This is a genomic window from Leifsonia sp. ALI-44-B, assembly GCF_001984125.1.
Taxonomy (GTDB): domain Bacteria; phylum Actinomycetota; class Actinomycetes; order Actinomycetales; family Microbacteriaceae; genus Okibacterium.
The window spans coordinates 728,311-785,598 of sequence record NZ_MTQL01000007.1; the positions used below are offsets into that span (position 1 = coordinate 728,311).

Sequence of the window (57,288 nt, forward strand, 5' to 3'; positions counted from 1 at the left end):
TGGAGTTGATGAAGTCGTTCGTGAACTCTTCGCTACTTACATAGCGCACACGCACTCCGGGATACAGGCTCATCGCATAGTGACCGATGGCGTGCAGGAGGTGGGTCTTGCCGAGCCCCGACTCGCCGTAGACGAACAGCGGGTTGTATGCCTTGGCGGGCGCCTCTGCCACCGCGACCGCTGCCGCGTGAGCGAACCGGTTCGACTGACCGATCACGAAGTTGTCGAACGAATACTTCATGTTCAGGCGCGTGTCGTTTTGCCGAGGCGGCAGAACGGGTTCGGATGGCGCCATGCCGCCCGCCCCCGCATTCACACCGTTGATGCCGCCCATGCCATTGCCGGGGAACTGTGACTGCGGGGTGTCGATGTAGCCCTGCGGCTCGGAAGCGGCCACCGCGGCGGCGGTCTCGGCGTAAGCCTCGTACTCTTCCTCGATGATCTCGGGGTTCACGACCACCGCGAAGGTGCTCGCGCCGTATTGATCTTCGAGGGATGTCAGCGCCTGCAGCAGCGGAGCGCGCATGCGCATATTCAGCTGGCCGGCGGTGAATTCGTTGGGCACCTCAAGGTAGACCGTTCCGGCCATGACGCCCTTGGGCACCACCAGATTGAGGAAGCCGTGGAGTGGCGGGGTGATGCGTTCGTCAGTGGCGAGTACGCCGAGCACGTCTTGCCACATGCGCGTGGTTGGATCGGTAGCGTCTGACATACATCCTCGGGAAGTTATTCACAGGTTTATCCACCGATGCTCGCACATGCCCGCAATGATCGGGAACTCGGCGCAGAAAGCTGGGGATAACTTCCCCAACGGTAACCACCATGGAGTGATCCGGCCAAATTTACTCCACGAGGCCCCGCGTGTCAGCATCCGATTTGCCCGTGAGTTCGTCCATAATCGTAGATTGGTCTGCCCTCGGTTTGACCACACGGCTTCGAGGCCGTAGTTTTAATCAGTTGACGTATGCCTCCGGGCGCTAAATCTTTCCCTGTGATCCCTATGTCGCAGTGAGATCCCAAGTGGAGTGAAAACTATGAGCAAGCGAACTTTCCAGCCGAACAACCGTCGTCGCGCCAAGGTGCACGGCTTCCGTCTGCGTATGCGCACCCGCGCCGGCCGCGCCATCCTCGGCGCCCGTCGCCGCAAGGGGCGCACCGAGCTCTCCGCGTAACAGCGCAGCTACGGTTCTCCGTGCTCGCCTCCTCGCACCGAATCACCCGCGGCGACGACTACCGACGCGTAGTGCGACGCGGCAAGAGGCGCGCAGCGGCGAATACGGTCACCTACATCACGATGAACCCGAATGGCGGACTCCCGCGGTTCGGGTTCATTGTTGCAAAAAACGTGGGTAATGCGGTTCACCGCAATCGTGTCCGCCGACGCTTGAAGGCAGCGGCGTATGCGCTCGTTCCGACGGTTGCCGAGGGAACGGATGTCGTCGTGCGCGCTTTGCCGCAGGCATCCGATGCGTCGTTCAGCGATCTGAGCGCCGAACTCACTCGTGCCATGGCACCGAAGGATGCGCGATGAACGCCGTCGTCGATTCGGTGCTCCTCCTCCCCCGCAACTCGGCGGTCGCGGCACTGAAGGCTTATCGCACAGTGATCTCACCGCTTTATGGCGAGGTGTGCAGGTATTATCCATCGTGTTCTGCATATGCAGTCGCGGCGATCCAGCAGCACGGTGTGGTGATCGGGTCGGCGCTCGGAGCCGCTCGTATTGCACGATGCCACCCGTGGGCGGCCGGCGGGGTCGACGATGCGCCCGCGAAAAAGAACTTCCGTTACGACGTGACCCCGCACGGGTTCGTCATTACGAACAGCCAGAGAAAGGCGTAACCCCGCAATGGACCTTCTGTCGACCATCCTCTGGCCACTCAAATGGGTGGTCGAGCTGTTGCTCGTCGCCTGGCACTGGGTGTTCAGCGCCATCGGCCTCGACCCGGCAGCCGGTCTGACCTGGGTTCTGTCGATCGTCGGGCTCGTGCTCGTGGTTCGTGCCGCGCTCATCCCGTTGTTCGTGAAGCAGATCAAGAACCAGCGACGCATGATGGAGGTCGCGCCCCAGCTGAAGAAGATTCAGGAGAAGTACAAGGGCAAGAAGGACCAGTTCTCGCGTGAGGCAATGAGCCGCGAGACCATGGAGCTCTACAAGAAGACGGGCACCAACCCGCTCGGCTCCTGCCTCCCCCTGCTGGTGCAGATGCCGATCTTCTTCGCCCTGTTCTCGGTGCTGAACGATGCTCAGCACTCGAAGGCCGGCGTCGGACCGCTGAACGCCACGCTGGCCGACCAGTTCGGTGACGCATCCCTCTTCGGCTTCGCTCCCCTGCACCTCAGCTTCTCCGGTGCCATGAACGCCGTCGGCGGCCCCGAGGTCGGCGTCATGGTCGTCGCTGCCATCATGGTCGTGTTGATGACGGCCTCGCAGTTCATCACGCAGCTGCAGATCGTCTCGAAGAACATCTCGGACGAAACCAAGGCCAGCCCGATGTTCCGTCAGCAGAAGGTTCTGCTCTACATCCTGCCTTTCGTCTTCCTGTTCTCCGGCTTCACGTTCCCGCTGGGCGTTATGTTCTACTGGCTGACTTCCAACATTTGGACGATGGTTCAGCAGTTCCTTATCATCCGCAACATGCCGATGCCCGGAACCGAAGCGGCCAAGCAGCGCGAAGAGCGCTTGGCGCGTAAGGGAAAGCTCGTCGTCGAGTCCCCCTCGGCCGAGACCGTCGTCGTGCAGGAGAAGAAGCCCACGCAGCGCCAGCAGCCCATGGGCAAGAACCGTGCCAAGAAGACCGGCGGCGCCCCCGGCTCCCCCAACATCAAGAACGGAAGCTAGACGGATGTCTGACACCACCCACGCCGAGGAACGCGTTCTCGACGAAGCCCCCACCCTGTCGCAGCTCGAAGAAGAAGGCGAAGTCGCGGCCGACTACATCGAAGAGTTCCTCGACATCTGCGATTTCGACGGTGACCTCGACATCGACGCCCGCAACGGACGGGCCTACGTGGGCGTCACGGCGACCGACAACAGCAGCCTGCGCGTCCTGGCCAAGACGGATGTCGTGAACGCCCTGCAGGAGCTCACACGCCTTGCCGTCCAGAGCAAGACGGGAGCGTTCTCGCGACTGATTCTCGACATCGGCGGTTCGCGCGAGGCTCGGCAGCAGGAGCTCACCGAGCTCGTCGAGCGTGCGATCGAGCAGATCGAGGCCGGCGCGCAGTCGGCAGCGTTGCCCCCCATGTCGAGTTATGAGCGCAAGCTCGTGCACGACGTCGTGTCGGAGCGCGGATTCGTATCCGAGTCCGAGGGTGAAGGCCGCGACCGTCACACCGTGATCACGCGCTCCTAACGTGGCACTCTCTCCCCAGATTCTCGAAGCGCTCGAGCCTGAGCCCGCTGCAGCAGGGATGATCCTCGGCGATCGCCTCGACGCCGTGAGGGCTTTCACGCACAACCTTGCGCAGCATGGCGAGGAACTCGGCCTTATCGGACCGCTGGAACTCCCCCGCCTGTGGACCAGGCACATCCTCAACTCGGCTTTGTTGGGGCCGCTGCTGCGGCCCGGTTTGGTGGGCGACATCGGATCGGGCGCAGGCCTGCCGGGGCTGGTGCTGGCGCTGCAGCGTCCCGATGTGCGATTCGTGTTGGTCGAGCCGATGGAACGCCGCACCGACTGGCTGTCGTCGCAAGCGCGGGAACTGGGTCTCGAGAACGTCGAAGTTCGTCGCGCCCGTGCCGAGGAGTCTGGTCTCGAAGGCCAGCTCGACCAGGTGACCGCGCGCGCGGTCAGTGCTTTCAAGAAGCTCCTGGCGTTGACCGCTCCCCTCGTACGTGACGGCGGTGAGCTCGTGCTTCTCAAGGGTGCCAACGCGCAGGCCGAGATCGACGCCGCGGCACGGGAGATCAAGAAATACCGTGTGAAGGATGTCCGTGTGGAGCTCCTGGGCGAGGGCGTTGTTGCGGAGCCCACCCGAGCGCTGTTGGGTACCGTTCGCTAATTCGGATGCGGCTGTCCTCGTCGACGCGGTCGATTTGCATTGGATGCAGTACGCCATAGATCCGTGGCCACTACCGGATCTGATTTGATCGCAGTATTTAGCTCTCATCTGGGATTTTCTCGCCTGATGAATGTACTGCAAGAGTGCACTCGAGTCCGCTATCCGTGTGCGCGCATGGGCGAATATCTCTTCTAGCTTCAGTCTGCACCAAACTACCCGCGCCGCATGGAGCGCCCGATGAGCAGCCGCAGCCTGGGCGCCGCGGGCGCCTTCAATCGAGAGTCCCGGTTGCGAGGTTCCCTTGGCCGCAGGACGGTCGCGGAGTTGGGCTGGAGACGGCGGCTCTGCGGCTCTAGGTTCGTTGGATCGCCAATCTCTAGCTCTCGGCGGCATGTTTCACGTGAAACATCCGAGTAGGATTCTGGTGCCTCAACCCAGGGCAGAGGCTTTAGCGGGGCGGTTCGGATGGTCACACACTTTCGGGTGTCGTGCCCAGGGTTTGATAACTCAAGTCCTAGAGCTTCGCCGCGACGCTCAGGGCTGCGCATTTGTTTCACGTGAAACATTGGGCTGGAAGCTTGTCGCGGCGAGTCGCGGTCGAGTCCTCCCTGGGAAGATCTATATTGACGTGCGCATAGTGCGGGGTCTGAGGTGAATTATGGGGGGTACTGGGCTCTTCCAGGTCGGATTCTATGCCGTGTACCGCCCCGGGCTGGATTGAGCAGAGACTCTCTATCGATGAGCTGCGGGTTCGATTCGCGAACGAGCACTGCTGAGATAGTGCGGAGGACGACTAGTGGGTAGCTTGCACGTAGATGCGGGTCGCATCTGAGTCCGTGTTGTTCGTGGCGAGATGCGCGGTTGCTGTCGCTTGTTTCACGTGAAACATCTCCTCGCGCCTCAGAGGCCCTGGCAGAAAAAGAGTTGTGGCTCAGACGATGTGGACAGCCACCGGACGTGCGCCGCACAAGCGAAAAGGTCCGCCCGGATAGGGGCACCGAGCCGCAATCCGACACGTTGAGTCTCTCGCGTTCGATCGAAAGTGTACCAGGGGCTGGGTCTGCATGATGGGGGCTCAACAGTAGTTTGGCGGCCATGGGCGGGGCACCGTGGGTGCCGGGAGAGGGCCATTTGGCCCAGAAAAATCGGTCTGAGATTGATCCTAAGGGCGCCTCGCCTAGACTGGCCGGACAGGAAATCGTCCTAATTCGCGCGAATATCGACGCGTCCGACATTGATTCCTGAGCTCCGTCGCAGGTTGGGGCCTGAAGTTGCAACGGCCGTCAGTGCGGTCCGGTACGGTTGATATGACCCCGACACAAGAAGGTTTCACGTGAAACAAACAGAGCCAAGCGGCGACGACATGAGCTTCGGCTCATTCGAGGACTCCCCGCTGGCGCGCGAGCTGGCCGACCTCACCAAGCGTCGCAAGCGCGTCGCCGACGTGACGGCACCGCTCCCCCGCACGACGCGAGTCATCACGGTGTCCAACCAAAAGGGTGGCGTCGGCAAGACGACGACGGCGGTCAACGTTGCTGCCGCGATGGCCAAACTGGGTGCCCGCGTTCTGGTGATCGACCTCGACCCGCAGGGCAATGCATCGACCGCCCTCGGGGTGCAGCACCATGCCGATGTGCCAAGCGTCTACGACGTGCTTATCGACGACTTCCCGCTCACGGAGGTTATCCAACAGAGCCCCGAGTTCGACACCCTGTTCTGTGCGCCGTCCACAATTCACCTGGCCGGGGCGGAAATCGAACTCGTCTCGCAGGTCGCCCGCGAGCACCGCCTACGGACGGCCGTCGAAGACTTGCAGCGCACCGTCGAACAGCCCTATCACTACATTTTCATCGACTGCCCACCGTCTCTCGGGTTGTTGACGATCAACGCGTTCGTTGCGGCATCCGAAGTGATGATCCCGATTCAGTGTGAGTACTACGCGTTGGAGGGGTTGAGCCAGCTGTTGGGCAGCATCGAGCTGATCCAGAAGCACCTCAACCCGACGCTCTCTCTGCAGACGATCCTGTTGACGATGTTCGACGGGCGCACGAATCTAGCGAACCAGGTGGCTGATGATGTGCGCAGTCACTTCACCGACAAGGTGTTGCAGGCCGTCATCCCTCGTGCTGTTCGCATTTCCGAAGCTCCGAGCTTCGGCCAGACCGTGATCTCCTACGACCCCTCATCCCTCGGCGCGATCTCCTACCTGGAAGCCGCCAACGAAATGGCGCGCCGGTACGGCGACAAACTCACAATTTCCCCGCAGAACTAAGGAGCGCAACAAACATGGCGACGAAACGAACAGGACTCGGCCGGGGCATCGGCGCCCTGATCCCGACGGCTCCCGAAGGCTCTGCCGCGCGGCCGGTCGATGTGTTCTTCCCGCAGAGCGATGCGTCAAAGGCCAAGGCCGCCAGCACACAGGGTGCGCCGGCAGCGGATACAGAAACCGTGACCGCCGTTCCGACGGTGGATGAGGACGCGAGCCCCGAGCCCGACGACTCCCCCGACCTCGTGGCCGTGCCCGGTGCACGCCTCGCAAGCATCGCGCAGTCCGACATCGTCCCCAATGCCGTGCAGCCGCGGACCTATTTCGACCCGGAGCACATGTCGGAGCTCGTCCACAGCATCCGCGAGGTGGGTGTGCTGCAGCCGATCGTCGTTCGCTCACTGCCGGGTTCGGATGGCAAGTACGAGCTGATCATGGGTGAGCGTCGTCTGCGAGCCTCGCAGGAGGCGGGCCTCGCGACGATCCCCGCGATCGTCAAGGACACCGCCGACGAGGACATGCTGCGCGATGCCCTTCTCGAGAACCTGCACCGGTCGCAGCTGAACCCGCTTGAAGAGGCCTCGGCCTACCAACAGTTGCTCGAGGACTTCGGTATTACGCAAGAACAACTGGCCGAGCGCATCGGGCGCTCACGTCCGCAGATCTCGAACACGCTCCGCCTGCTCAAGTTGCCGGCGACCGTGCAGAGCCGGGTCGCATCCGGCGTGCTGAGCGCCGGTCACGCGCGCGCCGTCCTCGCGGCCGGTGACGTCGAGGCCATGCAGAAGCTCGCCGACAAGATCGTGAACGAGGACCTGTCGGTTCGTGCGGCCGAGGCCGCCGTGAGCCAGTCCTCGGCGAAGAAGAGCAAGCCGTCGGCCGGCAGCCGCCGCGGGGTTCTGGATGACATCGCCGATCGCCTCGGCGACCGGCTCGACACGCGCGTTCGCATCGGGCTCTCGGCCAAGAAAGGCCAGATCGCGATCGATTTCGCCACTATTGGGGACCTCAACCGTATTCTCGGGATCCTCGGCGAACCCGGTTACGGCGACGCTGCAGCATCGTCGGAGAAGAACTAGCAGAACCGGCACGATCGGAGGCGGCCTGGTGAAAACCAGGCCGCCTCTCGCTGTGTGCGTGGAGGAGATCTGAGCTCGTTCGTCAGGACTTGTCTCCTTACCCACGACTGGAGAAGCGGAGACATCCCGACGAACACGGCACGGGCGGCGGCCGCAGAGTTGATAGAGATGCGACGGGCCACCGCGATTCGGTGTGTGGTGGGTTCACACCAACCGAGCAGCAGGTGCTCTCGCTTGCCGGTCAACCGGTGATCCGGATGTTTCACGTGAAACACGTCAGGCACCCGCCGATAATTCGGGGGCGCCTGAGCGGTGAAGCAGGGTCGAAGCGTCAGCCGCGGGCAGCGAACTCCGCAAGGGCGCCATACGTGTCGGCGAGGGAGCGGCCCGCCGCCTCGATTGCCTGGGGGAAGAGCGATGTCTCGGTCGTGCCGGGAATCATGTTGGCCTCGAGGAACCACACGTCACCCGATGCATCCACGATGACGTCGATGCGTGAGACGTGGCGCAGACCCAGGACCTCGTGCACCTGAAGGGCGACCGCGGATGCCCGAGCCGCCACCTCGTCGGAGACGCGCGCGGGCGCGTAGAACGTCGTCTCGCCCGCGTTGTAACGTGCCTCGAAACTGTAGACGCCCGAGACCGGCTCGATCTCAACCGCCGGGAGAGCCTCGGGGCCGTCTCCCGTGTCGATGATCGAGATGGCCAGCTCGGTGCCCTCGATCTTCTGCTCGACGAGCGCGACATCGGAGTAGGTGTAGGCGTCGACGAGCGCACGTGGCAGGTCAGACTCGTCCGCCACGATCGTGACGCCCTGCGCCGAACCACCCTGCGCGGGCTTCACCACCGATGGCGTGCCGATAGCGGCCGCCAGTTCGACGATCACTCCCCCGGCCCCGAGCTCGCGGAACGTCTCTCGCGGCATGCTGATCCAGGGCGCGGTCTTGATGCCCGCACGGTCGACCAGGATCTTCGCCGTGGGCTTCGACCAGGCCAGCGAGGCCGCGTGCGGGCCACTGCCGAGGTAGCGGATGCCTCGGGCACCGAGCAAGGCCTGAAGCGCTCCATCCTCACCGCTGGCGCCGTGCAGAGCCGGCCACACGAGGTCGGGCCCCGCCTCGAGGATGGTGGACAAGGTTCCCGCGCCGGGGTCGAGCAGGGTGACGCGGTGACCGGCGGCCACGAGCTCGTCGGCGACGCGACGGCCCGAACGCAGGGAAACGTCGCGTTCGTGGGAGATGCCGCCCGCCAGGACGACGACGGACAAAGAGTTCTCGGATGACATCGATCGGCCTCTCGGGGATCAGTTCAGGTTCGGCGGGGGTGTGCTGACGTGGCGATCGTTCGAGCGCGACTCGAGCATGCCCGTGCCCGCAAACGTCTCGAGCAGATCGATCTCCCCGTTTATCACGGTGGCGAGGCGACGGATGCCGACGCGGATGTTCTCGGGCGTCGGGTGACAGAACGACAGCCGCATGGCATGACGACCGCGGCCGTCGGCGAAGAACGCCGTGCCGGGCGTGAACGCGACGAGTTCCTTGACCGCGCGCGGAAGCATCTGCTTCGAGTCGAGTTGATCGGGCAACGACAGCCACACGTAGAAGCCGCCGTTCGGGTCGGTCCACGAGAGATCGGGCAGGTATTCGGCCAGAGCCGACACCATGGCCTTCTTTCGCTCGTGGTAGACCCCGCGGAACGTGTCGATCTGACCCTTCCAGTCCGCCGTCTTCAGATATTCGGCGACCGTCAGCTGGCTGAACGCGCTGGGCGACAGGATGGCCGATTCGGCGGCGAGGATGAGCTTCTCGCGGATGGCATGCGGTGCGAGCACCCAGCCGACGCGGAAACCCGGGGCCAGGGTCTTGGAGAAGGAGCCCAGATAGATGACACCCTCGTCGTCGATCGAGCGCAGGGCATCCGGAGCCGGCCGATCGAAGTAGAGCAGCCCGTAGGGGTTGTCTTCGACCACGAGAATCTCGTTGGCGCGGCAGATCTCGAGGATCTCGGGGCGACGCTCGGCACTCAGCGTGATGCCGGCCGGGTTGTGGAAATTGGGGATGGTGTAGAGGAACTTGATGCGACGGCCCTGGCCGCGCAGCTGGGCGATCGTCTGTCGCAGCGCGTCGGGGATGAGGCCGTCGTCGTCCATCGCCACGTGCACGACCGACGCCTGGTAGGACCGGAACACACCGATCGCGCCGACATAGCTGGGTGCCTCGGCGAGGATGACGTCGCCCGGGTCGATGAAGAGTTTGGTGACCAGATCGAGCGCCTGCTGCGAACCCACCGTGGTCACGACGTTGTCGACTGTGCCCCGGATGCCCTCGAGCGCCATGACGTCGAGGATCAGCTCGCGCAGAGCCGGCTGACCGGCCCCCGAGCCATACTGCAACGCCGCGGCACCCTGCTCTCGCATGACACGGGCCATGGAGTCGGTGATGACATCGTGCGGCAGGGCCGAAACGTTGGGCATGCCGCCGGCCAGCGAAACCACCTCGGGGCGACTGGCCACGGCGAAGAGGGCTCGAACCTCGCTGGCGGACAGGCCGGCGGTGCGCTCGGCGTAGTTCGAATACCACGGGTCAAGGTTGTTCCCGACGGAGCGGGGGGTGCCTGGTTCTTCCACGTCAAATCCGTTCTGATCTCTTCACATGCTATCGGGGCTTCTCGGGTGCTTAAACAAAAGTGACCCGCCCGGCAGATTGCCGGACGGGTCACTCGAGTGCGTCAGGCTATGCCAGGAAGGCGGCCAGGTCGGCCTCGAGGGCGGCCTTGGGCTTCGCACCCACGATGGACTGCACGACCTCGCCACCCTTGAAGACCTTCAGGGCGGGGATGGACGTGATCTGGTAGTCGACGGCGAGCTGCGGGTTCTCGTCGACGTTGACCTTGACGATGTCGAGCTTGTCGGTGTTCTCAGAGGCGATCTGGTCGAGGATCGGCGAGACCATGCGGCAGGGACCGCACCAGGCGGCCCAGAAGTCCACGAGGACCGGCTTGTCGGACTGCAGCACTTCCTGGTTGAAGGACTGCTCGGTTACGGCGCGTGCGCTCATTGTTATCTACTCCTTGTTGGTGGTCGGGTGAGTCTGAACGGCTCGACGTGCGAGCCGGGGATGGTGGCGGCCCTGCGAGGGGGCCGGGGTGGCGCGTGCAAGTGCGGTGGCGGTCGGCTAGGCGCCGACGGTTGCCGCCTCGCTCGCACTGGCCGCGGCCCGGGCGCTGGCACTCTCGACGGCTTCAGCCTCGGCTTCCGCCTCCTGCTCGGCCGGCACATCGAGGTGGGCCTCGGCCTGCTCGAGCTCGGCGAGGTAGCTCTCCATATCGAGAGCGGCCACGGTGCCCGAGGCCGCCGCGGTGATCGCCTGACGGTAGTGCGGGTCGATCACGTCGCCCGCGGCGAAGACGCCCGCGAGGCTCGTGCGCGACGAGCGCCCGTCGACGGCGATGACGCCATCGGAGGTGAGCTCGAGCTGCTGGTGCACGAGGTGCACGCGCGGGTCGTTGCCGATCGCTACGAACAGGCCACCGAGCGGCAGAACCTGCTCAGAACCATCGACCGTGTTGCGCAGCGTGACCGACTCGACGGCGTTCTCGCCGTTGATGCCGACGACCTCGTTGTTCCAGAGGAACTCGATCTTCTCGTTCTGGAAGGCGCGCTCCTGCATGATCTTCGAGGCGCGCAGCGAATCCTTGCGGTGGATGACGTAGACCTTCGACGCGAAACGCGTCAAGAAGGTGGCCTCTTCCATGGCCGAGTCGCCGCCGCCCACGACCGCGATCGTCTTCTCCTTGAAGAAGAAACCGTCGCAGGTGGCACACCACGAGATGCCGCGGCCGCTCAGACGCTCCTCGTCGGCGAGGCCGAGCTTGCGGTAAGCCGAACCGGTGGCGAAGATGACCGAGCGGGCCTCGAGGGTGCCGCTGTAACCGGTCGTGACCGTCTTGACGGGGCCGTCGAGGGAGACCTCGGTGACGTCGTCGAGGATGACTTCGGTGCCGAAACGCTCGGCCTGCTCCTGCATCTTGAACATGAGATCGGGGCCCTGGATGCCCTGGGGGAAGCCGGGGAAGTTCTCGACCTCGGTCGTGTTCATGAGCTCGCCGCCCGCCTCGACGCTCGACGCGATGAGGACGGGTTTGAGGTTGGCACGTGCGGCATAGATGGCCGCGGTGTAACCCGCGGGACCCGAACCGATGATGATGACGTTACGCACGACGGATGCTCCTCGCTTTTGTGCTCGTGACGGCTAAAACACATCCTAGCCGCGCAGTATTCCGAGCCGGCTGGGCGCCCGCGCCGAGGCTCAGCGGCCGAGTCGGCGCAGCACCGGACGAAGCGCTTGGCGCAGCTCGGGCACCCGGAAGATCGCAAGGAAAAGGACGTACACGAGGGTCATGACGGCCCCGATGATGCCCATCGAGACGAGTGCCCCGAATGCGCTGCCGACGGCGAAGCCATCCGGTGAATCGATGCCGAGCACGATGCCGACGACACCGCCGGCGACGGCTGCCGGAACGGCCGAGAAGCTGAACAGCAAGACGCTGTTGAGGACGTGCTGCACGTCGAGCCCGTTGAGGCGGCGACGCAGCAGGAAGAAGGCCAGGAACATCTGCAGCGTGCCCGCGACCGTGCTCGTGAGGGTCAACCAGAAGGCGATGGCATCCGCCGGCAGCAGCAGGGCGACCGAGGCCAGCACCGAGAACAACACCACCTGGAACACCGTGAAGAAGAAGGGTGTGCGCGTGTCCCCGAGGGCATAGAACGCCCGCTGCACGACGAAGAGGATGCAGAACGGCACGAGGCCGAGCACATAGCCGACGATCAGCAGCGCGAAGTCGACGGTTTCGGCATACGAGCTCGAGAACAGGCTGGCGAACGGGTAGGAGCAGACGATGAGCCCGGCCGCCGCCAACACGATCAGCAACGACACCTGACGAATGGAGGTCGAGACATCCGCCCTGAGCGCCACGAAATCGCGTTCGCGGGCATGCTCGGACATCTGCGTGAAGTACGCCGTGGTCAGCGACACCGTGATGACCGAGTGCGGAAGCATGAAGATGAGCCAGGCGTTCTGGAGTGCCAGGACGGATGGCCCCTGACCGGAGGCGAGGTTGGCGGTCTGAGACTGCACGAGACCCGCGAGTTGAGTGGCGATGATCATCGCGAAGGTCCAGCCGGCCAGTCGACCGGTGGCCCGCAGTCCCACGCCGCGCCAGTGGAAGTCGGGGCGGAAGTGCAGGCCCACGCGGCGCCAGAAGACGAACAGGATGACGGCTTGCACGGCGACGCCGATGGTGGCCGATCCGCCCAGCACGGCGATCATGTCGGGTGTGAAGTCGCCGGCCTCACGCGGGCTCGCGGCCTCTGCGCCATAGACGATCTGGAAGACCACGAGCCCGGCGATGGCGACGACGTTGTTGAGCACGGGCGACCAGGTGAACGGGCCGAAGATCTTGTGCGCGTTGAGGATCTCGCCGAGCACCGTATAGAGGCCATAAAAGAAGAGCTGAGGGATGCACCAGTACGCCAGCGCGATGGTCAGTGCCATCTGGTCGGGCGGCAGCGTGGCGGCCACCAGACGCACGAGCACGGGCGCGGCGAAGGTGGCGACGACCGTGGCGCCCGCGAGCACGACAATGGCGATGGTCAACAGCTTGTTGATGTAGGCGTGGCCGCGGTCGGCGTGCAGCGTGGCCCGCACGATCTGCGGCACCAGGATGGCTCCCAGCACGCCGCCCGCGATGATGGCGTAGACCGTGTTGGGCAGCTGGTTCGCGTTGGCGAAGGCGTTGCCGCCCACGCTGACCTGGCCGAGCGTGGCGGTGAGGATGATGGCCTTCACGAAGCCCAAGAGGCGCGATACCAGCGTGCCGGAGGCGAGCAGGGCGCTGGCCCGGCCGATGCTCGACGAACGGTTTCCGCGCGCGGGGCTGGCGGCGTCAGTCATTGCTGGCCGCTTTTCCGGCTGTTTCGGATGTCTCACGAGCTCCGGTCGTCTCCGTCGCGCGGCGTTCCGCCCGGCGCTTCAGGATGGTGCGGACCAGGCCTCCGACGAACAACAGCAACACAAAGGTGCCCAGGATGATCGCCCCGATGCCCTCCCAGTCGGCTCGCACGACGACGGGAACGAAGGCATCCGAGGCCACGCGCACGCCCGTGGCGCTGAAGAGCTGCAGGCGCACCGTGACATCGCCGTTTCCGAGGCGGGCCTCGACGGGCACCGAGACGGTCTCGCGCGAGTTGGCGGGCACCTTCTTGGTGACCGAGCCGTCGATGTCGAGGCGCGGGTTGCTGGCGCTCGCGTCGAGGCGCACGGTGATGGGATAGGCCAGGTCGTTGCGCACGGCGAAAGGCAACGACGCCTGGCCGCTGATCATGGTGATCTGGCTGGTCGTCGCCAGCTGCACCGACTGCAAGGTGCGAGAACTTTGCTCGCGGTGCTTGTCGACGGCCGCGTCGAACGTGTCGGGCGTCTCCTGCCATCCGATCGCGGTGAGGGCGAGTAGTTCAGCACGCTCGCGGCCTGTGAGCAGCTCGGGCTGGTCGAGCACGGTCGCGAAGTCGGCGAGGCGCGATTCGTTCTTCCAGCGGTCCTCGAGGGCTGACAGTCGATCGGTCGGTTCGCCGGCATCGACGATCGCGGTTTCGACGGATGGCTGAGACCGCGCGTCGTCGAGGGTAGCGACGCGCGTGCCGGCCAGGCTCTGCAGCGAGCCGATGGCTTCACCGACCCGGAATGAGGTGGGCGGAACGCCGCGGTCGAGCGTCAGCAGCACGACGGTGCCATCGGATGCGGCGTTGCTCGAGAGCACGGCCAGGCGCGAGGACAGGGCGTTCAGGGCATCTTGCTGCTGGTCGGGCGTCACGGCCGTGACGGTCGCGGCTCGGAACTCGGCCGAGGCGGGGGCGTCCGAAACGAGCAGGGAGGCGTCGCCGACGCGGGCCGATGCGGATGCCGTGGCTGCGGCATCCAGTTGCGTGTTCGTGCTCGACAGAATGGTCTGCGTGGCACCGGATGCCTGGAAGACGGGCAGGTCGCCCGGCATGACGGTCGTGTCGGCTGGCCACAGTATGCCGTCATCGGTATATGGCCAATCGACCAGCTGGGCGAGGTCAGGAAGGGCGGGCGATCCGTCGGGCTGGGTGGTCGCCGTTGGCGTCGCCGTCGGCGCGTTCTGAGCGTCGTCGGTGCCGGCGGCCGAGGGCTCGGCGGGGTCGGCAGGTGCGGCGGGCGGCGGCGTCATACCCGCGAAGTCGGCGGCGTTCATGCCGTAGAGAAGCGAGGTCGGCTGCATCAGCGAACCGAGGTTCATCTGTGACTGGGCGGCCGGGTCGGCGTCGGCGTACTGCAACGCGAACGTCTCGTTGGTCGCCGATTCGAGGCGGTCGAGCCAGGTCGTTGCCGACTCGGGGGCGGCCGTTCCGAGCGCGCGGATGGACGCGATGATGCGGGGGTCGATGCCGATCGCGACGGGCCGGTCGCGCACCCCGTCGAGTTGACGTGTGAGCACGCCAGAGGGCCCGGTGTAGGTTTCGAGCAGGTCGGCCGGGATGAGGCCGTCGGCGCTCGCGGGCACGGTCAGCGGCACCGCGACGGCGACTCCGACGGTGGCGGGCGCCGGCGCGGGAGTGAAGATGAAGGTGTCTCGCGATTCAGCGGTCGCGGCGCCGGACGAGTAGGCAGCGCGGATCGGATAGACGCCGTAATCGCCCGGCAGAGCGAGCGAATCGGCGGGCACGAGGATCGCCTCGGTCGAGAAGGATGCTCCGGGCGAGATCTCGTCGACGTCGATGCTCGTGATCTCGTGGTCGGTGCGGATGCCGGCGACCAGCTGCTCGGCCTCGGCGGCACCCTCGTCCCCCGCCCCCGGGTTCGTCCCCATCCACGCGTCGAAGGCGTCGGTCGCGTCGATGCGCGACGTTCCGGATGACAACACGAGCCGGCCGGCCGGGATGGTCTCGGCCGTGCGGTTCGTCACCGACGCCGTGACGGTCATGATGCCACCCGGTGCGACGGGGCTGCCGCTGAGGTGCAGGTTGGCCGTGATGTCGTCGGCCTGGGTGACAGAGGGCGCGATGGCCGACGCAGACGTCGATGCAGACGTCGACGCGGATGACGACGCGGATGCCGAGACCGACGCCACTCCCCCGGGGCTCGCCACGGCGATGGCGGCCGAGGCCGGGCCGCCGACGATCAGGGACGCCGAACCGACTGCGAGGGCGAGCACCTGGCGCAGTCGTGCTGCTGATCGGAATGGGTTCATAGGCTGCCTGCCGGCGAGCGACGTTCGAGCCGACATAACTCCCGATTCTAGGGCGACTCGCTGTGCGCCGCCCCCACGGCGCGCGAACCGTGACCTGAAGCATGCTCAGCCGCGGCGAATGCGCCCCATCATCGACCAGGCGGCCCGCATGAGTGACGGATGCTCGAGCGCGATGCGTCTCAGCAACTCGTACTCCACGTCATCCGCGTTTTGCCGGTGCTGTGCAGCGTCGGGCAGCGAACTGAGCCCCGCCAGCCGCGCCATGCCGTGTTGGGCGGCCAAACCCGAGTCGTGCAATTCGTCGTCGCGGATGGCGGCGACCACCAGCTCGTCGGCACTCGGCAGTTCGTGCACGAAATCGGCGGGGTCTTCACCCTGACGCGACCGGTGCTCATAGAGAACGTAGAGTTCGAGTCGAGCATCGGCGCGCATTTTTTCGAGTTGGTGTGGCGCGATCTTCACAATGCGGCCATGTTACGCCCGACATCCGACACTCCGATCGGTCGAACAACCGTCGAACATCCGCTTCCGTCTTTTGTGTGGCGTTCACCGAATGTTCGGAATAGTCTGCTGAGCTACGTATTACGAAGGCTTGGGCAGTGGGCTTGGGCCGCTCGACGAATGGGACATCCTGTGGATCTCCGAACGGCCGAATACCCGAGGCCGGACCATTTCATTCTTCACGTGAGTGATACTCACCTGCTGGCCGGCACCAAGCGCCTCTACGGGCAGGTCGACAGCACCGAGTACTTGCGCCGACTCTTCGTCGAACTCGAGGCATCGCGCGGCCGCCCCGAGGCCATCGTCTTCACGGGTGATCTCGCCGATCGCGGCGAACCCGAGGCCTACCAGCGCCTGCGCGAAATCGTCGAGCCGGCCGCCGAGCGCATGGGCGCCCGCGTCATCTGGGTGATGGGCAACCACGACAACCGCGAAAATTTCCGGGAGGGGCTCTTCGACGAGGTTCCGACCATGCGCCCGGTCGACCGCGTCTACGACATCAACGGTCTGCGCGTGATCACGCTCGACTCCACCGTTCCCGGCCTGCACCACGGCGAAATCGCCGACGAGCAGCTCGACTGGTTGGCCGAAGAACTCTCGGTGAAGGCGCCGCACGGCACGATCCTCGCCATGCACCACCCGCCGCTGCCCAGCGTGCTCGACCTGGCCGTCAGCGTCGAGCTGCGCGATCAGGGCGGCCTGGCCGAGGTGCTCGAGGGCACCGATGTGCGCAGCATCCTGGCCGGTCACCTGCACTACTCGTCGAGCGGCACGTTTGCGGGAATCCCCGTGTCGGTCGCGTCGGCCACGTGCTACACGCAAGACCTCACCGTCCCGACCGGTGGCACACGGCCTCAGGATGGCGCGCGAGCGTTCAACCTCGTGCACGTCTACCCGTCCACCGTGCTGCACTCGGTGGTTCCCCTCGGAGAATTCCCGACGCTCGGCTACGTGGATGCCGACGAGAGCGCCAGCCGCCTGTTGCGGGCCGGCGTCACGATCGGCGGACCCGTTACTCGTGCACCGACCCGCGAAGAGCCTTTGACCGTGCCTCAGCCGGCTTCGGTGCCTGTGCTTCGCTGACCGCCGCCTTCTCCCACGGCGCCACGATCGGGAAGTAGCGCTCGAGGAAGTCGGTGACTGCTTCGGTGCGGGTCTCGACCGAGATCTCGGGCTTCGACCCGTCGTTGAGGCAGAACATGTCCTGGTTGCGGCGTTTCAGCAACCGGTCCATCTGTCGCAGCGACGACTTCAGGGTCGTCTCGATGTACTTCACCTTGGCGTCGGTCTGCACGACGGCCTTGCCCGTCATGAGCGCGTAGTAGTGGTAGAGCGAGTTGGTCACCGAGATATCGGTGGCCGAGCGGAAGCGGCTCGCCGCGGTCTGCTTGAACTCGGCCGGGAACTCGTTCTCGAGCTCGCGCATGACGCTCTTGCGGAGCGGAGCGGCCGAATGCTCGAGGTGGCGCGTGGTGACCTTGCCGAAGCGGTCGCGCAGCAGTCGACGGTTCACTCGTGCGGCATTCTCGAAACCACTGCGCGACGGGTCGCTGTCACCCAGGCCGATGCGCGTGTGCGCCTCGACGAACTTGGTGACGCCGCCGGGCGAGAAGAACAGCTGCGGGCCGATCGGGCGCCCGAAGAACATGTCGTCGTTCGAGTAGAGGAAGTGCTCGGCCAGCCCGTCGATGTAGTGCAACTGCGATTCGACGGCGTGCGAGTTGTGCGTGGGTAGCACCGAGGTGTCGGGGAAGAACGTCTCGCTCGGCACGATGGTGACGAGGGGATGCTCGGCCAGCCACGCGGGGCGCGGCGAGTCGGTGGCGATGAAGATGCGGCGCACCCACGGCGCGAACATGTAGACGCTGCGCAGCGCGTATTTGAGCTCGTCGATCTGGCGGTAGCGGGCCTCGGAGTCGTCGCCGTCGCCGACCACGTAGTTCTTCATGCGCTTGGCGCGGGCGCGCTGGAACTCGATGTCCGAGCCATCCACCCAGCTGAAGACCATGTCGATGTCGAAGTTCAGGTCGCTCGCGAGCGGGGCGAACATGTTCTCGAGCGTCGGCCAGGTGCGGCCGAACATCTCGACGGTGTCCTCGACGGCCTCCGAGCGCGGCAGTTCACGGCGCATGAGCGCATTCTCGGTGGGCGCGACGATCTCGTCGTCGCCGAAACGCCAGAGTTCGAGCTGCAGGGCCGTCTCGGGGCCGTAGCGCAGGCGGCCGAGTGGTTCGACGCGCGGGCGGTAGAGGCGGAAGATGGCGGCCTTGCGGGTGTCGGAGAGGGCTCCGTCGGCGAGCAACACGGGCTCACCGGCATCCCGGTCGACGGTTTCTGAATAGAAGGGCTCATTCGCGAAGGCCTCGGCGAAGGCGGCCTGCAGCGCGCGGCGCTCTTTGCGGTCGACGGCGATCACGAGGCGGTCGTTGTCGCCACGGACCAAGAGGTACTGGATGCCGGCGGCCTCGAGGGCCTCGCGCACGGCGATGAGGTCTTCGATCATCGAATCGCGCGGCGTCAGGTGACCGTTGAGCAGGGCGAACTTGCCCTTGCGCTGCACGATATCGTCGCGCTCGAGGCGGCGCGGGCGGGCGCTGTTGGCGATGAGGACGAGTTCGGGGGCGGTCGAGATCTGCGATTCCGGCAGGCTCGGGGCCGAGCGGGTAAACGAGGAACCATCTCCTCCGCTTGACTGCGTGCTGGCTTCTGTTGTCATCTGCGTCCCCCTTCCGGTGCGGGTGTTGTGCGAGCGGTTCTCGGGTCGAGTCCGTCCGCCTGCGGTGGCCGCGAGGCCTGTTCCGTGTGCTGTAAACGAGTGGTGCTCACGATGCGCGCCGTTCGGCGGGAGCATCGTCATTGTGTGGCGGGCCGACCGGTGGTCGGATGTCCGCGGCGGCGGAGCTTCGGCTCTCCCCACCTCGACGTCGTCGTCGCTGCCCTGCACCCTGTCTGGCGCGCGATCGATGGGATGCGGTGCGCGGACGAGTTCGGGCTCTGTGCTCATCATACGTGCACTGTTCGGTGCGTCGAGTGCGGGGCCATGCAGTTGAATAGTGAGGTGACTGACACGCTCATCGACCGCCTCGCCGCCGACCTCGAGACCTCCGATTTCTCGGTGGGCACGCTGTCCGAACTCTGGGGCGAGCGGGCCGAGCAGGCCCTGCACCGTGGCGAGCGGGTTCCGGCGTTGCGGGCGCTCGCCGCTCGCCGCTCCTCGCAGGCGCCGCATTCCGCTGAGACGTCATCTTCCGCGACCGCCTTGGTGTTTGCTTCGGCCTCTGAATCGGAGCCGGCGGTTACTCTGGCTTCCCTCTTTCTCTTGGGCGTTCCTGTTGACGCGTCGGCGCTCGCCGCGGCGGTCCCCACCCTCGGCCTCGATGGCGCCGTCGAGCTGGGTCTCGTAGCCGTCGAGGGTGGCCAAGCGCGCGCCCTCGTCGACCTGCGTCCCTACAGCTTCGTCGACACCGCCGGCGCCGGCAGCTGGTGGATCGTCTCCGACCTCGGCGAGATGGTCCTCGATGGCGCCCTCACGACCGACCATGTTCTGGGCGTCGGTGGAGCATCCCTCACCTTGAGCGGTCTCATGGTGTCGCGGCCGGTCGAACGCGTGCTCGACCTGGGCACGGGATGCGGCATCCAGGCCCTGCACGCCGCGCGCCACGCCGGGCACGTCGTCGCCACCGACATCTCAGCCCGCGCGCTCGAGATCGCCGCCCTGAACGCGCGCCTCAACGGGGTCCACAACATCGAGTTCCGCCTGGGCGACATGTTCGAACCCGTCGAGGGTGAGCGCTTCGACCAGATCGTGACGAACCCTCCCTTCGTCATCACTCCCAGACGAGCGGATGTCCCGGCCTACGAATACCGCGACGGTGGCCGCATCGGCGACGGCATCATGCGCGAGGTCGTCACGGGCGTCGGCCGCCACCTCAATCCGGGTGGCATTGCACAGATGCTCGGAAACTGGGAGTACCGGGCGGGTGAAGACGGTTTCGACCGCGTGCGCGGGTGGGTGCAGGCATCCGATGCGCCCTTGGATGCCTGGCTGATCGAACGCGAACGCCAAGACCCGGCCGCCTACGCCGAAACCTGGATCCGCGACGGCGGCACCCGCAGCGGAACCCCCGACTTCGACCGTCTCTATAACGCCTGGCTGGATGACTTCGCCGACCGCGGCGTCGAATCGGTCGGTTTCGGCTACCTCACGCTGCGCCGCGCCGAGCAGGACCAGCAGGACCCGCAGGCCGCCAAGCCCCTGCGTCGCTTCGAGCGCATGCCCGACGCGCTCGCCGCCTCATCGGGCCTCGGCACCCACATCGCCGCCGTACTCGACGCCCACGACTGGATCGCGGCGCACGACGACGACGCGCTCTGGCGCGCCACGCTGCAGGTGGCACCCGACGTCACCGAGGAACGCAACTACTGGCCGGGCAACGACGACCCCTCGACCATCACACTGAAGCAGGGCGGCGGTTTCGCCCGCACCGTCAAGCTCGACACGGCGCTTGCGGCCCTCGTGGGCGCATCGGATGGCGAGCTGCCGGTCGGTGTCATCGTCGAGGCCATCGCGCAGCTGCTCGACGCCGACGTGCCGGCCCTGCGCCAGGAACTCCTGCCCCGGCTGCGCCAGCTCATCCTCGACGGATTCGTGCAGCCCCTCGGCTGAGTACCAGCCCACGCGCCCATGCGCCGCCCGCTACGATTGGGGGCATGGTGAGCATGGCGGATTCTTTGGCACGCCTCGGCGCACTCGCACAGTCCCCCATCGTGGCCCGGCTCGCCGAGGCATTCGATGCGGCGGGGTTCGAATTCTCGCTCGTCGGCGGCCCCGTGCGCGATGCCATGCTCGGCCGCGAGGTGCACGACCTCGACTTCACGACCAACGCGAGCCCCGACGAGATCCTGGCGGTCATCGCGCCGTTGTCCGACGCGCACTGGGACATCGGGCGCGAGTTCGGCACCATCGGCGCCCGGGTCAGCGCGCGCGACAGCTCCGGCGCCACCCTCACCGACCAGGTCGAGATCACCACCTACCGCGCCGACGCCTATGACGGTGTCACGCGCAAACCGGTCGTCGCGTTCGGCGACACCCTCGAGAGCGACCTCGCCCGCCGCGACTTCACGGTCAACGCCATGGCCCTGCGCCTGCCGCAGATGGCCCTCGTCGACCCCTCTACGGGCGTCGAAGACCTGCTGGCCGGCGTCCTACGCACCCCGAGCACGGCCGACGTCTCGTTCGGCGACGACCCCCTGCGCATGCTGCGGGCCGCGCGCTTCGCGGCTCAGCTGGGTTTCACGCCGAGCGACGACACGGTCGACGCCATGCGCCGCCGCGCCGACAGCCTGTCGATCGTCAGCATCGAACGCGTTCAGGGCGAGCTCACCAAGCTGCTCTGCACCGACACCCCGCGCCCCGGCATCCAGCTGCTCGTCGACACGGGCCTCGCCGACCTAGTGTTGCCCGAGATCCCCGCGCTGCGCCTCGAGGTCGACGAACACCACCACCACAAAGACGTCTACGAACACTCGCTGACCGTGCTCGATCAGGCCATCGACTACGAGAAGCAGCGGCATCCGGGCACGCCTCCCGACCTCACGCTGCGCATGGCGGCCCTGCTGCACGACATCGGAAAGCCTGCCACCAAGAAACTCGAGTCGGGCGGAACCGTCACGTTCTACCACCACGACGTGGTCGGCGCAAAGCTCGCCAAGAAGCGTCTCAGTGCCCTGCGCTATGACAACGACACCATCAAGAACGTGTCGCGCCTCATCGAGCTGCACTTGCGTTTCTTCGGCTACTCCGAGGGCGCCTGGAGCGATTCGGCCGTGCGCCGCTATGTGCGCGATGCCGGGCCGCTGCTCGAGCGCCTGCACATGCTCACGCGCGCCGATGTCACCACGCGCAACCGCCGCAAGGCCGACCGACTGGGTTTCGCCTACGACGACCTCGAGCAGCGCATCGCCGAGCTCCGCGAACAAGAAGAGATGGATGCCGTGCGCCCCGACCTCGACGGCAACCGCATCCAAGAGGTCCTCGGCATCCCTCCGGGGCGCGAGGTCGGCGAGGCCTACCGCTGGCTGCTCGAATTGCGTCTCGACAACGGCCCGCTCGGCGAGGACGAGGCCATCCGCCGCCTGCGCGCGTGGTGGGCCGAGCGTTCCGCGTGAAAGTTCGTGCAATCTTCTTCACACCGCTCCCCCTGCGGCGTAGTTTGATGCCATGAGCCACGAGAAGAACGACGACGCTGTCGAATACGAGACCCCGGGCAACCCCGTCCACGAGCAGCAGGAGGGTGACGTCGAGTACACGACGCCCGGCAACCCCCACCGCGATGACGACGACGACAACGGCGGGGCGGATGTCGCGACCCCCGGTGTCCCCATCGCCGACGCCCAGCACGAGGCCGAGAAGCACGTGCCGCACGCGACCCCCGGCAACAACTCGGCCATCTCCGAGGACTGACGCCCGACCCTCCCCCTGTGTGGCCACCCGAGCAGCACGCCGTTTCACGTGAAACCCCTGCCGCCCGGGTGGCCTTTCCTCGTTATCTGGCGCCCGCCGAGACACCTGTCCTACAGTGGACGGAAGTCATAACGGTCAACGGAGAGGAACATCGATGTCGGATCGTCCCAACGACGAAGAGCTCATCGGCCCCGGAAGCACAGCGGATGCCGCCCCCACCTCGCTCGGTCACCCCACCGACGCTGACGGCGAGGACGAACCCGCGCTCGGTGCCGGCGAAGGATCGACCGGTCGCACGCAGCTCGCCGACAAGAACTTCACGCCGACCGATTTGAGCTGATCTGGGGCGGTTTTCAGCCGACTTTACGGTGCGCCTGATAACCTCGCCCCTTTGCAGACCGGTGTGCACGACGTGCGCCGCCGGCATTGCGACCTGTCGCGGAACCCCACCGCGAGCCCGTCAGAACGACGTCCGATCGTTCGTGGCGGGTGCGCCGCGATGACATACACCCGATAGAAAGCTCCCCATGCGTCACAAACTCCTCCAGTCGGCCGCGGTCGCCCTCACCGCAGCCCTCGCGCTCGCCGGATGCTCGGCCGGCTCGTCGACGTCGTCCGATTCCGCCGACTCGAGCGCCGACACCACCGTCACGTTCCGCCTGTGGGACGAGACCGCCGCGGCGTCTTACGAGAAGTCGTTCGCCGAATTCGAGAAGCAGAACCCCGGCATCGAGGTCGACGTCGAGGTCGTGCCGTGGGCCGACTACTGGACCGAGCTGCGCGCCGATGTCGCCGAGGGCAACGCGGCCGACGTCTTCTGGATGAACAACTCCTACTTCGGCAACTACGCCGACAGCGGCAACCTCATTGACGTCGACACGGCCCTGGGCGAGAACGCCAAGAAGGACTGGACCCCGTCCGTCGTGAAGCAGTTCACGCGGGACAAGACCCTGTGGGGCGTGCCGCAGACCTACGACGCGGGCATCGCCGTCTACTACAACAAGAAGCTGCTCGACGAGGCCGGCATCGACCCGTCGACGCTCAAGGATCTCGAGTGGAACCCCGACGAGGCGAAGGACACCTTCCTGCCCGTCGCCCAGAAGCTCACGAAAGACACGTCGGGCCGCGACCGCCTGAACGGCGAGTTCGACGCCAATGCGATCGCCTCCTTCGGCACCAACCTCGGCTACGACCTGCAGGCCATCCTGCTCCCCTACATCGGCTCCAACGGCGGCCAGTTCCAAGACGGCGACAACTTCGACTTCGCCGACGCCAAGACCACCGAAGCCGTCGAGTATGTCGTGAAGGCCGTCAACGACAAGAAGGTTGCTCCCCCGGCATCCGACACCAATGACAACTCGGACTTCAGCCGTGACGCGTTCCTCGAGGGCAAGATCGCGCTGTTCCAGTCCGGCCTCTACAACCTCAAGAGCATCGACGAGGGCGCCGACTTCGAGTGGGGCGTCGCACCCGCGCCCGCCGGTCCCGCCGGAAACGTCACGGTCACCAACGGAATCGTGGCCGCGGGCAACGCGCAGAGCGAGCAGCTCGACGCCACCAAGAAGGTGCTCACCTGGCTCGGCTCGACCGAGGGTGACACCTACCTCGCCACCGACGGCGCGGCCCTGCCCGCGGTCGATTCGGCCCAGAAGGTCTTCCTCGACTACTGGAAGAAACAGGATGTCGACGTCACACCGTTCCTCGACGCGGTGAAGGCCGCGAAGCCCATCGAATCCCCGTCGGGCGTCAACTATGCCGCCGGGTTCGACGCCTACGACCCCATCTTCAAGCAGATCTTCGCGGGCCAGACCCCCGTCTCCGACGGCCTGAAGAAAGCTCAGGACGCGGCCAACGTCGCCATCAACAAGTAGGAAATCGGGCCGGAGTCGGCTACGATAGGCAGGTTGCCTGGGCTACATCCAGCCGGGCACGATGCCACAACCCTCCTGTTGCAGAGAGTCTGCAACCGTTAAGTCCGAAGGAGGTGGGTTAATGACGCATCAGTACGAACTCATGGTTATCTTGGACCCCGAGATCGATGAGCGCACCGTCGCTCCGAGCTTGGACAAGTTCCTCAATGTCATCCGCAACGATGGCGGATCGATCGACAAGGTCGACATCTGGGGCCGTCGTCGTCTCGCTTACGAGATCAACAAGAAGACCGAAGGCATCTACGCCGTCGTCGACTTCACGGCCACCAGCGAAGCCACGCAGGAGCTCGACCGTCAGCTGAAGCTGTCCGAAGCCGTCATGCGCACCAAGGTGCTGCGGGCCGAAGAAGCCATCGCTCAGGTCGCTTTCGAGCAGAAGCGCTCGGAAGAAAAGGCTGCCCGCAAGGCACAGAGCGCCGCCAAGAAGGACGCCTAGTCCCCATGGCCGGCGAAACCGTAATCACCGTGGTGGGCAACCTCACGAGCGATCCCGAGCTGCGTTACACGCAGAACGGCCTCGCGGTTGCCAACTTCACCATCGCTTCCACCCCGCGCAGCTTCGACCGCGCGGCCAACGAGTGGAAAGACGGCGAAGCGCTGTTCCTGCGTGCAAGTGTCTGGCGTGACTTCGCCGAGCACGTCGCCGGATCGCTCACCAAGGGAAGCCGTGTCATCGCCACCGGTCGCCTGAAGCAGCGCTCGTACGAGACGAAAGAGGGCGAGAAGCGCACCAGCATCGAGCTGGAGGTCGACGAGATCGGCCCCTCGCTCCGCTATGCGACCGCTCAGGTTCAGCGTGCCCAGTCCTCCGGAGCCCCTGGTGGCGCCGGCGGCGGTGGAGGCCGCGGACCGGCAGCCGTCCAAGACGAGCCGTGGGCCGCAAGCGCCCCCGCTCAGTCGTCCTCGTCAGGCGCCGACAGCTGGAACACTCCCGGCTCGTACGGCGACGACACCCCGTTCTAAAACTTTAACGAAGGAAACCTACTATGGCTGGAAAGTCTGGCGGCTCGAGCCGCAAGCCCGCCCGCGGTAAGGGCGCAAAGGTCGTCGCACCCGCGAAGGCGATCCGCGTCGGCGTTATCGACTACAAAGATGTCGCAACGCTCCGCAAGTTCATCTCCGAGCGCGGCAAGATCCGTGCTCGTCGCATCACCGGCGTCTCCGTGCAGGAACAGCGCCTCATCGCCCGTGCCGTGAAGAACGCCCGCGAAATGGCGCTCCTCCCCTACGCCGGCTCCGGCCGCTAAGGAGCAACCCCATGTCGAAATTGATTCTGACGCACGAGGTCACCGGCCTCGGTCAGCCGGGTGACGTCGTCGACGTCAAGAACGGCTACGCCCGCAACTACCTGGTTCCCCAGGGCTTCGCTGTCACGTGGAGCCGCGGTGGCGAGAAGCAGATCGAGCAGATCAAGGCGGCTCGCGCCGCTCGTGAGCTCGCCACGCTCGAAGAAGCCCAGGACCTCAAGCAGAAGCTCGAGAACAACAAGGTCAAGCTCACGGTCAAGGCCGGCGCCGAAGGCCGTCTGTTCGGTTCCGTGAAGACCTCCGACATCGCCAACGCGGTTTCCGCGTCGGGCGTCGGCGAGGTCGACAAGCGCAAGGTCGAGATCCCCAACCCGATCAAGGTCGTCGGCGAGCACACCGCTACGGTGCGCCTGCACGAAGACCTCTCGGCCACGATCACCCTTCAGGTGGTTGCAGCCAAGTAACACCACGAAAGCGGGGGTCCGGGCATTCGCCTGGGCCCCCGCTTTTGCGTTCCCGCGGGCGTTTCTCAGTCGGTCGGTTCGCCGGCCACGTCGTCCGAGTCATCCGGGTCGACCTTCTTGATGACCTCGTTGTCCTCCTCGGCAACGGGGGCCGTCGCCTCGTCCTCTCGCAGGTAGTCGCCCGAAGCGATGTCGTCGTCGTGATGAGACATTGTCGTCCTCTCGTCGTAAAGCGGTGTTCGGCTGTGGCGCCGCGCGATTCGACGCTAAGCGCCCCGCCTGCCGCCGCGCAATGGGGTTGTTAGCGCATCACGCGGTGTCTGTCGAGCCATAGACCGTCGTTTGCGGGTCATCCGATCATGGAGACGTGGCCGCGACGCCTGGCCGCCCGAGGAGGATGACGATGAGCCCCGTATCGCTGTGGAATGCACACGCCCCCGAATTTGTGAGCGACCCGTTCGTGGTCGAAGACCGCGCCGACGTCATCGTGGTGGGTGCGGGCCTCACGGGCCTCATCACGGCCACGCTGCTGGCGCGCGCGGGCGTCGATGTGCTCGTGCTCGAGGCGCGCACGCCCGGGGCCGTGACATCCGGCAACACCACCGCCAAGATCAGCGTCCTGCAGGGCACGAAGCTGTCGACCATCCTGTCTCACCACTCGGAGAAGCTCGGCCGCGCTTATGTCGAGGCCAACACCGACGGGCAGGCCCTTCTGCTGGCCCTGTGCGCCGAATGGGGCGTCCCGGTCGATATCCGAGACTCCTATACCTATGCGGTGTCCGACCAGGGGCTCAAACAGGCGCGCAAGGAGTTCGAAGCCAACGAGAAGCTCGGTCTGGGCGTCCAGTGGGTCGAGACATCCGAGCTGCCCTATGACATCAAGGGCGCCGTGCGGATGCCTGACCAGGCCCAATTCGACCCCATGGACTTCATCCCCGCAGCCATCGCCGACATCCGGGCGCACGGAGGTCGTGTCGTGTCGGGTGTGCGGGTGACGGGCGTCGACGTCGAATCGCCCACCCTCGTCGAGACCGAGCGCGGCGATGTGCACGCCGAGAACGTCGTGTTGGCGACGGGCATCCCGATCCTCGACCGCGGCGGCTACTTCGCCAAGGTCGCACCCACGCGCTCCTATGCCATCGCCTTCACGGGGGCCTCGACCATCCCCCAGGGCATGTACCTCTCGGCCGACACCCCGAGCCGCTCGGTGCGCCAGGCGAGAGTGGATGGCGTCGACTACCTCGTCATCGGCGGCAACGACCACCCCGTCGGCCGCGGCGGATCCGAGCGCGAAAAGGTCGAAGACCTCGTGAACTGGACCGAGGAGCACTTCCCCGGCGCCCAGGTCGCCTACTCGTGGTCGGCCCAGGACTACAGCTCGCACAACCAGATCCCCTTCGTCGGGGCGCTCCCCCGGGGGCGCGGCAAGGTCTACATGGCCACCGGATACGACAAGTGGGGCATGACGAATGCGGCCGCGGCATCCCTGCGTCTGACGGCCGAATTGACGGATGCCGAGCAGCCCGGTTGGGCGAAGGTCTGGGGCACGCGCATCACGACGCCTTCTGATTTCGCGGAGGGCGCCCTGCACAACGCCGAGGTCGGGGTCGAGATCGTGAAGGGGTGGGCTCACGTGCTCACGGGTGCGCCGTCCGAGGCTCCGGCCGAGGGCGATGGGGTGGTTACGCGTGCTTCCGATGGGCTCGCCCCGGTCGGCACATCAACGATCGACGGGAAAACCTGTGCGGTCAGTGCCGTGTGTCCGCACCTGGGCGGTGTCGTGTCGTGGAACGACCAGGAGAAGACCTGGGACTGCCCGTTGCACGGCTCCCGCTTCACTGCTCAGGGCTATCTCCTCGAGGGCCCGGCCGTGAAGGGTCTCGCCGTCCGCGAATAAAGTCGCAGCGGGAGGGGCCGGTCGGCGGCCCATTCCGAGAGAAAGTCGCCGCCCGGTGTCGCTCGTGTTCGAGCCGCCGGGCGGTGTCGCGTGGGCACGCGTGAGCCGCCGTACACCTGCGAGGAGTTGCGCGTCAAGTCGATCTATGCACAGGTTAACGGCACGTTGTGAACATTCAATGTGTGATCGAAAGAGTTTTCCACCGACCGCCTGTGCATTCGTAAGTTCCCGATCAGCGGTCTAATTCGCCGGTTAAGTTTCTGGTTATCCACAGTTTTCCACACAGGTTGTGCACACAGCACCCGGCGTTTCGCCCAGGTTATGCACAAAGTTATCCACAGGCATATTTGCTGTGGAGAGACGCCTGTCCCTAGTGTGGGGCAGCGCCTCGTTCCCGAGCGAAGACGCGAGAACGATTCACCGATCCAGCACTGTCAGCGGTCGGAGGTTTACTAGAGCCGACGCCGCACCCGAAGCGACACGCTGCTCCAGCATCCGTTGATCGTTCCGCGCCTGTGGCGCCCCGAAAACTACGTGTGCACCAGGGAAGGAGACCAGAGTGTCAATCGCCCACCTCGGCCTCGCAGATGATCGCTCGGGTTCGAACCCGTCCTACGGCTCAGACCGCACCCCGCCGCACGACCTGCTGGCCGAGCAGTCCGCTCTGGGCGGCATGCTCCTCTCGAAAGATGCGGTCGCCGACGTCGTCGAGGTCGTGCGCGGCCCCGACTTCTACGTGCCCAAACACGAGATCATCTTCGACGCCCTGCTCGCGTTGTACTCGCAGGGCGAGCCCACCGACGTCATCGCCGTCACCGACGAGCTCATCAAACAGGGCGAGCTGTCGCGCGCCGGCGGCGCCGACTACCTACACACGCTGACGAGCCTCGTGCCCACGGCCGCCAACGCCGGGTTCTATGCATCCATCGTCGCCGAGCGCGCACTGCTGCGCCGCCTCGTCGAAGCGGGCACGCGCATCGTGCAGATGGGTTATGCGGGTGAGGGTGAGGTGCTCGACCTCGTCAACAACGCTCAGGCCGAGATCTATGGCGTCACCGGGTCGACCGAGAGCGAAGACTACGTGCCGCTCAGCGACGCCGTGGGCGCGGCCTTCGACGAGATCGAGGCCGCGAGCGGAACCGACGGCCAGATGGCGGGCGTGCCGACGGGCTTCATCGAGATGGATGACCTCACCAACGGTTTCCACCCGGGCCAGCTCATCCTGGTCGCCGCCCGGCCGGCACTGGGTAAGTCCACGCTCGCCCTCGACTTCGCGCGCGCCGCCGCGATTCACAACGACCAGCCCACCATCGTCTTCTCGCTCGAAATGGGCCGCAGCGAGATCGCCATGCGACTGCTGTCGGCCGAGGCATCGGTGCCCCTGCAGAGCATGCGTAAGGGAAATGTCGACCAGCGCGACTGGACGAAGCTCGCGTCGACGCGCGGCAAGATCAACGACGCTCCCCTCTACATCGACGACAGCCCCAACATGACCCTCGTCGAGATCCGCGCCAAGTGCCGGCGCCTCAAGCAGCGCGTAGGCCTCAAGATGGTCGTCATCGACTACCTGCAGCTCATGACGAGCGGTAAGCGCGTCGAGAGCCGCCAGCAGGAGGTCTCCGAGTTCTCGCGTGCGCTCAAGCTGCTCGCCAAAGAACTCAAGGTGCCCGTCATCGCGCTGTCGCAGCTGAACCGTGGCCCCGAGCAACGCGCCGACAAGATGCCCGCCATCAGCGACCTGCGCGAGTCCGGTTCGCTCGAGCAGGACGCCGACATGGTCATCCTGCTGCACCGCGAGAGCGCCTACGAGAAAGACAACCCGCGCGCGGGCGAGGCCGACCTCATCGTCGCCAAGCACCGTAACGGCCCCACGCGCACCGTCACGGTGGCCTTCCACGGCCACTACTCGCGCTTCGCAGACCTCGCGCCCGGCATGTAGCTCGGCGGCGCCGTCTCCCACGCGATCGGCACACCGCCCCCGCTCAGCGCGAGCGCGTAGGATGGATGCATCCCCCCGACGAGAAATGAGGCGCCGCACGTGGCACGATCCGCTGTCGCTGAGCCCACGAGCTCGCGTTACTGGATCGCTCTCGTGGTCCGTGCCGTGCTCGCGCTCATCATCGCCGCCGTCGTGACCTTCTCGGCCGATCACTCCCCCGAATTCGGGCTCACGGTCTTCGCCCTGTTCGCGCTTCCTTCGGGCATCGCAACAGCGCTCCTCGCGCGTCGCGCCGAAGCGGGCAGCCATGTCGATTCTCTGAGCATTCGTCTCATCATGATCTCGGGCGCCCTCACGGCCGTGGCCGGCGTCTTCGCCCTCGTCGTGCGCACCAACGGCACGAGCGCCCTCATGTGGCTCATCGTCCTCTGGGCTGCCATCACGGGCGCCACCGAGTTCATCGCCGGCCTGCGCGCCCGCAAGACCCTCGCCGCCGCCCGCGAATGGCTCGCCGCCGGAGCCTTCGGGCTCATCCTCGCGATCGCCGTGCTGCTGGTGCCCGGCGGCCTCGACCAACACTTCGTCGGCCCCGACGGCGTCGAGCGCTCGCTCACGTCCGCGGTCGTCACCGTCGGCATGTTCGGCGCCTACGCCGCCGTGCTCGGCGTCTACCTGCTCATCGGCGGGCTCTCCCTCAAATGGGGCGCCTCGGCCGATCGACGCACCGAAGCTACACCCGTGGAGTCCTCCTCATGAGCCAACCGTCCCGTCGCGAGATCCTGAAACCGATCGAACTTCTCGTGATGGCCGCCATCGCGGCCGTCTTCACCGGCGTCATCGTGCTCATGTCCACGCGCGAGCCCGTCATCGCCCTCGTCGCCTTCGGCGTGGCATTCGTCGTCACGCTCGTCGTCATCGCCATGTTCGTGCTGTCGATCAAACCCGACGACATCGAGCGCCACGAGATCGACGATGAAGACAACGAGACCCCGGTCTCTCCTCACTAGAATCCAGCTGCGGGCTAAGACCGGCCTCACTAGAAGCCACCTGCGGGCCGCGCCCGGCGCGACTAGCCACCGATATACAGAAGAAGCCCCGACCGCATCCGGTCAGGGCTTCTTCGTATTCAGCGTTCAGTGCTCAGGCCTGCGGCAACCGGTCCACCAGCTCGTCGGCCAACCCCACATACGTCGCGGGCGTCAGCGCGACCAGTCGTGCCTTCGCAGCATCCCCGATATCGAGCTTCTCGACGAACGCAACCAGGTCGTCGCGCCCGATGCGCTTACCCCGGGTCAGATCCTTCAGCATGGCGTAGGGGTCGTCGATCGACGAACGCCCGGCAACCACCTCGGCGCGGATGACGGTCTGGATGGCCTCGGCCAGCACCTCCCAGTTGTGGTCGAGGTCGTAGGCCAGGGCATCCCGGTCGAGGTCGATCTCGCGCAGGCCGCGCGCCAGGTTGTCGAGCGCGAGCAGCGAGTGCCCGAGCCCGACGCCGATGTTGCGCTGCGTGGTCGAGTCGGTCAGGTCGCGCTGCAGCCGCGAGGTGACGAGCGTGGCCGCCAGCGAGTCGAGCAGGGCGCTCGACAGCTCGAGGTTGGCCTCGGCGTTCTCAAAACGGATGGGGTTGATCTTGTGCGGCATCGTCGACGATCCGGTGGCGCCGGCGACGGGGATCTGCCGGAAGTAGCCGATCGAGATGTACGTCCAGATGTCGGTCGCCAGGTTGTGCAGCACGCGGTTGGCGTGCGAGACACGGTTGTACAGCTCGGCCTGCCAGTCGTGCGATTCGATCTGCGTGGTCAGCGGGTTCCACGTGAGCCCGAGCGATTCGACGAACTCCTGAGAGATCGTGGTCCAGGATGCCTCGGGGTCGGCGGCCACATGAGCGGCGAACGTTCCGGTGGCGCCCGAGAACTTGCCGAGGTACTCGGTGCCCTCGATCTGCGTCTCGATGCGGCGCAGGCGCCACGCCGTGACGGCCAACTCGCGCCCCATGGTGGTGGGCGTCGCGGGCTGCCCGTGCGTGCGGCTCAGCATGGCGTCGGCGCGGAAGGCCTGGGCCTGACGGGTCAACTCGGCGATCACGCCGCGGTAGGCCGGCAGCCACACCTCGCGCACGGCCAGCGACACCGTCAGCGCATAGCTGAGGTTGTTGATGTCTTCGCTCGTGCAGGCGATGTGGGTCAACTCGGCGATGGATGCCAGACCCAGCTCGTCGAGGCGGTGCCGCACGAGGTATTCGACGGCCTTCACGTCGTGGCGCGTGACCGCTTCCTTCTCGGCCAGCCAGTCGATGTCGGCCTGCGAGAACTCGGTGTAGAGCGCGCGCAGGCTCTCCTTCTGCGCCGCCTCGAGCGGAGACGAGCCGAACATGCTGTGGTCGGTCAGGTAGATCAGCCATTCCACCTCGACCTGCACGCGCGCCCGGTTGAGACCGGCCTCGCTCAGGTATTCGCCGAGCGGCTGCACCGAGGCCTTGTAGCGGCCGTCGAGCGGGCTGAGCGGCTGAGGGGGAAGTGAGGTCATCGGAGGGCTCCCTGTCGGATGGCGGGTTCGAGTTGGCGGAAGAGGTGCTTGCACGCCTGCTCAATCATCCCAAGAACCTGGTCGAACATCGCATCGTCCGAATAGTAAGGGTCTGGCACATCGGTGAGGTGCGCCTGCCGGGAGTCGAAGCTCAGCAGCATCTGCACCTTGCTGCGCTCGCCCTCGGTGGGCGCCCAGGCCTTGAGGATGCGGTCATGGCTGCGGTCGAGGGCCACCACGAGGTCGAGCTTGCCGAACTCGCCGGGGTCGAACTGTTTCGCCCGGTGCGCCGAGCCGTCATAGCCGCGCCGGGCGAGAGCTGCCACGGTGCGGTGGTCGGCCTGTTCGCCCACATGCCAGTCACCCGTGCCGGCCGATGTGGTGACCACGTATTCCTCGAGCCGCGCGGCGCGCACCAGCGAACGGAACACGACCTCGGCCATGGGCGAGCGGCAGATGTTGCCGGCGCACACGAAACTGACCCGGTAGGGGACGATCTCTTTCTTCGGGGGCTCGGCGTCGAGGTCGGCCGTCTGGCCGGTCAACTCAGCGTCGACCTTCGTTCAACTGGGGCTTCAGGATGGCCCCGAAGATCCAGTTGATGATGCCCAGCACGAGGGCACCGAGCACGCCCCACCAGAAACCGTCGATGGTCAGCCCGAAGCCGAACCACGAGGTGACGCCGGCGGTGATGAGCAGCAGGATGCCGTTCACGATGAAGGAGATGAGCCCGAGCGTGAGGATGTAGAGGGGGAACGCGACGATGCGGATGAGTGTGCCGATGATCGCGTTGACGATTCCGAACACCAGCCCGACCACCAGATAGGTGACGACCGTGGGCAGGATGCCGTCGTCATAGGGGGTGACGTGCACGCCGGCCACGATGAGGGTGGTGAGCCAGATCGCCACGCCGTTGATCACGATCCGTATCAAGAATTTGCCCATGGAACCCACTATCCCATCGGCCTCCCGTCGTGACAAAGCTGTTATTCGCCCGCTGGCCGTATTCCGTGCTCGGAATCTCAGCGCCGTAGAATCGCACAATGACCTCCGCCGAACGACGACCCGTCAAGTTGCGCCCGGAAATCGTCGCCCTGCCCCCCTATAAGCAGGGCAAACCGGCTCCCGTCGACGCCTACAAGTTGTCGAGCAACGAGAACCCTTACCCTCCCCTAGACGGTGTGATCGAGCAGGTCGTGCGGGCGACATCCTTCAACCGCTATCCGGATGCCACAGCGCTCGCCGTGCGTGAGGTGCTGGCCGAGCGCAACGGCGTTTCGGTCGACGAGGTGCACATCGGTGCCGGTTCGGTGTCGATCATCAGCCAGCTCATCAGCGCCGCCGCGGGAGCGGGCGACGAGGTCGTCTACCCCTGGCGCTCGTTCGAGGCCTACCCCGGTCTCGTCACGGTCGCGGGCGCGACGAGCGTGCAGGTGCCCCTGAAAGCGGATGACTCACTCGACCTCCCCGCCATGGCCGAGGCCGTGACCGAGCGCACGCGTGTCGTGATCGTCTGCTCCCCCAACAACCCGACGGGCACGGTTGTCGGGGCGGCCGAGTTCGCCGACTTCATGGAATCCATCCCTGACGATCTGCTCGTCCTCCTCGACGAGGCCTACTACGAATTCATCGACCGCGAAGACGCCGTCGACGGTCTGGCGCTCACGGGTCGCTACCCCAACCTCGTGGTGCTGCACACGTTCTCCAAGGCCTACGGTCTGGCGGGTCTGCGCATCGGCTGGGCGATCGGTCCTGTCGACATCCTCAACGCGGCCCGCGCGAGCGCCATCCCGCTGTCGGTCACCGAGCCCTCACAGGTCGCTGCCCTGGCGTCGCTCGAGCGCGACTCCGAGCTGGCCGAGCGCGTGTCGCACATCCGGGCTCGCCGCAATGTCATCCGCGACGGTTTCCTCGACCGCGGCCTGCGCGTCCCCGAGGCGCAGGGCAACTTCATCTGGCTGGGCGCGGGCGACGAGACCGACCGCGTGCAAGACGTCCTCTTCTCCCACGGCATCGTCGCGCGCGCCTTCCCCGGTTCCGGCGTGCGCATCAGCATCGGCGAGGAGGAGTCGATCGTGAGCCTGTTCCGCGCGGCCGACGAGATCGCCCAGCTGCTCCCTGCCGCACATCCCCTCTCGACGTTAGGTTAGAACGGTGACAGTACCTCTTCATGATCAGGCTTCGCCTGCCGTGCAGTTCTTGTCGACGGACGGCGTTTTCAGCGTCTCCGAGCAGAGCGAGCAGTACGCTCCCTACCTCGAGCGTCTGACCGAGGCCGACCACCGCCGGTTCTACCGCGACATGTCGGTCGTGCGGGCGTTCGACGTCGAGTCGGCCAACCTGCAGCGTCAGGGTCAGCTCGCGCTCTGGGTGCCGAGCTTCGGGCAGGAGGCTGCCCAGGTGGGTTCGGCCCACGCTGCCCGGCCGCAAGATCACCTCTTCCCCTCTTATCGCGAGCACGCCGTGGGCTTCGTCCGCGGCATCGACCTGCTCAACGTGCTGCGCCTGCTGCGTGGTGTCACGCACGGCGGCTGGGACCCGAAGGACCCGACGAACGGCAACTTCCACCTCTACACGCTCGTCATCGGCTCGCAGACGTTGCACGCCACGGGCTACGCGCTCGGTCAAAAACTCGACGGCCGCACCAACACGGGCAACCCCGAGACCGACGAGGCCACCATGGTCTACTTCGGCGACGGCGCCACGAGCCAGGGGGATGTCAGCGAGGCCCTCGTCTTCGCGTCGAGCTACCAGACCCCGCAGGTGTTCTTCCTGCAGAACAACCACTGGGCCATCTCGGTGCCCGTCACGACGCAGTCGCGCACACCGTTGCACCGCCGCGGCGACGGCTTCGGCGTGCCCAACGTGCAGGTCGACGGCAACGACGTCCTCGCGAGCTTCGCGGTCACGGCCAAGCACCTCGACGACGCGCGCTCCGGTCAGGGCCCGCAACTCATCGAGGCGCTCACCTACCGCATCGGCGCGCACACCACGAGCGACGACCCCACCAAGTACCGCACGCAGGAAGAGCTCGACTCGTGGGTGGCCAAAGATCCCATCGCGCGCTTCGAGGCCTACCTGCGCTCGCAGAATGCCCCGCAGTCCTTCTTCGACGACGTGGATGCCGAAGCCAAAGACTTCGCGTCCGACATCCGTCGCCGCACCCTGGCCCTCGAGACGCCCGACATGAGCCTCATGTTCGACCACGTCTACTCCGAGCCGCACCCGCTCCTCGAGGAGCAGAAGGCGTGGCTCACCCAGTACGAGAACTCGATGAACGGCGGGGAGTCCGCATGAGCGACACGATGACCAATACTCAGGCCACCGGCGGCGGTGGAGCCGAGGCCCCGCGCGGCGTCGAGAACCTGCCCATGGTGAAGGCCCTCAACGCCGGGCTGCGCCAGGCCATGCTCGACGACCCGCGCGTGCTCATGATGGGTGAAGACATCGGTCGCCTCGGCGGCGTCTTCCGCGTGACCGAGGGCTTGCAGCCCGAGTTCGGCACCGACCGCGTGCTCGATACGCCGCTCGCCGAGTCGGGCATCATCGGCACGGCCATCGGCCTCGCCATGCACGGTTTCCGCCCGGTGTGCGAGATCCAGTTCGACGGCTTCATCTACCCGGGTTTCGACCAGATCACATCGCAGCTGGCGAAGCTCACCAACCGGCACGAGGGTCAGCTCAGCATGCCCCTCGTTATCCGGGTTCCTTACGGCGGGCACATCGGTGCGGTCGAGCACCACCAGGAGAGTCCCGAGGCCTACTTCGCGCACACGCCGGGCCTCCGCGCGGTCAGCCCGTCGACGCCCAATGACGCCTACTGGATGATTCAAGAGGCCATCGCCTCCAACGACCCCGTCATGTTCTTCGAGCCCAAGAGCCGTTACTGGCCGAAGGGTGAGGTCGACTTCTCGTCCTCGGCCGTTCCGCTACACGCGTCGCGGGTCGTGCGCACGGGCACCGATGTCACGCTCGTCGGCCACGGCGCCATGGTCACGGTGCTGTTGCAGGCCGCCGAGCTCGCGGCGGCCGAGGGCACCTCGGTCGAGGTCGTCGATCTGCGCTCCCTCTCCCCCGTCGACTACGGTCCCGTCGTCGAGAGCGTGCGCAAGACCGGCCGCGCCGTCGTCGCGCAGGAGGCCTCCGGTTTCGCGTCGATCGGCTCCGAGATCGCGGCCACCATCACCGAGCGTGCGTTCTATTCGCTCGAGGCTCCCGTCCTGCGGGTCTCCGGCTTCGACACGCCGTTCCCGCCCGCCAAACTCGAGGGTTTGTTCCTGCCCGACGCCGACCGCATCCTCGAGGCCGTCGATCGGTCGCTGGCCTACTAGCCGGCACGCCAACACCCAGCCAGCCTCGCGCCGGCGATCCCCGCTTCACCCGCACCGCCCCGAGCGGCACCGCACGCACCGAATGGACTAACTCATGAGCGAGATGCGCTTTCCTCTTCCCGACGTGGGCGAGGGTCTGACCGAGGCCGAGATCGTGTCGTGGAAGGTCGCGCCCGGCGATCACGTGGCGCTCAACCAGGTGCTGGTCGAGATCGAGACGGCCAAATCGCTCGTCGAGCTGCCGTCGCCGTTCGTCGGAACGGTCGGCGAGATCCTCGTCGACGAGGGCACGACGGTCGACGTGGGCACCCACATCGTCACCATCCAGTCGGGCGAGCCGGCGGATGCCGCGGCCACGCCTTCCGCGTCCGGCCCCGCTTCCTCTGCCACCGCCCCCTCCGACGGTTCGGGCAGCGACAGCTCCTCCGCGGGCGACGCCGGTGTCGGCGACATCCCGTCGGCTGCAGCGGCCGCCGGCCCGGCCGAGAGCGCCCAGTTCCGCATGGCGGGCACGGCCGACGTCCCGGCCACGCTGGCGCAGGCCGAAGCGCAGGCCGAAGCCTCAGCGTCGGCCCAGCAGTCCGTCTCCGACACGCGCGACTCCATCGCCTCCGAGGAGCCCAAACAGGGCAGCGTCCTGGTCGGCTACGGCACGGGCGGCCAGGTCTCCAGCCGCCGCACGGCCACCTCGCGTCAGAACCTCCGCCCCACTCCCCCGGCTTCGGTGCTGGCATCGGTGCCGGCCGCGGCCGCCGTTCCCATCATCGTCAAGCCGCCCATCCGCAAGCTCGCCAAGGATCTCGGCGTCGCACTCGACACCCTCGAGGGCACGGGTCTCGCGGGCGAGATCACGCGCGACGACGTCGTGCGTGCCGCCAGCCAGCCGAAGGTCTTCCGCAACATCGAGACGCCCGAGTGGGCGCCCGAGCGCGAGGAACGCATCCCCGTGAAGGGTGTGCGCAAGGCCATCGCCAACGCCATGGTGCAGTCGGCCTACACGGCTCCGCACGTGAGCCTGTTCGTGGATGTCGATGCCACCCGCACCATGGAATTCGTGAAGCGGCTGAAGGCATCCACCGACTTCGCGGGCGTCAAGGTCTCGCCGTTGCTCATCATGGCCAAGGCCATGATCTGGGCCGTGCGCCGCAACCCCATGGTCAACGCGGCATGGACCGACGAAGAAATCATCGTGCGCCACTTCGTCAACCTCGGCGTCGCCGCGGCCACCCCGCGCGGCCTCATCGTGCCGAACGTGAAAGACGCTCAGGCGATGACGTTGCTCGAACTGGCCCGCGCCCTCGAGCAGCTCACCCTCACGGCGCGCGACGGCAAGACGCAGCCCTCCGATATGCAGCAGGGCACGATCACGATCACCAACATCGGTGTCTTCGGCATGGACACGGGCACGCCCATCCTGAACCCGGGCGAGGTGGCCATCGTCGCGCTCGGCACGATCAAGCAGAAGCCGTGGGTCGTGGATGGCGAGGTGCGCCCCCGTTTCGTCACGACCCTGGGCGCCTCGTTCGACCACCGTGTCGTCGACGGCGACGTGGCGAGCCGCTTCCTGGCCGACGTCGCGGCGATCATCGAAGAACCGGCGCTCCTCCTCGACTGAGGCCCGACGTCCGCGCTCGGGAGCGCCCTGAAGATAACGGTAGGGCAACAATGACGTTGCGCTGATCAGCACGCATTTCGAGGGTTGATCGAGCCCCGCTCGCCGCGACATCCGACCGTTATCGATGTCCCCCGAATAGGCGACACCACCGCCCGTCGTTAGGCTGGACGACGGTCATGACGACCACACACCCAGTCCGCGACCGGGGTGCAGGGCCTTCGGGTCCACGCGCCACGGTCGTATGGTCCAGGGCGTTCTGGCCGGCTCCGAAGCAGCCAGACCGCGAACCCGTATCGCCGCGCCGAGTCCGTTCCGCAACGACTCGTGCGCCGCTTGATGTGGCGGGTTCCGACGCGCGCCCCGAGACCCGGCCGTGAGAAACGAAATGCGTTGCCCGCGCCCGGCGTCGGTAACGCGCTGGAGTACACGTGTCAGAAATGGTTGCCGTCAGCGCACGGAATCTATTCAAGGTATTCGGTCGAAAACCGCGGGAGGTGGTGAAGCGTCTCGCAGCGGGTAGCGCGCGCGACGAGCTCACCGGCCTCGGTACAGCCGCGGTCATCGACGCCTCGTTCGAGGTGAAGCAGGGCGAGATCTTCGTCGTCATGGGGTTGAGCGGTTCGGGTAAGTCCACGCTCATCCGCATGTTGAACGGTCTGCTCGAGCCCACCTCGGGGACGGTCGAGGTCATGGGTTCGCCCATCTCGGGCATCCCGGACGCCCAGTTGCGCGAGGTGCGCAAGAAGAACGTCTCGATGGTCTTCCAGCACTTCGCGCTCCTCCCTCATCGCAGTGTGCGCGACAACGTCGCCTACGGCCTCGAGATCCAGGGCATGCCCCTGGCCGAGCGCCGCGAACGGGCCGAGCGCATCATCCAGCGCGTGGGCCTCGAGGGTTGGGCCGACAAGCTCCCCGCGCAGCTGTCGGGTGGTATGCAGCAGCGCGTCGGTCTGGCCCGCGCGCTCGCCGCCGACACCGACGTCCTGCTCATGGACGAGGCGTTCTCGGCTCTCGACCCGCTCATCCGGCGCGAGATGCAGGAGCAGCTCGTCGAACTGCAGGCCGAGCTCGGCAAGACCATCATCTTCATCACACACGATCTCAACGAGGCCATGTTCCTCGGCGATCGCATCGCCGTGATGCGCGACGGCCGCATCGTGCAGGTCGGCACGCCCAACGACATCCTCACCGACCCGGCCAATGACTATGTGGCGCAGTTCGTCCAGGATGTCGACCGCGCCCGTGTGCTCACCGCCGCGGGTGTCATGGAGCCCGCCCGCTCGGTCGTCTCGGTGGCCGCCGGCCCGCGCGCCGCCCTCCGTGCCATGCGCGACCTGCAGACCTCCGCAGCATTCGTCGTCGGCCCGGGTCGACGCCTCCTCGGCGTGGTCCGCGACAAGGACGTGCTGCGTCTGGTCAAGGCCAACGAAACCGACCTCAGCACGGTCATCCGCAACGACGCCGCAACGGTCACGGGTGACGTCCACCTGACCGACCTGTTCGAGAGCGCCGTCGAGAGCCCGCTGCCCGTCGCCGTGCTCGACGCCGAGAACCGCCTGCTCGGCGCCATCCCCCGCGTCACCCTGCTCGCCGCCCTCGGAAACGTGCCGACCACCACGTCCGAGCTCGACACCATCGACCCGGCCCCCAGCGTCTCGGTCGAGACCATCACCGAGACCTTGCGCGTCACGGCCCCGAACAGCAGCACAGAAGGGACCCTCGTATGAACGAGTTCCGCATTCCCCTCGGCGAGTGGGCCGAAAACGTCGTCGATTTCATCACGGATGTCTTCGGCGGCTTCTTCGCGGTCCTGCGAGCCATCTTCGCCGCCCTCTACGAAGCGGTCGACCTGGTGCTCGCCGCTCCCCCGTTCTGGGCCGTCATCGTCGTCGCCGTCGCGCTGGCGTTCTTCGTCCGCGGCTGGAAGTTCGCGCTCGGCTCGGCCGTCGGATTCCTCCTGATCGTGGGCGTCGACCAGTGGGACAACGCCATGGATACCTTGGCGCTCGTCCTCGTGGCTAGCGCCATCGCCATCGCGATCAGCGTCCCGGTCGGCATCCTGGCGGCGCGTTCCGATACGGCGTCCAAGATCATCAAGCCGATCCTCGACTTCATGCAGACCATGCCGGCCTTCGTCTACCTGATCCCCGCGCTCATCCTGTTCCGCGTGGGCGTCGTGCCCGGCATCGTCGCCACCATCATCTTCGCGATGGCTCCCGGCGTGCGGCTCACCGAGCTCGGCATCCGCGGTGTCGACAAAGAGGTCGTCGAGGCCGGTCAGGCGTTCGGGGCCTCCCCGGGTCGCATCCTCCGCCAGATCCAGTTGCCGCTCGCCATGCCCAGCATCTCGGCGGGCATCAACCAGGTCATCATGCTGTCGCTCTCGATGGTCGTCATCGCGGGTCTCGTCGGCGCCGGCGGTCTGGGCGCCGAGGTGGTCGCGAGCCTCGGCCGCGTCGACGTCGGTCTCGGTTTCGAGGCGGGTCTCGCGGTCGTCATCCTCGCCATCTTCCTCGACCGCCTCACGGCCTCCTTCGGCACGCGCCGCGCTCGCCGTCCCTCGCGCACCGAACGCGCAGCGGATGCCGCAGCTCCCGTCCCCTCGAACGCCCCTCTCCCCCCGGCCCCCGTCTCCGACGCCCGCGCTGCGACCACGTCTGCGGACGCCGCCGCACCGGCACCCGCGTCCCGGTGACGTCCGCCGCGAGGGTCTCGTCCTCTGCGCGGGCGTCCCGGTGACGCTTCTCGCACCGCGCTGACCCCGCCGCGCCCCATACCCCCACCCCCGTCTTCTCTGACGGGACGAAAGGAAACAATGAAGAACCGCACCACAGCAACCCTCGCCACGATCGCGCTCGCCGGAATGGTCGGCCTCGTCGGATGTTCGTCCGGAACCGCCGAAACCCTCGACAACGGCGACCAGAAGGATGTCACGATCGCCGTCTTCCAGGGCTGGGACGAAGGCGTGGCCGCCAGCTACCTCTGGAAAGCCGTCCTCGAGGAGAAGGGCTACGACGTCGAACTCGAAGATGCCGACGTCGCCCCCGTCTATGAGGGACTCTCCTCGGGCGACTACGACCTCGTCCTCGACACGTGGCTCCCCCAGACCCACAAGACCTACATGGACCGCTACGGCAAGGATGTCACCGACCTCGGTGCCTGGAACGACGACGCCAAGCTCACCATCGCCGTGAACGAGGACGCCCCCATCGACTCCCTCGACGAACTGGCCGCCAACGCAGACCTCTTCGACAACCGCCTCATCGGTATCGAACCGGGCGCCGGTCTCACCGAGGCCACGCAGGAGAAGGTCATCCCCGGCTACGGTCTGGAAGACATGGAGTACCTCACGTCGTCGACCGCCGCGATGCTCTCTGAACTGAAGTCCCGCACGGATGCCGGCGAGAACGTCGTCGTCACCCTTTGGACTCCGCACTGGGCCTACGACGCCTTCCCCCTCAAGGACCTCGCCGACCCGAAGGGCACCCTGGGGGATGCCGAGAGCATCCACTCGGTATCCAGCAAGCAGTTCGGCGACAAGTTCCCCACGCTCGAGGGATGGATCAAGAACTTCACCATGGACAGCGACCAGCTGTACTCCCTGGAGAACGCCATGTTCAACGAGAACTCCAGCGACGACTACGAGCCCATCGTGGCGAAGTGGATCGAGGACAACCGCGACTACGTGGATTCCCTGACGAAGTAGTAGCGCAGACGTAACACCCCCAGGGTTCACTACCCGCTTGAAAGGCCGTACTCACTGAGTGCGGCCTTTCTCGTTCCCCAGAGCGGCAGTGTTGCACGTGGCATCCCCGCCATTCCGCGGATACACGGGGCAGGCGGGGCATCCCGAAAATTCTTCAGAAGTTTTTCCAGAATCACTTTTCCCCGGTAAACAAACGATTCCTGCCCCCATCGCGCCCGTCGGAAAGGCCCGTGCGACAGAAATCGCTTTTGCGGTCTCCGAATCTGTCGTACAGTAGACAAGTTGCCGGGGACGGAAGCCGAAAGGCCCAGAACCGAAGTCAACCAAAACCCCCGCTGAGAAGCACAAAATCCGATTACGGATCATCGTGTCAGCGTGGAAAACCCACACAACGAAATCTTCGATGTGAATCAGTCTGCCTGAAAATGACAAACCGGTTCGATTTGACAAGACTTCGAGATGTGGTAGGTTAGAGAAGTTGCCCTGATGAACAGCCTTCGGGTGGGTTTGTGAGGTGCGTCTGATCTTTGAGAACTCAACAGCGTGCACAATGTCAAATGCCAAATAACCTCGGCATCCATTTTTTGGGTGTTTGAGATTTCTTTGAGATTGAAAATGAATGTCAGTTGATATTCGGATTTGGTCAGATTGAACTCGTGTGGATTGTTCGCCTATTCCGGTGGCTTTTCACACATCTGAATGTGCCGTCGCTCTTCGGGGTGGCTGGCAGATAAACATTTATGGAGAGTTTGATCCTGGCTCAGGACGAACGCTGGCGGCGTGCTTAACACATGCAAGTCGAACGATGAAGCCCAGCTTGCTGGGTGGATTAGTGGCGAACGGGTGAGTAACACGTGAGTAACCTGCCCTTGACTCTGGGATAAGCGCTGGAAACGGCGTCTAATACCGGATATGACAACCGACGGCATCGTCTGGTTGTGGAAAGAATTTTGGTCAAGGATGGACTCGCGGCCTATCAGCTTGTTGGTGAGGTAATGGCTCACCAAGGCGACGACGGGTAGCCGGCCTGAGAGGGTGACCGGCCACACTGGGACTGAGACACGGCCCAGACTCCTACGGGAGGCAGCAGTGGGGAATATTGCACAATGGGCGAAAGCCTGATGCAGCAACGCCGCGTGAGGGACGACGGCCTTCGGGTTGTAAACCTCTTTTAGCAGGGAAGAAGCGAAAGTGACGGTACCTGCAGAAAAAGCACCGGCTAACTACGTGCCAGCAGCCGCGGTAATACGTAGGGTGCAAGCGTTGTCCGGAATTATTGGGCGTAAAGAGCTCGTAGGCGGTTTGTCGCGTCTGCTGTGAAATCCCGAGGCTCAACCTCGGGTCTGCAGTGGGTACGGGCAGACTAGAGTGCGGTAGGGGAGATTGGAATTCCTGGTGTAGCGGTGGAATGCGCAGATATCAGGAGGAACACCGATGGCGAAGGCAGATCTCTGGGCCGTAACTGACGCTGAGGAGCGAAAGGGTGGGGAGCAAACAGGCTTAGATACCCTGGTAGTCCACCCCGTAAACGTTGGGAACTAGATGTGGGGACCATTCCACGGTCTCCGTGTCGCAGCTAACGCATTAAGTTCCCCGCCTGGGGAGTACGGCCGCAAGGCTAAAACTCAAAGGAATTGACGGGGGCCCGCACAAGCGGCGGAGCATGCGGATTAATTCGATGCAACGCGAAGAACCTTACCAAGGCTTGACATATACGAGAACGGGCCAGAAATGGTCAACTCTTTGGACACTCGTATACAGGTGGTGCATGGTTGTCGTCAGCTCGTGTCGTGAGATGTTGGGTTAAGTCCCGCAACGAGCGCAACCCTCGTTCTATGTTGCCAGCACGTAATGGTGGGAACTCATGGGATACTGCCGGGGTCAACTCGGAGGAAGGTGGGGACGACGTCAAATCATCATGCCCCTTATGTCTTGGGCTTCACGCATGCTACAATGGCCGATACAAAGGGCTGCAATACCGCAAGGTGGAGCGAATCCCAAAAAGTCGGTCCCAGTTCGGATTGAGGTCTGCAACTCGACCTCATGAAGTCGGAGTCGCTAGTAATCGCAGATCAGCAACGCTGCGGTGAATACGTTCCCGGGCCTTGTACACACCGCCCGTCAAGTCATGAAAGTCGGTAACACCCGAAGCCAGTGGCCTAACCCTTGTGGAAGGAGCTGTCTAAGGTGGGATCGGTAATTAGGACTAAGTCGTAACAAGGTAGCCGTACCGGAAGGTGCGGCTGGATCACCTCCTTTCTAAGGAGCATATGGCGCCTCTTCGTTGAGGTGTCCAGAGCCGCGATCGAGACGAATGTTCTCGCGTGGTGCTCATGGGTGGAACATTGACATTGACATCATCGTGAACGTGTTTACGGCGAGTACGTCTTCTTCGGGAGATTGGAAAGCTGTGGCAGGGGAGTGGTGGTGTATGCACGCTGTTGGGTCCTGAGGGACCAGAAACGTGAAGGCCTCCTATTGAGGGGGATTTGCGGGACTGACTCTTACGGACCTTTTTGGTCTGGGACCTGGGTTGATCGGCATTACTGGCCGGTTGGGCAGGTACCGCCCGTACTTTGAGAACTACACAGTGGACGCGAGCATCTTAGATGCGGAACTTTATGTTCCGTGTCTTGATAAACACAATGATTTATCCAACACTTCGGTGTTGGTGATCCATTGGTCAATTTCTTACGAGAAATTCGATTCGAACTCATGTGATTTCAAGTTTCTAAGAGCAAACGGTGGATGCCTTGGCATCTGGAGCCGAAGAAGGACGTAGTAATCTGCGATAAGCCTCGGGAAGCTGATAAACGAGCTGTGATCCGAGGATTTCCGAATGGGGAAACCCCGCCAGGCCCTTTGGGTGACCTGGTGACTCCCGCCTGAATATATAGGGCGGGTAGAGGGAACGGGGGGAAGTGAAACATCTCAGTACCCTCAGGAAGAGAAAGCAAAAGCGATTCCGTGAGTAGTGGCGAGCGAAACCGGAACAGGCTAAACCGATTATGTGTGATATCCGGCAGGAGTTGCATGGTCGGGGTTGTGGGACTTTTCTTTTCTGTCTGCCGATGGAGAAGGGTTAGAGCGCTGTATAGACGAATGATTTTGAATGATCAGTCAGAGAGGGTGCGAACCCCGTAGTCGAAATGCAGTTATCGCCCGAAGAGTATCCCAAGTAGCACGGGGCCCGAGAAATCCCGTGTGAATCTGTCAGGACCACCTGATAAGCCTAAATACTCCCAGATGACCGATAGTGAACAAGTACCGTGAGGGAAAGGTGAAAAGTACCCCGGGAGGGGAGTGAAATAGTACCTGAAACCGTTTGCTTACAAACCGTTGGAGCCTCCTTGTAGGGGTGACAGCGTGCCTTTTGAAGAATGAGCCTGCGAGTTAGCGATATGTGGCGAGGTTAACCCGTGTGGGGTAGCCGTAGCGAAAGCGAGTCTGAATAGGGCGATTCAGTCGCATGTCCTAGACCCGAAGCGAAGTGATCTATCCATGGCCAGGTTGAAGCGACGGTAAGACGTCGTGGAGGACCGAACCCACTTCAGTTGAAAATGGAGGGGATGAGCTGTGGATAGGGGTGAAAGGCCAATCAAACTTCGTGATAGCTGGTTCTCTCCGAAATGCATTTAGGTGCAGCGTTGCGTGTTTCTTGCCGGAGGTAGAGCTACTGGATGGCCGATGGGGCCCAAAAGCTTACTGACGTCAGCCAAACTCCGAATGCCGGTAAGTGAGAGCGCAGCAGTGAGACTGTGGGGGATAAGCTTCATAGTCGAGAGGGAAACAACCCAGACCACCAACTAAGGTCCCAAAGCGCGTGCTAAGTGGGAAAGGATGTGGAGTTGCACAGACAACCAGGAGGTTGGCTTAGAAGCAGCCACCCTTGAAAGAGTGCGTAATAGCTCACTGGTCAAGTGATTCCGCGCCGACAATGTAACGGGGCTCAAGCACGCCACCGAAGTTGTGGCATTTATATTTTAGCCCGGCCCACTTGTGGGTCCAGGCGTATGGATGGGTAGGAGAGCGTCGTGTGGCGAGTGAAGCGGCGGTGTGAACCAGCCGTGGACGCCACACGAGTGAGAATGCAGGCATGAGTAGCGAAAGACGGGTGAGAAACCCGTCCTCCGAAAGACCAAGGGTTCCAGGGCCAGGCTAATCCGCCCTGGGTAAGTCGGGACCTAAGGCGAGGCCGACAGGCGTAGTCGATGGACAACGGGTTGATATTCCCGTACCGGCGAAGAACCGCCCAAACTAATCCAGTGATGCTAAGAGTCTGAATCCTTGTCACTGATCCCTTCGGGGTGACGGTCAAGGCCTAGCGCTCGACCCTATGCTGGTGCGGTTAGCGTATTAACAGGTGTGACGCAGGAAGGTAGTCGGTCCTAGGCGATGGTTGTCCTAGGCCAAGGTTGTAGGCCGAGAGATAGGCAAATCCGTCTCTCATGAAGGCTGAGAACTTAAGGGGAGCCCGTAAGGGCATGATCCGATGATCCTATGCTGCCAAGAAAAGCATCGACGCGAGGTTCTAGCTGCCCGTACCCCAAACCGACTCAGGTGGTCAGGTAGAGAATACTAAGGAGATCGAGAGAATCGTGGTTAAGGAACTCGGCAAAATGCCCCCGTAACTTCGGGAGAAGGGGGGCCTAAGGCGTGAATGGACTTGCTCCAGTAAGCGCTGCAGGGCCGCAGAGACCAGTGGGAAGCGACTGTTTACTAAAAACACAGGTCCGTGCTAAGTCGCAAGACGATGTATACGGACTGACGCCTGCCCGGTGCTGGAAGGTTAAGAGGAACGGTTAGCCGTAAGGCGAAGCTGAGAATTTAAGCCCCAGTAAACGGCGGTGGTAACTATAACCATCCTAAGGTAGCGAAATTCCTTGTCGGGTAAGTTCCGACCTGCACGAATGGCGTAACGACTTCCCAGCTGTCTCAACCGCGAACTCGGCGAAATTGCACTACGAGTAAAGATGCTCGTTACGCGCAGCAGGACGGAAAGACCCCGTGACCTTTACTACAGCTTGGTATTGGTGTTCGGTGTGGCTTGTGTAGGATAGGTGGGAGACTGTGAAGCGGGCACGCTAGTGTTCGTGGAGTCATCGTTGAAATACCACTCTGGTCACTCTGGATATCTAACTTCGAACCGTAATCCGGTTCAGGGACAGTGCCTGGTGGGTAGTTTAACTGGGGCGGTTGCCTCCCAAAAAGTAACGGAGGCGCCCAAAGGTTCCCTCAACCTGGTTGGCAATCAGGTGGCGAGTGTAAGTGCACAAGGGAGCTTGACTGTGAGACTGACAAGTCGAGCAGGGACGAAAGTCGGGACTAGTGATCCGGCAGTGGCTTGTGGAAGCGCTGTCGCTCAACGGATAAAAGGTACCTCGGGGATAACAGGCTGATCTTGCCCAAGAGTCCATATCGACGGCATGGTTTGGCACCTCGATGTCGGCTCGTCGCATCCTGGGGCTGGAGTAGGTCCCAAGGGTTGGGCTGTTCGCCCATTAAAGCGGTACGCGAGCTGGGTTTAGAACGTCGTGAGACAGTTCGGTCCCTATCCGCTGCGCGCGCAGGAAATTTGAGAGGATCTGACCCTAGTACGAGAGGACCGGGTTGGACGAACCTCTGGTGTGTCAGTTGTTCCGCCAGGAGCACCGCTGATTAGCTACGTTCGGGATGGATAACCGCTGAAAGCATCTAAGCGGGAAGCCGGCCTCAAGATGAGATTTCCATGCCTTCGGGCGAGAGGCTCCCAGCCAGACGACTGGGTTGATAGGCCGGATGTGGAAGAGAGGACTAAAGACTCTCGGAGCTGACCGGTACTAATAAGCCGATAACTTGATAATCACCCACCCCCTTTGAGGGGTGAAGCATGAAATTCGTATCGAATGACATGATGCTACGCGTCCACTCTGTGGTTCTCGATGTACGGTCGAGAACAAAGCAACACAACATAACTGAACAGCTACACCCGTTCAGAACCCCACAACACCCGTGTTGTGGCAGGTTCACGGGTGAAGTCTTCGGAACATGAACTGATCGTATGATCCCTAATGTTTCGGCGGCCATAGCGAGAGGGAAACGCCCGGTCACATTCCGAACCCGGAAGCTAAGACTCTCAGCGCCGATGGTACTGCAGGGGGGACCCTGTGGGAGAGTAGGACACCGCCGGACTTAACATTGAAAATGGCCACCCAACGTTTGGGTGGCCATTTTCGCTTTAACACCACCAGATAAGGTCGCCGAAAGGCGGCCTTATCGTCGTTAACGAGCTCGAGCCGCCTCTGGCCCGCCGTATGGCCAGCGATTTTGATTACGGTTATCAATAAGGTAGCGTTTTCGGTATGAAGAAGACTGCTCTGGGCGCCATGGTCGCCACTCCACTCGTGGCCGCGCTCATCCTCACGGGCTGCTCGTCGACGGGTGGAAGCACGGCTGACTCCGGCAAGGTGCAGATCGTCGCATCCACCAACGTCTATGGCGATATCGCCAAGCAGGTGGGTGGCGATGATGTCGAGGTGACAAGCCTCATCACGAGCGCCGCCCAAGACCCGCACAGCTACGAGGCCAGCGCGCAGGATCGCCTGGCTGTGTCGCGCGCAGACGTGGTCATGGAGAACGGTGGCGGTTACGATCCCTTCGTCGACACGCTGCTCGACGCCGGATCGACCGAGGGTGTCGTCGTGATCAACGCGTCGGAGCTGTCGGGGCTGATGCCCGGGCACGAAGGCGAGGAGCACGACCACGAGCATGAGGAATCGACATCCAGCCCAGCCGCCGAAGCGGAGAGCACCGAGGCCGCCGACGAGCACGAGGGGCACGACCACATCGAGGGCTTCAACGAGCACGTGTGGTACAGCTTCTCGGCGATGGACGAGGTTGCGCACGAACTCGCACACGAGCTGGGTGAGAAGGATGCCGCTAACGCGGAGACCTACGAGAAGAACTACGAAGCTTTCTCCGCGCAGCTGAAGGAGCTCGAAGCATCCGCTGAAGCGCTCAAGCCGCAGGCCGAGGGCAAGGGGGCCGCTATCACGGAGCCGGTGCCGCTGTACCTGCTCGAGGAGATCGGGCTGCAGAACAAGACGCCCGACGCATTCAGCGAGGCCATCGAAGAAGGCACCGACGTCTCTCCCTCTGTGCTGCAGGAGACGCTCGCGATCTTCAGCAATCACGAGGTGGCGCTGCTCGCCTACAATGAGCAGACGAGCGGGCCCGAAACGGCTGAGGTCGAGAAGGCGGCGAAAGATGCCGGCATCCCGGTCGTGTCCTTCACCGAAACCATGCCAGAAGGTGACACTTACGTGAGCTGGATGACCGCAAACATCGAAGCTGTCTCGGACGTGCTCAAGTAGTGAGCCATCCGAACGAAGACCTGGGCGCCACCGCCGAAACGGGCGGTGGCGCTTTGGCGCGCCCTGCGGGTGCAGAGGGAGTAGACGGCGCCGGGACTTCCTCTCGACGGCGTGGTAGCGGTGAGCAGGACTCAGCGGGTGACGGAGCGAGCCGCCGGGGGCCTCTTGGCGGCATGAGCGAAGGTGCCCCACGACGAGGGGCCGTCGAGTCTCGCGGGGCCGCGAAAACGGGGGCCGCGGCATCCGCTCTGCAATTGAGTGGGGCGAAGCTCGGGTTTGGCGGACGGACGCTCTGGGACGGGTTGGATCTCGACGTGCGGCCCGGGGAGTTTCTCGCCGTGCTGGGGCCGAATGGCTCGGGCAAGACGAGTTTGTTGAAGACGATTCTGGGGCAGCAGCAGCTGGACGCCGGAACCGCGCACGTTGGCGGACACTCCGCGCGCCGTGGGGACCGGCGGATCGGGTACATTCCGCAGCAGAAGTTGATTGCCGCGGGAACGCCTATGCGCGGTCGCGACCTGGTGGCGCTCGGCGTGAACGGGCATCGCTTCGGCATCCCGTTCACGGGTAAGCGGGAGCGCGACGAGGTCGACCGGTTGTTGGCGGACGTGGGTGCCACGGCATACGGCAACGACCCTGTCGGGGTGCTGTCGGGCGGCGAGCAGCAGAGGCTGCGCGTGGGGCAGGCGCTGGCAGGGGATCCCCTGCTCTTGCTCTGCGACGAACCCCTGCTCAGCCTGGACCTGCAGCACCAGCGAGGGGTCAGCGAACTCATCGACCGACGCCGGCGGGAGCACGACACTGCCGTCGTGTTCGTCACGCACGACGTGAACCCTGTGCTGGGCATGGTCGACCGCATCCTGTACTTGGCCGGTGGGCAATTCCGGGAGGGAACGCCGGACGAGGTGCTGCGCGCGGACGTTCTGTCCGAGCTGTATGGAACTCCGGTGGACGTGCTCCGCACGGGCGGACGCGTGGTCGTGGTCGGAATCCCCGAGAGTGAGCCTCAGCATCACCACGAATCGGACGTCAGTGTCGGGCTCGGTGGCGTGCCGCCGCGGCTGCCCGACGTGCAGAACGGCGGCGGGCGATGAGCGGCGCAGTAAGCGTTCTCGGCATGGTCGCTGCCGTGGGCGGTGGCCTGAAGATGGATGATTCCCTGTGGGGGCGTCTCTTCAACTTCGAGAACTACGGCGAGCTTCTGGGTTTGGTGCAGAACTCGATCATCGCGGGTGCGGTGCTCGGCATCGTCGGCGGTCTGATCGGCGTGTTCGTGATGCAGCGGGACATGGCGTTCGCGGTGCACGGAATCAGCGAGCTGTCGTTCGCCGGCGCATCCGCTGCTCTGCTCTTCGGGGCGAACGTGGTGGCGGGGTCGCTTGTGGGCTCGCTCGTGGCCGCCATCCTGATCGGGCTGCTGGGGGCGAAAGCGCGGGACCGCAACTCGATCATCGGCGTGCTCATGCCCTTCGGGTTGGGGCTCGGCATCCTGTTCCTGGCGTTGTATCCCGGGCGCAGCGCCAACAAGTTCGGGCTGCTGACCGGGCAGATCATTTCCGTCGACGACCCGCAGCTGGGCGTCCTCATCGCCATCAGCATCGTCGTCATGGTGGCCCTTCTTCTGATGTGGCGGCCGCTCACGTTCGACAGCCTCGATGCGGATGTCGCAGCTGCCCGTGGCGTGCCCACCCGCGTGGTCTCGCTCGCCTTCATGGTGTTGCTCGGTCTCACCGTCGCCGTGTCGGTGCAGATCATCGGAGCGCTACTCGTGCTCGCCCTGCTGGTGACACCGGCTGCCGCGGCCCTGCGCGTGTCGGCATCGCCCGTTGTCGTGCCACTTTTGGCCATGACGTTCGGGTTTGTGTCAGCGGTCGGCGGTATCCTGTTGGCCATCGGCGGTTCGCTGCCGATCAGTCCCTACATCACGACGATCTCGTTCACGATCTACGTGGTCTGCCGGTTGATCGGTGTGCGCACGAGCGCACGGGCCGGCCGAATGCATCGGCAGAACGTCGGCGTCTGAGCGGGGCCCGAATGAGGCGATGGCATCCAGCATCGGATGCGCGACTCGGTAAGCGTTCCATTCCGGGGCGGAACTAAGGAGACATGATGGTTGCGAAGAGGAACACGTGGCAGCGTGAGGCTGTCCGCGGCGCGCTCGACCAGAACGAGGGTTTCATCAGCGCGCAGAGCCTGCACTCCTCACTCCGCGACACCGGATCGCCCATCGGCCTGGCCACGGTGTACCGCGCCCTGGCCGACTTGCAGGCCGAAGGTGAGGCGGATTCACTGCAGTCGCCCGAGGGCGAGAGCCTCTACCGCGCGTGCGAGTCGACTGCTCACCACCACCACCTGATCTGCCGCAACTGCGGAAAGACGGTCGAGATCGAGGCCACCGAGGTGGAACAGTGGGCGCACCGCGTCGCCGGCGAGCACGGGTTCACCGAGGCGCAGCACATCGTCGACATCTTCGGGCTCTGCGAGGTCTGCTCGCAGAAGGCGGCCGTGGCGAACTCCTCGGCGCATTAGACGTCACGGGCGGACTGGACCTGCGCGCGCATCCCGCACCATGCTCGAGTGACCGGGCAGCGACGAGAGTTGCGGCATCCGGGTGTCTGCGTCTAAGCTTGATGTTTGGCTGGGTGGATTCCGCCGCCTAGACCGCACATATACCCCCTTTCTTTCAGATCGGGGATGAACTGTGCCGACAAGAGATCTTGGGCAGGGCACTCGCTCTGCGGTAATTGGAGGAAACCATGGCAGCAAACTGCCAGGTGACCGGCGCCACTCCCGGCTTCGGGCACAACATTTCGCACTCGCACCGACGCACCAAGCGTCGTTTCGACCCGAACATTCAGAAGAAGACGTACTACGTGCCGTCCCTGCGTCGCAACGTGACTCTCACGTTGAGCGCTAAGGGCATCAAGGTCATCGACGCACGCGGCATCGAGTCCGTCGTCAAGGACCTCCTGGCCCGTGGGGAGAAGATCTAATGGCAAAGCACCAGGACGTACGTCCGATCATCAAGCTCCGTTCGACGGCTGGCACCGGTTACACCTACGTGACCCGCAAGAACCGTCGCAACGACCCCGACCGTCTCGTACTCAAGAAGTACGACCCCGTAGTGCGCAAGCACGTTGAATTCCGTGAGGAGCGCTAAACATGGCTAAGAAGAGCAAAATCGCCAAGAACGAGCAGCGCAAGGTTATCGTCGAGCGTTACGCCGCCAAGCGCCTCGAGCTGAAGAAGGCCCTCGTCGACCCGAACGGCACCGACGAGTCCCGCGAGGCCGCGCGCCTCGGCCTGCAGAAGCTTCCCCGCGACGCTTCGCCCATCCGTCTGCGCAACCGCGACGCGGTCGACGGTCGTCCCCGTGGACACCTCTCGCGCTTCGGCATCTCGCGCGTTCGTTTCCGCGACATGGCACACAAGGGCGAGCTGCCCGGCATCACCAAGTCCAGCTGGTAATCAGCAGACATTCACGTTCCGAAAGGGCGATCGACACCACGTCGGTCGCCCTTTCGGCTTTCCGGCGCCTCCACGTTTGCTGGGACACGCCGACGGAAAACGCCTTTTAGGCCCAATGAACCGCGAAAACGCGGGGAATCCTGGTACATTCGAGGCGGTCGATGAGACCGGTAAGGATGTGACCCAGGTCGCATCGATTCGTCTACAACAAACTCGCTGTGCAACACAGCACGTCCGAGGAGGACAACTCAATGGCTGATAAGACGCTTAACAAGACCGAACTGGTTGCCAAGGTCGCATCCGAGTCCGGCCAGAGCCAGGCCGCCGTCAGTGGCGTCCTCGACTCCCTTTTCTCCGTTCTCGCCGACTCGGTGAAGAACGACGTCAAGGTCACCATCCCGGGCTGGCTCGCCGTCGAGCGCACCTCGCGCGCTGCCCGCACGGGCCGCAACCCGCAGACCGGCGCTGAGATCGCCATCCCGGCCGGCCACTCGGTCAAGGTTTCGGCTGGTTCGAAGCTCAAGGCTGCCGTCAAGTAGTCTCACCTGCACTGTTCGGAAGGGGCGTCGCGAAAGCGGCGCCCCTTCTGGCGTTAACGAACGGTTCGTGTGCCGGCCCCGCGGCGGCGGCCCGGGCAGGGGACGCTCGGGTGGAGAGCGTAGGCTTGTGTGGTGCCACGTTTACCCCGTATCGCCGCGCCCGCGGCCCTTCTGGTGGTCGCATTCCTCGCGCTCATCGCCGCACTCGCCTATGGCGGGGGTGCGACGGCGCAGTTGCTCGCCGACCCGGGCGCTCTCGTGCGCTGGGGGCTGCCCGCATCCAAGATGCTCGTCAACATCGGCGCGGCCGTGATGATCGGTTCGGTGGCGCTGGCACTCTTCGCGCTCAGCCCGAAACGCGACGAATACGGGCATGCGCTCGACATCGCCGCGGCGGGTGCCGGTTTCTTCACCGTGGCATCCGGTCTGACGGGTTTCTTCACGTTCTTGAGCGTCACGAACACGGCGCTGTCGTTCGACGACTCCTTCGGCGCCAAGCTCGGGTTGTTCTTCACGCAGGTCGAGGTGGGCCAGGCCTGGCTCGCCACCACGCTCATCGGCGCGACGGTCACGGTGCTGTGCTTCGCCATCCGTGGGCAGACGCTCATGTTCTTCGTGGGGCTGCTCGCCGTCGCGTCGCTCATCCCCATGGCCCAGCAGGGGCACGCGGCCGGCACCTCCGGCCACAACGCGGCCATCACGGCGTTGGGGCTGCACCTGCTGTTCGCTGCCGTGTGGCTGGGCGGGCTGATCACGCTGGTCTTCATTCGCAAAGACCTCGAGCAGGGGCGGCTCATGGCCGTGCTGCGGCGCTACTCCACCCTGGCGCTCGTCTGCTTCATCGTCGTGGCGGTGTCGGGCTACGTGAGCGCCGAACTGCGCATCGGCAGCCTCGACCGGTTGCTCACCCCGTACGGCGTGCTGGTGCTGGTCAAGGTCGCGGCGCTGATCGTGCTGGGCATGTTCGGCGCGCTGCACCGCAACTGGGTGATCGACCGCATGGCGGCCGCGAGCACGGCGGTGACAGCATCCATCACCGCTCGTTTCTGGTACCTGGCAACGGCCGAGCTGGCCTTCATGGGTGTGGCTTCGGGTGTTGCCGCCGCCTTGGCGCGCACGGCGACGCCCGTGGGTGAAGAGGTTCCGCCCGTCCAGACGCCCGCGCAGTTGCTCACCGACGAGCCGTTGCCCGCGCCGCTGACCTTCGTGCGCCTCTTCACCACGTGGGACTTCGACCTGATCTGGGTGCTGGTGTGCGCCTTCGGCATCTTCTTCTACCTCGCCGGCGTGCGGCGCCTGCGCAAGCGTGGGGATGCCTGGCCCGTTTACCGCTCGGTGCTGTGGGTGCTGGGCATGCTCGTGCTGTTCTACCTGACCAACGGTGGCATCAACGCGTACCAGGACTACCTGTTCAGCATCCACATGCTCGGCCACATGGGCCTGACGATGGCCGTGCCCGTGTTGCTGGTGCCGGGTGCCCCCGTGACGCTGGCAATGCGCGCCATCCAGAAGCGGTCGGATGGCTCGCGCGGCGCCCGTGAGTGGATCCTGCTGGCCGTGCACTCCAAGTTCGCCGGTGTGATCGCCAACCCGCTGGTGGCGGCCGTGCTGTTCGCGGGCTCGCTGTGGGTGTTCTACTACACGCCCCTGCTGCGCTGGGCCATGACCGACCACTTCGGACACGAGTGGATGATCATCCACTTCCTCATCGTGGGCTTCCTGTTCGTGCAGTCGCTCATCGGCATCGACCCGGTGCCCTACCGACTCCCGTATGCGTTCCGGTTGTTGCTGCTGCTGGCGACCATGGCTTTCCACGCGTTCTTCGGGCTCGCGATCATGTCGAGCACGGGGTTGTTCCTCGCGGACTGGTTCGGGGCCATGGGGCGCACGTGGGGTGACACGCCGCTGATCGATCAGCAGACCGGCGGTGGCATTGCGTGGAGCGTCGGCGAGATCCCGACCGTGGCGCTGGCGATCGTCGTGGCCATTCAGTGGGCGAAGAGCGATACGAAGGAACAGAAGCGCGTCGACCGCAACGCCGACCGCACCGACGACGCCGAGCTCAAGGAATACAACCAGCGGCTCGAGAAGATGGCGGCGCGCGACTCTCGCTAGCGACGGCTAGTTGCGGCGGGAGGTGGGGGCCGGTTCGGTGACGACCGTGACCTTCTGATCGCCCGTGACGAAGACCGAGCCGACCATGTCGAAGTCGACGTCGTCGTCGAGCTGCTTCACCGAGCCGTCGAAGAGTGACTGGACGGTGACCTCGATCTGCGCGGTGCCCGGCGTGGACGGGATGCTCCAGGCATCCTCACCCGCCTCGATCTCGATCTCGGGGTACTCGGTCATGGACCAGGCGGCATCGCCCTGCACGCGGTCGTCGATCGTGGTGCCGAAGGGGCAACCGGTCGGCAGAAGGACCGTCTGTTCGGCGCAGGCGTCGAGCTGGTCGTCCACAGCCTTCTGCACGGCGTCGACGAATGCGTCAGTGGGGGTCGTCGTGACCGTGGCCTCGTCGACGGCGGCCGGTTTTTCGACCAGGAGCTTGTCGGGGGAGGCGGTCAGCAGGTCGGACTCGTGGTCGAAGGTATAGCGGCCCGGGGTGAAGACCTGCAGGTTGACGACGTTGTTGAAGGCCGGCTTCTCGCCCTTCGGGGCGACCTGACGCGTGTCGACGTCGAAGCCGTTGGCGCGGAACGACGTCGAATGCTCGACCGTGAGGTTGACGACCGAGAGCGGGCTCGTGTGAAAACGCCAGGCGGGGATGAGGGGGAACCGGGTTCCGGCCGATTCGACGTCGAAGGTCGACTCGCCGAATACGCCGCCTGCGTTGTAGGAGTAGCGCACCTCGTGGCGGCCGTTGCCGCGATCCGTGTCGGAGACGAGCTCGATGTCCGTGAGGGTGCCGAGGGCCGCGCGGCGGAGGAGCGCGTCGGAGGCATCGGCGGGCAGCTCGTCGGCGGCCAGCTGTTTCGCCGAGACCGCGACACCCGGCACCGCGAGGGCGGCTGCGGCATCCCGCGCGGCGAGGTGGCCGAGGTAGGTGCGCACGAAACCGGCGGCCGAGTAGACGTCGCGGTTGAGGGCGCCGATCGTGGCGCCTACGGCTCCGAGGAGGAGCGCGGAGACGACGATGAGGGCGATGACGGTGCGGCGGCGGGAAGCCGGGGTGCGCGGTGCGGCGGCGGGCGCGGGCTGAGCGAGGCCGGGACCGCCGAACTGCGGTGCTGAGGGGGCGGACACAGGGGTGCCCGAGCCGGGCGCGGAGCCGTAGGGCGGCTGCGGGGGGCCCGCGGGGGGCATGGCCGGGCGGGGCGGGATGGGCGCGCCGGCGGCGTACGAGCCCGCTGGCGCACCCGGCGCCGGCGTCGGCGCGGCGGAGGCGGGGTCAGTCGGGCGGTCGTTGCTCACCCGGCTATCATAAAGGAGCCCGATCGCCGCACTACGAAGGCAGCCGTGAAGAACAAGATCACCCTCTCCGCCGAACAGCAGGCGGTTTTCGAGCGGATCGAGGGCACGCGCGAGAATCTGTTCATCACGGGCCGCGCCGGCACGGGTAAATCGACGCTCCTCAACCACCTGTCGTGGAACACCGAGAAGCAGATCGTCATCTGCGCGCCGACCGGGGTGGCGGCCCTCAATGTGGGTGGCCAGACCATCCATTCGCTGTTTCGGCTGCCCATCGGTT

General features: G+C 64.9%; 53 protein-coding genes and 3 rRNA genes (2 of these 56 cut by a window edge). 42 read left to right on the top strand and 14 right to left on the bottom strand.

What is annotated here, in order from left to right; translation table 11 throughout:
* Positions 1–712: the start of a chromosomal replication initiator protein DnaA gene (dnaA, locus tag ALI44B_RS10460; protein ID WP_077054619.1), read on the bottom strand. The gene continues 785 nt to the left of window position 1, outside the view; only the first 712 of its 1,497 coding nucleotides appear in the window; it begins with the start codon at positions 710–712; its stop codon lies beyond the left edge, outside the window.
* A 322-nt stretch (positions 713–1,034) separates the two neighbouring features.
* Between dnaA and rpmH the strand changes: the two genes are divergently transcribed.
* From rpmH to ALI44B_RS10500, 8 genes are all read left to right on the top strand, one after another.
* Positions 1,035–1,172 carry a 50S ribosomal protein L34 gene (gene rpmH, locus ALI44B_RS10465; RefSeq protein ID WP_010204566.1) on the top strand — a complete coding sequence of 46 codons (138 nt, stop codon included), beginning with the start codon at positions 1,035–1,037 and terminating at the stop codon, positions 1,170–1,172.
* 71 nt (positions 1,173–1,243) lie between these two features.
* Positions 1,244–1,531: a ribonuclease P protein component gene (gene rnpA / locus ALI44B_RS10470; protein WP_238592182.1), complete on the top strand. Its 288-nt coding sequence runs from the start codon at positions 1,244–1,246 to the stop codon at positions 1,529–1,531.
* Positions 1,528–1,839, top strand: a complete 312-nt coding sequence (gene yidD, locus ALI44B_RS10475) for a membrane protein insertion efficiency factor YidD (protein WP_077054621.1) — start codon at positions 1,528–1,530, stop codon at positions 1,837–1,839. Before rnpA ends, yidD begins: the two co-directional genes overlap by 4 nt.
* Before the next feature lie 7 nt (positions 1,840–1,846).
* Positions 1,847–2,839, top strand: a complete 993-nt coding sequence (yidC, locus tag ALI44B_RS10480; protein WP_077054622.1) for a membrane protein insertase YidC — start codon at positions 1,847–1,849, stop codon at positions 2,837–2,839.
* 4 nt (positions 2,840–2,843) lie between these two features.
* On the top strand, positions 2,844–3,353 hold the full coding sequence (locus tag ALI44B_RS10485; RefSeq protein WP_077054623.1) for a Jag family protein: 510 nt from the start codon (positions 2,844–2,846) through the stop codon (positions 3,351–3,353).
* 58 nt (positions 3,354–3,411) lie between these two features.
* A complete protein-coding gene (gene rsmG, locus ALI44B_RS10490; RefSeq protein WP_077054624.1) occupies positions 3,412–4,002 on the top strand; it encodes a 16S rRNA (guanine(527)-N(7))-methyltransferase RsmG in 591 nt (196 codons plus the stop codon).
* A gap of 1,363 nt (positions 4,003–5,365) precedes the next feature.
* Positions 5,366–6,274 carry a ParA family protein gene (locus tag ALI44B_RS10495; protein WP_077054625.1) on the top strand — a complete coding sequence of 303 codons (909 nt, stop codon included), beginning with the start codon at positions 5,366–5,368 and terminating at the stop codon, positions 6,272–6,274.
* A 14-nt stretch (positions 6,275–6,288) separates the two neighbouring features.
* Positions 6,289–7,350: a ParB/RepB/Spo0J family partition protein gene (locus ALI44B_RS10500; protein ID WP_077054626.1), complete on the top strand. Its 1,062-nt coding sequence runs from the start codon at positions 6,289–6,291 to the stop codon at positions 7,348–7,350.
* 331 nt (positions 7,351–7,681) lie between these two features.
* On the opposite strand, the gene ALI44B_RS10505 is transcribed toward ALI44B_RS10500, so the two are convergent.
* From ALI44B_RS10505 to ALI44B_RS10535, 7 genes are all read right to left on the bottom strand, one after another.
* On the bottom strand, positions 7,682–8,635 hold the full coding sequence (locus ALI44B_RS10505; RefSeq protein ID WP_077054627.1) for a D-alanine--D-alanine ligase family protein: 954 nt from the start codon (positions 8,633–8,635) through the stop codon (positions 7,682–7,684).
* A gap of 18 nt (positions 8,636–8,653) precedes the next feature.
* Entirely contained in the window at positions 8,654–9,976 is a 1,323-nt protein-coding gene (locus ALI44B_RS10510) for an aminotransferase-like domain-containing protein (protein WP_077054628.1), read from the bottom strand.
* Between the two features lie 106 nt (positions 9,977–10,082).
* Positions 10,083–10,406, bottom strand: a complete 324-nt coding sequence (gene trxA / locus ALI44B_RS10515; protein WP_077054629.1) for a thioredoxin — start codon at positions 10,404–10,406, stop codon at positions 10,083–10,085.
* Between the two features lie 117 nt (positions 10,407–10,523).
* A complete protein-coding gene (trxB, locus tag ALI44B_RS10520; RefSeq protein WP_077054630.1) occupies positions 10,524–11,567 on the bottom strand; it encodes a thioredoxin-disulfide reductase in 1,044 nt (347 codons plus the stop codon).
* Between the two features lie 90 nt (positions 11,568–11,657).
* Positions 11,658–13,301: a murein biosynthesis integral membrane protein MurJ gene (gene murJ, locus ALI44B_RS10525; protein WP_077054631.1), complete on the bottom strand. Its 1,644-nt coding sequence runs from the start codon at positions 13,299–13,301 to the stop codon at positions 11,658–11,660.
* Positions 13,294–15,618, bottom strand: a complete 2,325-nt coding sequence (locus tag ALI44B_RS10530) for a DUF6049 family protein (protein ID WP_143459192.1) — start codon at positions 15,616–15,618, stop codon at positions 13,294–13,296. The genes murJ and ALI44B_RS10530 overlap by 8 nt, the downstream gene beginning before the upstream one ends.
* A gap of 105 nt (positions 15,619–15,723) precedes the next feature.
* Positions 15,724–16,080: a hypothetical protein gene (locus ALI44B_RS10535; RefSeq protein WP_238592183.1), complete on the bottom strand. Its 357-nt coding sequence runs from the start codon at positions 16,078–16,080 to the stop codon at positions 15,724–15,726.
* A 159-nt stretch (positions 16,081–16,239) separates the two neighbouring features.
* Here ALI44B_RS10535 and ALI44B_RS10540 point away from each other — a divergent pair, with 159 nt between their 5' ends.
* On the top strand, positions 16,240–17,202 hold the full coding sequence (locus tag ALI44B_RS10540) for a phosphodiesterase (protein WP_077054634.1): 963 nt from the start codon (positions 16,240–16,242) through the stop codon (positions 17,200–17,202).
* On the opposite strand, the gene ALI44B_RS10545 is transcribed toward ALI44B_RS10540, so the two are convergent.
* On the bottom strand, positions 17,132–18,835 hold the full coding sequence (locus tag ALI44B_RS10545) for a stealth family protein (protein WP_077054635.1): 1,704 nt from the start codon (positions 18,833–18,835) through the stop codon (positions 17,132–17,134). The two genes, ALI44B_RS10540 and ALI44B_RS10545, sit on opposite strands and share 71 nt — an antisense overlap.
* A gap of 324 nt (positions 18,836–19,159) precedes the next feature.
* Here ALI44B_RS10545 and ALI44B_RS10550 point away from each other — a divergent pair, with 324 nt between their 5' ends.
* The 9 genes from ALI44B_RS10550 to rplI all read left to right on the top strand — a co-directional run bounded on the left by ALI44B_RS10550 (position 19,160) and on the right by rplI (position 26,224).
* Positions 19,160–20,785: a DUF7059 domain-containing protein gene (locus ALI44B_RS10550; protein WP_077054636.1), complete on the top strand. Its 1,626-nt coding sequence runs from the start codon at positions 19,160–19,162 to the stop codon at positions 20,783–20,785.
* Positions 20,786–20,829: 44 nt separating this feature from the next.
* Positions 20,830–22,287, top strand: coding sequence for a CCA tRNA nucleotidyltransferase (locus tag ALI44B_RS10555; protein ID WP_077054637.1), 1,458 nt, complete (start codon positions 20,830–20,832; stop codon positions 22,285–22,287).
* Positions 22,288–22,339: 52 nt separating this feature from the next.
* Positions 22,340–22,582 carry a hypothetical protein gene (locus ALI44B_RS10560; protein ID WP_077054638.1) on the top strand — a complete coding sequence of 81 codons (243 nt, stop codon included), beginning with the start codon at positions 22,340–22,342 and terminating at the stop codon, positions 22,580–22,582.
* 154 nt (positions 22,583–22,736) lie between these two features.
* Positions 22,737–22,922 (top strand): hypothetical protein, encoded by a 186-nt coding sequence (locus tag ALI44B_RS10565; RefSeq protein WP_077054639.1) that lies wholly within the window; start codon positions 22,737–22,739, stop codon positions 22,920–22,922.
* Between the two features lie 187 nt (positions 22,923–23,109).
* A complete protein-coding gene (locus tag ALI44B_RS10570) occupies positions 23,110–24,453 on the top strand; it encodes an ABC transporter substrate-binding protein (protein WP_077054640.1) in 1,344 nt (447 codons plus the stop codon).
* Positions 24,454–24,574: 121 nt separating this feature from the next.
* Positions 24,575–24,949: a 30S ribosomal protein S6 gene (gene rpsF / locus ALI44B_RS10575; protein ID WP_077054641.1), complete on the top strand. Its 375-nt coding sequence runs from the start codon at positions 24,575–24,577 to the stop codon at positions 24,947–24,949.
* Positions 24,950–24,954: 5 nt separating this feature from the next.
* Positions 24,955–25,476, top strand: a complete 522-nt coding sequence (locus ALI44B_RS10580; RefSeq protein ID WP_077054642.1) for a single-stranded DNA-binding protein — start codon at positions 24,955–24,957, stop codon at positions 25,474–25,476.
* A 23-nt stretch (positions 25,477–25,499) separates the two neighbouring features.
* A complete protein-coding gene (rpsR, locus tag ALI44B_RS10585) occupies positions 25,500–25,760 on the top strand; it encodes a 30S ribosomal protein S18 (protein ID WP_077054643.1) in 261 nt (86 codons plus the stop codon).
* Between the two features lie 11 nt (positions 25,761–25,771).
* Positions 25,772–26,224: a 50S ribosomal protein L9 gene (gene rplI / locus ALI44B_RS10590; RefSeq protein WP_077054644.1), complete on the top strand. Its 453-nt coding sequence runs from the start codon at positions 25,772–25,774 to the stop codon at positions 26,222–26,224.
* Between the two features lie 65 nt (positions 26,225–26,289).
* Here the strand turns inward: rplI and ALI44B_RS16170 are convergent, their stop codons facing one another.
* Positions 26,290–26,436: a hypothetical protein gene (locus ALI44B_RS16170; protein WP_179100254.1), complete on the bottom strand. Its 147-nt coding sequence runs from the start codon at positions 26,434–26,436 to the stop codon at positions 26,290–26,292.
* 191 nt (positions 26,437–26,627) lie between these two features.
* Between ALI44B_RS16170 and ALI44B_RS10595 the strand changes: the two genes are divergently transcribed.
* The 4 genes from ALI44B_RS10595 (at position 26,628) to ALI44B_RS10610 (ending at position 31,067) form a co-directional block, all read left to right on the top strand.
* Positions 26,628–28,121 (top strand): FAD-dependent oxidoreductase, encoded by a 1,494-nt coding sequence (locus ALI44B_RS10595; protein WP_077054645.1) that lies wholly within the window; start codon positions 26,628–26,630, stop codon positions 28,119–28,121.
* Between the two features lie 559 nt (positions 28,122–28,680).
* Complete coding sequence (gene dnaB / locus ALI44B_RS10600) at positions 28,681–30,060, top strand: replicative DNA helicase (RefSeq protein ID WP_077054646.1); 1,380 nt, start codon at positions 28,681–28,683, stop codon at positions 30,058–30,060.
* Between the two features lie 99 nt (positions 30,061–30,159).
* On the top strand, positions 30,160–30,816 hold the full coding sequence (locus ALI44B_RS10605; RefSeq protein ID WP_077054647.1) for a DUF308 domain-containing protein: 657 nt from the start codon (positions 30,160–30,162) through the stop codon (positions 30,814–30,816).
* A complete protein-coding gene (locus ALI44B_RS10610; protein WP_077054648.1) occupies positions 30,813–31,067 on the top strand; it encodes a hypothetical protein in 255 nt (84 codons plus the stop codon). Before ALI44B_RS10605 ends, ALI44B_RS10610 begins: the two co-directional genes overlap by 4 nt.
* A gap of 133 nt (positions 31,068–31,200) precedes the next feature.
* Here the strand turns inward: ALI44B_RS10610 and purB are convergent, their stop codons facing one another.
* The 3 genes from purB to ALI44B_RS10625 form a co-directional block, all read right to left on the bottom strand.
* A complete protein-coding gene (purB, locus tag ALI44B_RS10615) occupies positions 31,201–32,589 on the bottom strand; it encodes an adenylosuccinate lyase (protein ID WP_077054649.1) in 1,389 nt (462 codons plus the stop codon).
* Entirely contained in the window at positions 32,586–33,032 is a 447-nt protein-coding gene (locus ALI44B_RS10620; RefSeq protein ID WP_083710153.1) for a low molecular weight protein-tyrosine-phosphatase, read from the bottom strand. The genes purB and ALI44B_RS10620 overlap by 4 nt, the downstream gene beginning before the upstream one ends.
* Positions 33,033–33,135: 103 nt before the next feature.
* The gene (locus ALI44B_RS10625) at positions 33,136–33,534 is read right to left on the bottom strand and encodes a phage holin family protein (protein ID WP_077055531.1); all 399 of its coding nucleotides are present in this window, start codon (positions 33,532–33,534) and stop codon (positions 33,136–33,138) included.
* A 98-nt stretch (positions 33,535–33,632) separates the two neighbouring features.
* Between ALI44B_RS10625 and ALI44B_RS10630 the strand changes: the two genes are divergently transcribed.
* From ALI44B_RS10630 to ALI44B_RS10720, 19 genes are all read left to right on the top strand, one after another.
* Positions 33,633–34,739 carry a histidinol-phosphate transaminase gene (locus ALI44B_RS10630; protein ID WP_077054650.1) on the top strand — a complete coding sequence of 369 codons (1,107 nt, stop codon included), beginning with the start codon at positions 33,633–33,635 and terminating at the stop codon, positions 34,737–34,739.
* Positions 34,740–34,743: 4 nt separating this feature from the next.
* Positions 34,744–35,886 (top strand): thiamine pyrophosphate-dependent dehydrogenase E1 component subunit alpha, encoded by a 1,143-nt coding sequence (locus tag ALI44B_RS10635; protein ID WP_077054651.1) that lies wholly within the window; start codon positions 34,744–34,746, stop codon positions 35,884–35,886.
* Positions 35,887–35,960: 74 nt separating this feature from the next.
* Entirely contained in the window at positions 35,961–36,920 is a 960-nt protein-coding gene (locus ALI44B_RS10640) for an alpha-ketoacid dehydrogenase subunit beta (RefSeq protein ID WP_407668746.1), read from the top strand.
* A 94-nt stretch (positions 36,921–37,014) separates the two neighbouring features.
* Positions 37,015–38,535, top strand: coding sequence for a dihydrolipoamide acetyltransferase family protein (locus ALI44B_RS10645; RefSeq protein WP_077054652.1), 1,521 nt, complete (start codon positions 37,015–37,017; stop codon positions 38,533–38,535).
* Between the two features lie 437 nt (positions 38,536–38,972).
* Positions 38,973–40,262, top strand: a complete 1,290-nt coding sequence (locus tag ALI44B_RS10650) for a quaternary amine ABC transporter ATP-binding protein (protein WP_083709879.1) — start codon at positions 38,973–38,975, stop codon at positions 40,260–40,262.
* On the top strand, positions 40,259–41,230 hold the full coding sequence (locus tag ALI44B_RS10655) for an ABC transporter permease (protein ID WP_083709881.1): 972 nt from the start codon (positions 40,259–40,261) through the stop codon (positions 41,228–41,230). The genes ALI44B_RS10650 and ALI44B_RS10655 overlap by 4 nt, the downstream gene beginning before the upstream one ends.
* Before the next feature lie 120 nt (positions 41,231–41,350).
* On the top strand, positions 41,351–42,241 hold the full coding sequence (locus tag ALI44B_RS10660) for a glycine betaine ABC transporter substrate-binding protein (RefSeq protein WP_077054654.1): 891 nt from the start codon (positions 41,351–41,353) through the stop codon (positions 42,239–42,241).
* Positions 42,242–42,978: 737 nt separating this feature from the next.
* A 16S ribosomal RNA gene (locus ALI44B_RS10665) occupies positions 42,979–44,500 on the top strand.
* A gap of 462 nt (positions 44,501–44,962) precedes the next feature.
* A 23S ribosomal RNA gene (locus ALI44B_RS10670) occupies positions 44,963–48,084 on the top strand.
* 211 nt (positions 48,085–48,295) lie between these two features.
* Positions 48,296–48,412 (top strand): 5S ribosomal RNA (gene rrf, locus ALI44B_RS10675).
* Together the 16S, 23S and 5S rRNA genes form the textbook arrangement of a ribosomal RNA operon.
* Positions 48,413–48,582: 170 nt before the next feature.
* Positions 48,583–49,593: a metal ABC transporter substrate-binding protein gene (locus tag ALI44B_RS10680; RefSeq protein WP_077054655.1), complete on the top strand. Its 1,011-nt coding sequence runs from the start codon at positions 48,583–48,585 to the stop codon at positions 49,591–49,593.
* 173 nt (positions 49,594–49,766) lie between these two features.
* Positions 49,767–50,687, top strand: coding sequence for a metal ABC transporter ATP-binding protein (locus ALI44B_RS10685; RefSeq protein ID WP_083709882.1), 921 nt, complete (start codon positions 49,767–49,769; stop codon positions 50,685–50,687).
* 53 nt (positions 50,688–50,740) lie between these two features.
* The gene (locus tag ALI44B_RS10690) at positions 50,741–51,616 is read left to right on the top strand and encodes a metal ABC transporter permease (protein ID WP_077055534.1); all 876 of its coding nucleotides are present in this window, start codon (positions 50,741–50,743) and stop codon (positions 51,614–51,616) included.
* An 86-nt stretch (positions 51,617–51,702) separates the two neighbouring features.
* The gene (locus tag ALI44B_RS10695) at positions 51,703–52,122 is read left to right on the top strand and encodes a Fur family transcriptional regulator (protein ID WP_077055535.1); all 420 of its coding nucleotides are present in this window, start codon (positions 51,703–51,705) and stop codon (positions 52,120–52,122) included.
* A 227-nt stretch (positions 52,123–52,349) separates the two neighbouring features.
* Entirely contained in the window at positions 52,350–52,586 is a 237-nt protein-coding gene (rpmB, locus tag ALI44B_RS10700) for a 50S ribosomal protein L28 (protein ID WP_077054656.1), read from the top strand.
* On the top strand, positions 52,586–52,753 hold the full coding sequence (gene rpmG / locus ALI44B_RS10705; protein WP_077054657.1) for a 50S ribosomal protein L33: 168 nt from the start codon (positions 52,586–52,588) through the stop codon (positions 52,751–52,753). The genes rpmB and rpmG overlap by 1 nt, the downstream gene beginning before the upstream one ends.
* 2 nt (positions 52,754–52,755) lie before the next feature.
* Entirely contained in the window at positions 52,756–53,061 is a 306-nt protein-coding gene (gene rpsN, locus ALI44B_RS10710; protein WP_077054658.1) for a 30S ribosomal protein S14, read from the top strand.
* 251 nt (positions 53,062–53,312) lie between these two features.
* A complete protein-coding gene (locus ALI44B_RS10715; RefSeq protein ID WP_077054659.1) occupies positions 53,313–53,600 on the top strand; it encodes an HU family DNA-binding protein in 288 nt (95 codons plus the stop codon).
* 132 nt (positions 53,601–53,732) lie between these two features.
* Positions 53,733–55,715, top strand: coding sequence for a bifunctional copper resistance protein CopD/cytochrome c oxidase assembly protein (locus ALI44B_RS10720; protein ID WP_083710155.1), 1,983 nt, complete (start codon positions 53,733–53,735; stop codon positions 55,713–55,715).
* Positions 55,716–55,721: 6 nt separating this feature from the next.
* On the opposite strand, the gene ALI44B_RS10725 is transcribed toward ALI44B_RS10720, so the two are convergent.
* Complete coding sequence (locus ALI44B_RS10725; protein ID WP_083709884.1) at positions 55,722–57,011, bottom strand: hypothetical protein; 1,290 nt, start codon at positions 57,009–57,011, stop codon at positions 55,722–55,724.
* Between the two features lie 45 nt (positions 57,012–57,056).
* Between ALI44B_RS10725 and ALI44B_RS10730 the strand changes: the two genes are divergently transcribed.
* Positions 57,057–57,288, top strand: the 5' portion of a protein-coding gene (locus ALI44B_RS10730; protein WP_077054660.1) for an ATP-dependent DNA helicase. Its footprint extends 1,055 nt past the window's final position; the window shows 232 of its 1,287 coding nt (coding positions 1–232); its start codon is at positions 57,057–57,059; the stop codon falls past the right edge of the window.

Excerpts from the sequence above, each read along its gene's own strand:
- ALI44B_RS10695 (WP_077055535.1), top strand. The coding sequence starts at position 51,703 with ATGGTTGCGAAGAGGAACACGTGGCAGCGTGAGGCTGTCCGCGGCGCG.
- ALI44B_RS10610 (WP_077054648.1), top strand. The coding sequence starts at position 30,813 with ATGAGCCAACCGTCCCGTCGCGAGATCCTGAAACCGATCGAACTTCTC.
- purB (WP_077054649.1), bottom strand. The coding sequence starts at position 32,589 with ATGACCTCACTTCCCCCTCAGCCGCTCAGCCCGCTCGACGGCCGCTAC.
- rsmG (WP_077054624.1), top strand. The coding sequence starts at position 3,412 with ATGATCCTCGGCGATCGCCTCGACGCCGTGAGGGCTTTCACGCACAAC.
- rpsN (WP_077054658.1), top strand. The coding sequence starts at position 52,756 with ATGGCTAAGAAGAGCAAAATCGCCAAGAACGAGCAGCGCAAGGTTATC.
- rplI (WP_077054644.1), top strand. The coding sequence starts at position 25,772 with ATGTCGAAATTGATTCTGACGCACGAGGTCACCGGCCTCGGTCAGCCG.
- yidD (WP_077054621.1), top strand. The coding sequence starts at position 1,528 with ATGAACGCCGTCGTCGATTCGGTGCTCCTCCTCCCCCGCAACTCGGCG.
- ALI44B_RS10620 (WP_083710153.1), bottom strand. The coding sequence starts at position 33,032 with ATGGCCGAGGTCGTGTTCCGTTCGCTGGTGCGCGCCGCGCGGCTCGAG.
- ALI44B_RS10560 (WP_077054638.1), top strand. The coding sequence starts at position 22,340 with ATGAGCCACGAGAAGAACGACGACGCTGTCGAATACGAGACCCCGGGC.
- ALI44B_RS10570 (WP_077054640.1), top strand. The coding sequence starts at position 23,110 with ATGCGTCACAAACTCCTCCAGTCGGCCGCGGTCGCCCTCACCGCAGCC.
- ALI44B_RS10715 (WP_077054659.1), top strand. The coding sequence starts at position 53,313 with ATGGCTGATAAGACGCTTAACAAGACCGAACTGGTTGCCAAGGTCGCA.
- rpsF (WP_077054641.1), top strand. The coding sequence starts at position 24,575 with ATGACGCATCAGTACGAACTCATGGTTATCTTGGACCCCGAGATCGAT.
- ALI44B_RS10545 (WP_077054635.1), bottom strand. The coding sequence starts at position 18,835 with ATGACAACAGAAGCCAGCACGCAGTCAAGCGGAGGAGATGGTTCCTCG.
- ALI44B_RS10655 (WP_083709881.1), top strand. The coding sequence starts at position 40,259 with ATGAACGAGTTCCGCATTCCCCTCGGCGAGTGGGCCGAAAACGTCGTC.
- ALI44B_RS10680 (WP_077054655.1), top strand. The coding sequence starts at position 48,583 with ATGAAGAAGACTGCTCTGGGCGCCATGGTCGCCACTCCACTCGTGGCC.
- yidC (WP_077054622.1), top strand. The coding sequence starts at position 1,847 with ATGGACCTTCTGTCGACCATCCTCTGGCCACTCAAATGGGTGGTCGAG.
- ALI44B_RS10690 (WP_077055534.1), top strand. The coding sequence starts at position 50,741 with ATGGATGATTCCCTGTGGGGGCGTCTCTTCAACTTCGAGAACTACGGC.
- ALI44B_RS10685 (WP_083709882.1), top strand. The coding sequence starts at position 49,767 with ATGAGCGAAGGTGCCCCACGACGAGGGGCCGTCGAGTCTCGCGGGGCC.
- rpsR (WP_077054643.1), top strand. The coding sequence starts at position 25,500 with ATGGCTGGAAAGTCTGGCGGCTCGAGCCGCAAGCCCGCCCGCGGTAAG.
- ALI44B_RS10555 (WP_077054637.1), top strand. The coding sequence starts at position 20,830 with ATGGTGAGCATGGCGGATTCTTTGGCACGCCTCGGCGCACTCGCACAG.
- ALI44B_RS10660 (WP_077054654.1), top strand. The coding sequence starts at position 41,351 with ATGAAGAACCGCACCACAGCAACCCTCGCCACGATCGCGCTCGCCGGA.
- ALI44B_RS10625 (WP_077055531.1), bottom strand. The coding sequence starts at position 33,534 with ATGGGCAAATTCTTGATACGGATCGTGATCAACGGCGTGGCGATCTGG.
- ALI44B_RS10495 (WP_077054625.1), top strand. The coding sequence starts at position 5,366 with ATGAGCTTCGGCTCATTCGAGGACTCCCCGCTGGCGCGCGAGCTGGCC.
- ALI44B_RS10650 (WP_083709879.1), top strand. The coding sequence starts at position 38,973 with ATGGTTGCCGTCAGCGCACGGAATCTATTCAAGGTATTCGGTCGAAAA.
- ALI44B_RS10540 (WP_077054634.1), top strand. The coding sequence starts at position 16,240 with ATGGGACATCCTGTGGATCTCCGAACGGCCGAATACCCGAGGCCGGAC.
- ALI44B_RS10550 (WP_077054636.1), top strand. The coding sequence starts at position 19,160 with ATGCAGTTGAATAGTGAGGTGACTGACACGCTCATCGACCGCCTCGCC.
- ALI44B_RS10645 (WP_077054652.1), top strand. The coding sequence starts at position 37,015 with ATGAGCGAGATGCGCTTTCCTCTTCCCGACGTGGGCGAGGGTCTGACC.
- rpmB (WP_077054656.1), top strand. The coding sequence starts at position 52,350 with ATGGCAGCAAACTGCCAGGTGACCGGCGCCACTCCCGGCTTCGGGCAC.
- rpmH (WP_010204566.1), top strand. The coding sequence starts at position 1,035 with ATGAGCAAGCGAACTTTCCAGCCGAACAACCGTCGTCGCGCCAAGGTG.
- ALI44B_RS10580 (WP_077054642.1), top strand. The coding sequence starts at position 24,955 with ATGGCCGGCGAAACCGTAATCACCGTGGTGGGCAACCTCACGAGCGAT.
- ALI44B_RS10505 (WP_077054627.1), bottom strand. The coding sequence starts at position 8,635 with ATGTCATCCGAGAACTCTTTGTCCGTCGTCGTCCTGGCGGGCGGCATC.
- ALI44B_RS10595 (WP_077054645.1), top strand. The coding sequence starts at position 26,628 with ATGAGCCCCGTATCGCTGTGGAATGCACACGCCCCCGAATTTGTGAGC.
- rpmG (WP_077054657.1), top strand. The coding sequence starts at position 52,586 with ATGGCAAAGCACCAGGACGTACGTCCGATCATCAAGCTCCGTTCGACG.
- ALI44B_RS10630 (WP_077054650.1), top strand. The coding sequence starts at position 33,633 with ATGACCTCCGCCGAACGACGACCCGTCAAGTTGCGCCCGGAAATCGTC.
- murJ (WP_077054631.1), bottom strand. The coding sequence starts at position 13,301 with ATGACTGACGCCGCCAGCCCCGCGCGCGGAAACCGTTCGTCGAGCATC.
- ALI44B_RS16170 (WP_179100254.1), bottom strand. The coding sequence starts at position 26,436 with ATGTCTCATCACGACGACGACATCGCTTCGGGCGACTACCTGCGAGAG.
- ALI44B_RS10565 (WP_077054639.1), top strand. The coding sequence starts at position 22,737 with ATGTCGGATCGTCCCAACGACGAAGAGCTCATCGGCCCCGGAAGCACA.
- ALI44B_RS10640 (WP_407668746.1), top strand. The coding sequence starts at position 35,961 with ATGGTGAAGGCCCTCAACGCCGGGCTGCGCCAGGCCATGCTCGACGAC.
- ALI44B_RS10485 (WP_077054623.1), top strand. The coding sequence starts at position 2,844 with ATGTCTGACACCACCCACGCCGAGGAACGCGTTCTCGACGAAGCCCCC.
- ALI44B_RS10500 (WP_077054626.1), top strand. The coding sequence starts at position 6,289 with ATGGCGACGAAACGAACAGGACTCGGCCGGGGCATCGGCGCCCTGATC.
- ALI44B_RS10530 (WP_143459192.1), bottom strand. The coding sequence starts at position 15,618 with ATGAACCCATTCCGATCAGCAGCACGACTGCGCCAGGTGCTCGCCCTC.
- trxA (WP_077054629.1), bottom strand. The coding sequence starts at position 10,406 with ATGAGCGCACGCGCCGTAACCGAGCAGTCCTTCAACCAGGAAGTGCTG.